Here is a 57,671-nt window from a genome sequence, read left to right as displayed (position 1 = left end):
TCCCCGTAGTGCTCGGCCAGGACGGTCCCGGAACGGTGAACCTGGGCGACCAGGTCGTGGCGGTTTACGGGGAAGCGGAAGCGGTAAGCGGCGCCTGAAACGAGGAGGTCGATGCGGCGGGCCAAGTTGTCGAGTCCTGTCCGGTTCAGGGCGGAAATGCTCACGCTGTCGCTGTACTGCCTTTCAAGATTCTTTAGCCGCTCAGGGGATGAAACCTTATCAATCTTGTTAAGAACAATGATTTTGGGGGTTTCATCTGCGCCTAACTCCTTTAAAACAGCCAGGGTCGTATCGTAGTGGCGGTCCACATCAGGATCCGCTGCGTCAAGCACGATGATGAGAATATCGGCCAAGGAGGCTTCTTCCAAGGTGGCGTGGAATGCGTCTACCAGATCGTGGGGGAGGCGTCTGATAAAGCCCACCGTGTCGGTTAGCAGTACGGGCTGGCCCCGGCCGATTTCCAAGCGCCGTGTGGTGGGGTCCAGAGTCGCAAAGAGTTTATCCTCCGCGAACACTTCCGCGTTGGTCATGGCATTGAGTAGCGACGATTTTCCCGCATTGGTGTAACCCACGAGAGCGCAGGTCGGTATGGGAATTTTTTCCCGTTTTTTCCGCTGGGTACTCCGGTGCTGGCGGACCTCTTTTATTTCCTCTTCCAATTGATGAATACGGCGCAGGATGCTGCGGCGGTCCAGTTCCAGTTTGGTTTCACCGGCGCCCTTGGTGCCGTAACGGCCGCCCCGCTGGCGGGAAAGGTCGATGTATTTATGGGTGAGCCGGGGCAATGAATGCTTAAGCTGGGCAAGTTCTATCTGCAGTTCCGCTTCCCGGGTGCGGGCACGGCTTGCAAAAATTTGGATGATGAGTTCCTGCCGGTCTATGGCGCTTACCCCTGAGAGTTCTTCCCAGTTTCGCTGTTGTGAGGGACTTATATCCTGGTCAAAAATAAGGCAGTCTACCTCAAGCTCCTTGGCTCGTTCGGCAATTTCTTCCGCCTTCCCGAGGCCCATGCCATATTTGGGGTGCTTTTCGCGAATTTTTACCGTGGTTTGGTCCACAATCTGGACACCCAGGGTTTCTGCAAGGCCCGCCAATTCTCGCACCAGAGACTGGGCTTCCGCTTCATCCATGGAGCCGTCCCGAATTCCTATTAAAAAGGCCCGCTGAGGCTCCGGTTCTACATTTACAAGTTCCTGCATAGGAAAATCAGTATGCGCAGGTGCGTGAGAAAGCGTCAAGGGCATGGGTCACAGCATGACCCAATTTATTGCACAGGAGCACAATAATCTCTATATTGATGATACAGTTTCGCCGATAAACAAAAAGTATAACCATGCGGGAGCAAATATAATGACGGCTTCGCACAAGGTATCCGTCAGCCTACTCATTTCTGTACTCCTCTTTGCGGCCTTTTCGGTCCTGGCCTTTACTGGCCTTTTTGACCTGATAGAGGCGCGTTTTTATAATCCTTCTATTACTAAGCAGGCTCTGCATGAAATTACTACCGATGCAAGCCTTGTAGATGCCTATATTAAAGAAGTTCAGGGGCGTTTTTCTCAAATTTTAACAGAACCGGCGGTGCAGCGGAGTTTTCTGCCGAATCAATCTGCGGAAGACATTTTTGAACGGAGCAAAGCCACGGGATTGCTGCTTGAAAGCATAGGGGGCCTCCAATGGATTCGGTTTATCGATGCGGGGGGCAAACGGATTCATTTTTCTACCCTGAAAGAGGACATCCTGAGGCAGGATGCTACGTCCTTGGCTTACAAAAACTATGGAGAAAATCCCCAGGACCCGCCTTTTGATCTCATCAATATACCTGATAAGGAGAATCCCCGGATTATCGGAGACGCAAACCAGGAACGGCTTCTTTTTTGTTTCCCCTTCTACGACTCCTTTTCGGTCTATCGGGGTACGGCGGTTTACAGCCTTTCTGTCCGGTCCGTTACAGAACGGATGATTCGCGAAGGCCGGCTCCGTATCGGCGAAGAAGTCAGCCTCGTTGCGGACCCGCTGGGCTTTGTTACCGATCTGCCCCGGAGCGGAAAAACCGTATTGATCAGCACCATCGGTTCGAGCTGGAAAGAGGGTATTCTGGGACCGGTTTCCCTTTCAAGCGACAACGGCAGCCGCTTTGCCCTCCTGTCGGTACGAACCGATTCGGGCCTCATTGTGGGGCGGCTTTTAGATGACCGTCTCTTTGTATTCCCCTTTGCCATGAAGATCATACTCCTGGCAAGCTTTTTCCTCACATCTTTTTTAATCATCTTCCTCTTCTTTAACCTGGAACAGGATACTACCACCGTTGTGCGAGAACGGTTAAAGCGGCTCCAAATCTCGCTGCTAGAAGAATACTATGAAAAAAAGGAAGCTATTGACTGGAACCGCTGGGCTCGGGAAATGGAACAACGCCGGGAGGCGGTTAAAAAGGAACTAAAACGGGGGCTTGGCCGGAAACCTAAGAAAAAACTTGAACAGGATATCGATAACCTTATCGATAAGTCCTGGGACGAAATCATTGCACTTCTTGGAGGGAAAGTCCCGAGCCAGGTTACCGCGACCTTTGATGAAAGCAAACTCCAGGAACTGTTAAACCGGGTGCTTTCCACCGTGAGTGCCCTGCCGGCGGGCAATGCAGCTGCGGGGACCGCAGGGGCCGCAGGGACCGCAGGGGCCGCTAGAACAGCCGCAGCTGCCGGCGATCCTGGCGCTGCTGGGACTGCCGGCGCTCCTGGCGCTGCTGTTTCCAAAGGCGTTGCAGCAACAGCCGCGGCTCAAAAAACGGCAGCTGCTACTAAAGCCGCGGGAACCGCGGCAGCCGCGGGAACCACCGCAGCCGAAGCGACAGAGGCAACTGAAGAGGAGGAGCTCAGCGAGCTAGAAGAGGTAGAAGCTCTGGAAGAGACCACCGAGGCGGAAGAAGTAGAGGCCTTGGAAGAAGTCGCTGAGGCAGAAGAAGTGCCTGAGGCGGAAGAAGTAGAGGCCTTGGAAGAAGTCGCTGAGGCAGAAGAAGTGGCCGCGGCAGAAGAGGTAGAAGCTCTGGAAGAAGTGCCTGAGGCGGAAGAAGTAGAGGCCTTGGAAGAAGTCGCTGAGGCAGAAGAAGTACTCGAAGCAGAGCCGGCCGAATTGGAAGAAGCAGAAATTATCCCGGGGCTAGAAGATATTAAAAAGTATCAGAGAAACTCAAATATACGTATTGTATTCGGAGAAGACGATATCCCCACTATCATAGAAACCAGCGGGCTGGAACTGGTCGACAGCGATGAAGCCTCCGTGCTGGCTATTCTTGACCGAAAGAGTACTAGCGAATTGGAAGAGTTAGAGCCAGCTACCGAAGAGGGAGAATTGGAGGAAGCTGAGTTAGAGGAAGCGGATCAAAAAGCACCAGAAAACGAAGAAACACCAAAAGCAAAACCAGTGGATACGGAAGCCCTCATTGACCAAATTGCTCGGGAGATCGAATTCTCTCCATTCCCGGAAACGGCAGAATCATCGGGAGCAGGCCTCACCGAAATGAACTTTGAAATCGTGTCCCCCTTCGAGACGCTGCTTTCCCAGCTAAAACGTGATAGTGAGCCCGGTTTAGAAACTGGTCTGCAAGACCAAGAAGAATTAACAGCGATTCCAGAAGGGGCCGAAGAAAACCCACAGGATATGTCCGACATAGAAGTTTTAGCGGAACTTGAAGAAATACCTGCAGACACGGATTCAGAAAAAGCAGAGGAGGCAGAACTGGAAACAATACGCCCCAGCTCTACACAAATCATCATGTATAAGCCTTTTGGTCAGGGAGCAGATTCAGAACCTGCTGCGCTCGAAGAAGTAGCCGAAGAAGAGCCAGAAGAGATCCAGGAGGTGGAGGAACTCATCAACCTGGATGAAACAGCGGTCATAGAGGACGATAACGGACTTTTATATATCTCAACAACCGTGTACCAGGAAGCCGGGAAAAACACAAAAAATCTCAATCCCGATCTGCGTAACCTGATAGATTCGGTGCTGTCATCCACCAAAAGAGATTAGTTTTCTAAGCTGTTCAATATGCTTCCCCGGATATACCATCCGCGGGCACACCCGTGAGCATTCAAAATGCTTTTCACAAGCCCCAACCCCATTTGGCTGGCCCGCAAGGGTAAGCATTTCTTTTTTTCTTTCTGGACAGTTTTCCGCTTCCCGATTAATAGCGGCGAGGGCTGCAGGTCCCATAAAGGCATTTATATTGATGGATTCATCGGTCCATGTTTTCCTGGTAACCGGACATGCAGAGACACAGGCCCCGCATTCGATGCAATCTTCGAATCGTACAAAATGGTCAATGCCGCCTGGTCTGGCTTGGTTTGCATCGGAAATGGGATCGCGGGTAATGGAGCCTCCGGACCATTCGCTCGCCCTCAGTTTTATCGCATCCTTAGGCAGTCGCCGAAAAAGGGGGCCCGGATCTACGACCAGGTCTTTCTCGACAGTAAAGGCTGCCAGGGGCTCGATAGTGGGGACCGTACCAGCAAAATCTTCGAGTTTGGTGAGGCAGGCTAGGCATTCTTTGCCGTTAATACGAACCGTACAGGTACCACAGGAGCCATGATGACAGGAATGGCGGTACATAAGATCAGGAACAGAACCGGTACGGATATATTCCAATGCATCAAGAATCGTTGAACCGGCGGGTAAATCTACTTCATAAACGTAATACAGGGCATCGGTTTCGCTGCCCCGTTTAATCCTGAGGGACTGTTTCATGAAAGTCTCCAATAGTAGTCGTAGGGATATAATTCGAATAAGGCAGTTCTACTGGGCTCATCGATGCTGAGATATTGGGCTACCTGATCGGAAACTAACTCACCCATAATTCGGAGGGTCGTAGCCTTGCCGCCCAGGATAGAAAAAAAGCCTTTGAGGGAACCTGTTTTACCGTGGTCAATAACAGAAATATCCCGGCTCATTTCCCGGCCATTTGCACTGCTTTGACCAGCTTCTGGTTTTCCTGCTAAGGGCCGGGCCGCGGTCCACGCAGCACGGTAAGGCTGTTTAGAAAAATCGGGTATAAGCTCATCCGCACAGGCGAGTAAAAAGGCAATTTCTTCCGCTTCGGGCTGTAGGCCATCAGGATTGTCCACCTTCCGCAGGGTGGACCCTATTATAGAAAGCCGCCGCTGGGGAACAATGATGTCACCGTCTCCAGGGCGCCGCAGCCGGGAGATTACCATATTGGTGAGCCGTCCTTCCACGGCAACCATGGTACCTGCGGCGGCGATAAGGGGCACATCCTGCTGGGCTAAGGCGGCAACCTTATCCGCCCAGGGGCCTGCAGCATTGACAATTGCCCGGCACGCATAGCGCTGTTCAACACCGGTTCTGAGCTGCCTGACACGAACGCCCTGAACGGATCCGTCTGACTGCTCAATGTCTATCACTTCGGTAAAATTCCGTATGACCGCACCCCTAGCCACCGCGGATGAAAAAAAGCGCATTGCAAGACGGTAAGCATCGATAGTTCCATCGGGAACCAGGACAGCCCGTTTTGCCGCTGGATTAATTCTCCGTTCAAGTTCCAGAGCCCGATGAATAGGAATTTCTGTGGCTGGAATATCCGCTTCTCGGCAGGCTGCGATAAAATTGTTGGTAAGAGCTGCATCTTCATCATCTATGGCTAAGAAAATACCCTGATTATACTCAATAGCATCGGGAGCAATACGGCGCAGGATGCGGGTTTCTGCCATACATTCCTGGGCAATATGGGGATCCCCCAGCGCATAGCGAGCGCCGCTGTGCAGTTGGCCATGATGCCGGCCCGTGGTTCCTGATGTTAATTCTCCCCGTTCAAAAAGCAGTACCGATAAGCCTCGCAGGGCAAGGTCATAGGCTGTTGCAGCACCGGTCCCACCGCCGCCGATGACAACCACATCAAAATATTCCATATTTATCTAGTATAAACTGCAAATGGTCGTTGTCTATCCCCTTTATTCGGGTATAGTATAAAAATATGGGAACCATACTCGATAGGCTGTACCAGATACTGCGTATCACCCTCATTCTGCTTATTGCAATCATCTTAATAGGAAGTTTATACGGGCTTATAAAGCTCTCGGCTCATAAACAAGCCTCTATGGAGGAGCAGGTGGTCTCTAAAGAAACCGGCCAGGAAGCCTATTTCTCTGGTTTGGGACGTATTCGCACCCAAACAGCGGATCCAAAACCAGCAACCGTAGTGGTCAGTATTGTTTTTCCCTATGATAAAAATGATGTGGCTTTTACGGAGGAACTCAGTACCCATATAGGGCAACTCCGTCAGACTGTGGTTAGTTATTTTTCATCCTTATCTTTAAAGACCCTCAAAAACCTTGGCGAGGATGATATTAAAAAAACATTGCTCGACCGCTTTAATAAATTATTGCGACTTGGCAGCATAAAAACACTCTTTTTTAACGATTACCTTATTTTTGAGTAATGAGCCAAGCTATCGAGCGCTGACAGCTACTACGGCCTTGAACTGCTCGTCTTTTTCGTTAAATACGAGGGTTTCGAGCCGTACGGTACCGCTCGATAAACCGGACATTCGGGCCCCCCGTTCCAGCGCATACGTGGCTGGCTGTATCGCTTCACCCGAACTTGCAATTAAGGCAGTACGATTAAAGTAAACAGTGAACGTTTTAGTGCGGTCCTGAGATGTAAGCCCAGAAGAGGTTTCAATACTATAGACCCATACATCTTCTTTTATTTGATGTTTTTCCAGGATGCGGTAGGAATAACGGTTTTCGAACTGGATACGCCGTTCCTTACTGTTCATAGTGAACTGGTTCGGATAATAGGCAGCAATGCCCTGCGGGACATACATCTCTTCAACAAAGTTTTTTTTAGTATCCTTGGTAAGCACATAAACCGGAATAATCCGTTCCTGAGACCAGGGACTTGTGCTTGCATGCTTTACCTCAGCTCTACCGGCGCCAAAAACAGGTAAGACACAAAGGGCTGTAAAACTAACAACCAAAATAGATATGTTTTTCTTCATAATCCCCAATATAACACAAAAAATATCATTTATCTTGTCATGAGAACTGCAACAATTTTACGGTAGCCTAGTCAAAATATATGGACGGACAGATTGATTACAGGCTACAGTAAACCGTCGCCGTCAAGGAGCGTTTTTTTAGAATGAATCAGACCCCGAATGATGCAGTACACATTTTACTTGCCATTGTTCCGATAGTAGGAATCGTTATGGGCAGTGTGGTGGCTTTTCTGTATCTCTTGTGGCATCACAAGCGAACAATGCTGCTTATTCAGTTAGGACAGTACCAGAAACCAACCTTTGATCTGCTCTCCTTTTCCTTACTTACGGGACTTCTGCTTGTAAGCATCGGGCTCGCCCTCAGTATTGTGTTTTGGGTTATCGAAAGCGTGAGTTACAGCCTTTTGGGAGGACTCATCCCGCTTTCGCTTGGTATAGGTCTGATTGCGTTCTATTACATACGACGCGGCGATGGGGCGCCGTGAGAGCCGGAGATGAATTTTCTGATGAGGTGCTGATAAGTCATATTGTCGCAGGGGAACGGGAACTGTACCGCATTTTAATTGAACGGCATCAGCAAAAAATTTATTCTTTGGGAATAAGTTTTTTTAAAAACAGCGACGATGCAGCGGATTTTACCCAGGAGGTTTTTATGAAGGCCTATACAGCCCTTTCGGGCTTTCAGGGCCGATCCCGTTTCTCAACCTGGCTCTATCGCATTGCCTATAATACGGGTATTAACAGTCTGAACCGAAGACAGGAATTCGCAAGCCTTGCAAACGAAGAGGACGATCAAACTGGGTGTTTTGATCCGCCGGCGCCGGATAATGTAGAACAGGAACTGCTCCGTAAACAAGCCAAAGTAGCGGTTAAAAGGGCGATGCAGGAATTGCCAGAACGGTTCAGGATTTGCCTTGAGCTCTATTTCTTTTACGATCGGAGCTACGAAGAAATAGCTGTCATTACCGGTTTTCCGCTCAATACGGTAAAATCACATATTTTCCGGGCAAAACAGTTGTTAAAAGATAATCTGTCTGATTCGATGGAAGGAGGCCTCCCATGAAGTGCGAAGCAGCCCAAAAAAAGCTGGTATCGGCTATTGAAGCAAAGGGAAATGTGGCATTGCGGGCGCCCATTCTTGCAATACATCTTATTACCTGCGCTACATGCCGCAAAGAAGCACAGCGGCTCCGGCAGGCACTATCAGTATTAGCTACTGAAAAACCAAAAGCAAAGGTTCCTGAAACTATGGCCTCCAACATTATGCAGCGCATAGCCTTTGAAGCTCCGCTCCAGCATCCGGGAGCACAGAACCCTGTTTCGTTCCGTGACTGGATTGTGGTCGGCCTTATACTATTCATTGCCCTGTGCACCCTTCCCTTTTCAAGCGAATCACCCTTTGTATTGATAATTACGGTCAGTATATTTCTAACCCTCTATGGGTCCCTTCTTATCGGATCCCATTTAGAGGAATTGGCAGAGCATTTCGGCCTGCGGCAATAAAATTTGACATCTCATGCACCGGATTTTAAGCTTATTGCATGAACATATCTACCTATACCGTTAAACCGAAATTGCCGGTTCCTCTGAAGCCGCTTGAGGAAATAGCCCGAAATCTCTGGTTATCCTGGAATTTCGATGCGGTGATGCTGTTCATCAGGCTCGATTATGACCTGTGGTTAAAATCCCAACAAAATCCAGCCCGTATGCTCGGCATGGTCAGCCAGGAACGACTCGAAAAAATGGCTGCAGACGACTCCTATCTTGCGGCCCTTAAGGATGTCTACGACCGGTTCCAACACTATAAAAAACGAGATACCTGGTATAAGGGTAGCCGGAAGGACATGATAGCCTATTTCTCCATGGAATATGGTATGGATGTTTCCCTACCTATTTACTCAGGAGGACTTGGCATTCTCTCTGGCGACCACATGAAGACAGCTTCGGACCTGGGGCTCCCACTGGTAGGAGTGGGGCTTCTGTACCGACAGGGATACTTTAAGCAGTACCTAAACGGCGATGGATACCAGCAGGAGTCCTATCCTGAAAATGATTGGTACAATATGCCCGTGGAACGAAAGCTGGATAAAAAGGGAGAACCTATCAAAATAACGGTAGAAACCGCCGGCCGTATCGTAGTTGCCCAGATTTGGGAAGTTAAAGTCGGCCGCAGTTCACTCTTTCTATTAGATACAAATATTGAAGACAACAGTCCCGATTTAAGAGATATCACAGCAAGCCTGTATGGCGGCGATCGGGAAACCCGGATCCGACAGGAAATCGTTCTCGGTATCGGAGGAATCCGTGCACTGCGAGCACTGGGAATTAACCCAGCGGTCACCCACATGAACGAGGGCCATTCAGCGTTTTTAGGACTCGAACGGATCCGCGAACTCATGCAGGAAAAACGCATGACTTTCGAAGAAGCCCGACAAGCCCTGTGGCCTACCAATGTATTTACCACCCACACTCCGGTACCGGCAGGAAATGAACGTTTTGGAATTGATCTGATGGAAAAATATTTCCGTTCTTGGGCCCAGGAACTTGGTCTTGCATGGAAAGATTTTCTTGCCCTCGGCAGGGAAAATCCCGAAGATGACCGAGAACCTTTCTGTATGACCATATTAGCCCTAAAACTTGCTGCCTATTGTAACGGTGTCGCCCGTCTCCATGGTAAGGTATCCCGTGAAATGTGGCAAAATATTTGGCCAGGGCTTCCTGTTCAAGAAGTTCCCATCGGTCATGTTACCAATGGGGTACATCCTCGAACCTGGGTATCCAACAATATGGTAGAACTCCTCGACCGATATTTTGGTCCCCATTTCGAAGAAGAACCAACAGACTTAAGCATCTGGAACCGAATGGACCGGATCTCAGACGAAGAACTCTGGAGGACTCATGAACGTCGCCGAGAACGACTTGTCGCATTTGCACGGGACAGGATCCGCCGTCAACTGCAGCGGAACGGAGCAACCGAAAGCAGAATACAACAAGCGGAAGACGCCCTTTCGCCCTATACACTGACCATCGCCTTTGCACGGCGTTTTGCAACCTACAAACGGGCTAACTTGCTTCTCAGAGATCCGGAGCGGCTCTTGCGGCTCCTGCGGGATTTGGAACGGCCTATCCAGCTTATATTTGCAGGAAAGGCTCACCCCCATGATATGCCGGGAAAGGACTTAATCCGGGAAATTATCCACTTTGCAGAAAAGTACGATGTGGTTAGTAAAATCGTCTTTCTGGAAGACTACGACATGACCATGGCCAAGTATATGACCAGCGGTGCGGATCTTTGGCTTAATACACCCCGGCGCCCCCTGGAAGCCAGCGGCACGAGCGGCATGAAAGCCGCTATGAATGGGGTGCTGAACTGTTCTATTCTGGATGGCTGGTGGGACGAGGCATACAAACCTGAACTGGGCTGGGCAATTGGCCAGGGAGAACAGTACGAAGACACTAACCTGCAGGACGAAATTGAAAGCAAGGCCCTATATGATCTTTTGGAACGGGAAATCATCCCCCTCTTTTACACCAGAGGCCGCGATGGTCTGCCCCGGGAATGGATTCGCCGGATGAAAACCTGTATGCGAGAAATCGGCCAGTCCATGTCCTGCCATCGAATGTTGATGGATTATTCTAACCAATACTATTTCCCAGCACTTAAAAATTACAAAGCCCTCGTTAAAGATGACTACAAGCAATCCCGTGAACTCGCAGCATACCTGGAGAAACTACGCAGCAACTGGCACAGTCTCGCGGTACTAAAAGTAGAATCTAACGCTCGGCCGGTAATGCAACGTGGCGAAATGGTTACGGTGAACGCCTGTGTCCGTCTCGGGAATATTGCCCCGGAAGAACTGTGCGTTGAACTGTACTATGGATCCATTTCGAACCATGGAGATATTGAACAGGCCCAAAAGGCTGAAATGAAACCCATAGCTCAGGACGGCGACTGCTATAAATTCCAGGTTAAAATTACCTGCGAATCTACTGGCCGCCAGGGACACACGGTCCGTATAGTGCCTAAACATGAGGGACTCGTACATCCCTATATTCCGGGCCTTATTAAATGGGCCTGAATTGATTCTGCACTTGCACCGCACCGTAAAACTATGGTAGTTTAGCTACCGCACTCCCAGCGGCTGGGAGTGCGGTGTTTTTATGCCGCGGCGGTCGCCTCCGCTACCCGCCTTACCAAAACAAGGAGTTCTTTGTGAACAGCTCTCCGCAAAAAACATCCTACAAGTACTTGGATCTTGTCATGGCCGCTTTCGTAGCGGTTCTTATTATCAGCAACATTGCTTCCAGCGCAAAAATTGTCGATTTAGGATTCTCCTTATTCGGCGTACCCATGGCCTTTGACGGCGGTACCCTGTTATTTCCCCTGTCCTATATCTTTGGGGATATTTTAACCGAGGTCTATGGCTTTCGCGCTTCACGCCGTGTTATCTGGACTGGCTTTGTGCTGCTGGCTTTAGCAAGTTTCGTATTCTTTGTGCTGAAACGGCTGCCTGCCGAATCCGCCTGGGAAGGCTATGCAGGCTCTCAGGCCTACGATGCCATACTGGGCGGCATGAGCTCTGGCGGTATTGCCCTGGCAAGTCTTGCGGGTTACTGGGTCGGAGAATTTTCAAACTCCGCAGTCCTTTCCCGCATGAAGGTGTGGATGCAGGGTAAGCACCTCTGGATGCGAACTATTGGCAGTACCCTGGTTGGCGAATTGGTGGATACCGCGGTCTTTGTCATCGTTGCAAGCCTGTTCGGGGTCTTCGGCTGGGAACTCTTTGTGACCCTGGTTCTGACAAATTACCTATTTAAATGCGGTATCGAAGCTCTCATGACCCCCGTGACCTATTGGATCGTCTCGGTGCTTAAAAAGAAAGAGAACATTGATACCTATGATGTGGAAGTGTCCTTAAATCCCTTTAAGCTGTCTTACTGATACATAATCATATAGGGCCGGGGGTCCAGATTCAGCACCTGGGCAGGAGAGAGTAGCGGCTCGTCGAACCCTGCCCCGGGCACACCTGACTTGAAAAATAGCTTGAATGCCTTTACGGGCATATTTTTAGCCAGGGCATTGAAATCGTAGGACGCTTTTTTGACCGCAGGAGCTCCAAAACCATCAGCGCAATGGATAAGCCTGACCCGTGCAAAATCAGTTCGAACCTGTTCTCGTTTTTGTATCATTTTCCAATTAAATTGATGCACAACCAGCATACGCTCACCGGGAATATCATGGGCAATCATATAGGCTTCCATCGCTTCCTGAGCTTGATTTATTTCGTCCGCATTCACTGATCCGATTTCCTTCATTGGCATGGTTGTTCGCCATTCCGGGTCCAACGCCAGGTGCACATTTGGATACCGCAAATAGGGAAGAATCTTTTTAAGGGAATCCACAACTCCGTATCGTCCTATCTGGTGATCCAAAAAAACAAGAATATCATTTTGCAATGCATAATCCAAATACTGTTTGAGCACCGAATCTCGGAGTATCCCAATTTCTCCTTCAGGCCAAACAGTGCCGTAAATTATATAGAATGCAAGTTTAAGTCCCCTGTTCCCGTTCAATGCATCGTACTCTTGGCCCAATTGCATGAGCCGGGTATGCAATTCATCAATAGGATAGACCCCTAATATTCCCATCCGTTTGGAAAGAGGACTGCCATAGAATGCAAGAATATCATTATTAAGAAGTATAGATTGATAATCCGTCACGCTGCGCTGGAGCCGGATTGACTCTTCGTAACTGGGAACGCTATAGGGCATGGCCTGTTCTCTGGCAATCGAGGCTTGAATGCTCTCGGTTAAATACAATGCAGGGAAAGGGGGCTCGCTCTTTCTCGGAAAAGACACATCCGCCGCAGGGGGAACAAGGGCCCCATCTATGGCGAAAAGACTTTGAGTACAGAATACTAAAAATAACGCAATCGTCAGCCAGAGCAGACCGCAGCGGGAGCGAATATAGCTATGCATAGTGCTACTAGTATCGACAAAAAATGCTAGAAACTACACCGTTTCCAGTTCACGCTCGACCTCTTCCAGCCGTTTCTGAAGCGACTGGATAGTACGCTCAAGCCGGATTTTTTCCTTTTCCAGCTGTTCCTTGGGATCCTGGGGCGCCGGCTTTCGTGCAATTTGAACCTTTACTTCGTCGGGGCTTTTGCCCGATAAGAGCGCGCTTTCCGCAGCCATCCGTTGATCTTCGTTGCGGATGCTGGCAACAAGCTTCATGTTTTCTGCCCCAATGGAAGGGTTAAGGTTATATTGATACATTTTCATAGCCACCTTGGCAGCATTGCGGGGCAGGCAGAGAACCCGATCCACATAGTCTTCGAAACGGCCGCCAATTTCATGACAGAGCTGCTGGGCCCGCAGCAGGTGTTTTCCCAATTCTTTAATGAGGTTCCCGTTCTGGTAAATGAACTGTTTGCGAATAGTTTCGGTTAGCTCTTCCAGTTCGGGGGAACTGGCAAACACGTTTTTATAGACCCCCGCAGCCTCGGCCTTTTGCAGGAGTCCATGCAAAATAGCCCAAAATTCCGCCGTGTGGGAGCGGGCGCTGAGTTTACCGCCCCGCGAGCAGGCATGCAAATGGTGGGCATACTCATGGATCGCGGTGTAGAGCATGAGGTTGTCATCGGAAAAGTTGCGGTTGTGGATAATAATTTCGCGGCTTTCAGGTTTATAAAGTCCGTTTACCTTTTTGCTTTGTTTTCCGGAGAATATGACGGAAAAATCCAAGGGGGCGTCTTCTATCGCCAAAAGCTGCTGTTTGACCTGGTCTTGATTCATGGTACTCAGGATACTACCGGAGGGCGCCGATTTTTTCCAGAGCCAAAATGACCGCGGCCACCGATGCCGTTTCAGTCCGGAGCGCCCTGCTGCCCATGGAAAGCCTTGAGAAACCCGCTTTTTCAAGTTGGTTCCGTTCCGCATCAGACCAGCCCCGTTCTGAGCCGATGACAAGCACCGCTGCAGCACCGGGAAAGCTGGGCAGTTCCGCAAAAGCCCCCTGGGGCCGCACATTATCGGGCGCCAAAAGCAGCGTGACCATAGTCGCGGTGCTGGCTGTCCCCACGGTGCTGAAAGGCTGGCCGCAGTAAGCCGGCGTTGTGATGTTGGCTGGCACCTCAGCGCCCCCGGACTGTACAGCTAGCCAGGGCTGTTCAGCAGCCCAGGGCTGCGCAGCAAGCCAGGTCTTAAGGGACCGATAGGTTTGTATAACCGGCAAGGTGGTATCCCGGCTCTGAATAGCTCCTTCGATCAGGGCTTGTTCCGCGCCGCCATCGGTGAGCAGCGTCGTATCCTGGTAAGATTTCTCCCCCAATTCGGTCGCTAAGAGGTCAATATATGAAACCCCCAGGCTCGAAAGGTCTCGGAGGAGACGCCGCAACTGTATTGGCCGGGTAAAACCGACGGCGACCCTGATCGGATGCCGCGGTGGAGCAGGTGTTTTAAGGTCTAGCTCCACGAGCAGGGCTCCATCAGGCTCAATAGCCGTTATGCGGCCCTGGCCTAAGGGCCCGTTTAAAAGGCCTGCATCAAAGGTATCCCCAATGGTTTTATGGAGAACCTTTACAAGATGTATGGCCCGTTCATCCCGTTTTGGAATTGGCTTATCTAATTCATCCTGTCTAAAAAGTATGAGATTCACCTCATTTTTATACCATGCGGGACTGAATGGAATCCAGATACATTTTCCGTTCCGCATAGGAGCTGCCCCGGAGGTTCCAGAACACATGGATGCGAATATCCCGGGCTCCGCAGAAATCCAGAACCTGTTCTTTCCAAACACGGGCAGGAGACCAGGAAAGGGAAGCGGTAACCGAGTTCGCAGACTGCGGATTTGGATTATCCGCATCCGGATTGTGCGCATCGGTAGTAATAAATACGTCAAAGCGTTTATCGGTAAAAAGTCCTGGGGTATCGGCATTGCGGAAGTCCGCTTCCCGGAAGCCATAGGCCACGCCGGGGCGGAACACCCGGTCAAGAAAACCCTTAAGAATCGCCGGCGGGCCGCCCCACCAGTCTGGATGAATAAATACTACTCGATCCGCATCCTTAATATATTGCTGGTACCGCAGGGTAGTCTCATCAAAACTGAATTTCCGCGGGATCTCATCTTCACTTAATACCGGATCAAAGCGGTCTGCATAGAGATCCACAAAAGTGCTAGTTACAGAACTATCTTTCTGGAAATACTTCTGAACCTCTCGGGCAATCGCACGATTAAAACCTTCTTTTTTAGGATAGGCTAACACAATCAAAACACGCATCATTACCTCTTGATTCCCTCTCCATTGCTGCAAGGGCTTGATTTTATATACAAATATTACTAAATTAGTCGTATATATGGCAACCACTTTTACAGAACAGGAAATCCTGGACATGCTGCGGGCCGTGGAAGACCCGGAGCTGGGCTACAACATTGTGGACCTGGGGCTGGTGTACCGAGCAGAACAGAAGGGCGAGTGGATCGAGGTAGATTTTACCCTCACCTCCCCGGGTTGTCCCATCGGCGAACAGCTCAGGACGGATATTATTTTAACCCTGCGCGAAAAAACAGGACTAAACGCCATTAGGGCGAATATTGTGTGGGACCCCTTCTGGACCGCCGAACGGGCATCGGAGGAAATCAGGCTGGATTTAGGGTACCCCATTTGGTAGGAGGAAGTATGAAGGGTTTATTGATAGAACATCTAACAGCGGGCCTGGAATCCAAGGTCATATTGTCGGACTTGAATCTCTCTGTGCCGGATGGCGAGGTTCATGCGTTGATGGGCCCCAACGGTCATGGCAAGAGCACCCTGGCCAATGTACTCATGGGGCATCCCAGTTATACTGTTTCCAGCGGAAGCGTCTTCCTCGACGGTGAATCGCTTCTTGACCTGGAAGTCTCTGAACGGGCCCGGCGGGGCCTCTTTCTCGCCTTTCAGTACCCGGCAGAAATTCCGGGGGTAACGGTATCTAAATTCTTAAAACGGATTGCAGATCTCCGTAGAGATCCTCCTAAAAACGCTTCAGCCTTTCTTGCAGAATTAAAACAAAATCTTGCATTCCTGGAGATTGACCCCTCATTTGTAAACCGTTACCTGAATGAAGGCTTTTCCGGGGGCGAAAAAAAGCGAATGGAAATCCTCCAGCTACTTACACTGAAACCTCGGTTTGCTATTTTTGACGAAACCGATTCGGGACTCGATGTAGATGCCCTTAAAATCGTAGCCGCGGGCATAAACAGGATGCGGGGCCAGGGCTTTTCTGCCCTTGTTATTACCCATTACCGCAGGCTCTTAGACCTGGTTCGTCCCGACGCGGTCCATATCCTTGAGCGGGGCCGCATCGCCGCATCAGGTGGTTTTGAACTCGTGGAACTCCTGGAAAAAGATGGCTATGACGGAGTCCGACGCCTAACCGGCGCGGCACGGGAGGCGGTCTATGCCAGCTGAAAGCGCGATTCTCGTAAAAGAACAAGAAATACACGAAGAACTTAAACGGATCGGATCAGGATACGAAGAACGCTTTGGGTTCTCCATGCCTGACAGGTCCATTGTAAAAACAGGCCAGGGACTCACCCGGGATACGGTTATTGCCATAAGCGATGCTAAAAACGAACCCGAATGGATGCGGCGATTCCGGCTCCGTTCACTCGAGCTATTCCAAAAGCTCCCCATGCCAAGTTGGGGTGGCAATCTATCTCAGCTCCGCTTCGATGACATGACCTATTACGCAAAACCAACCGAGGGTTCTTCCCGTTCCTGGGAAGAACTGCCGGAAGAAATAAAGCGGACTTACGAACGGCTTGGGGTCCCTGAAGCGGAACGAAAGTTTCTCGCCGGTGTGGGTGCCCAGTATGACTCTGAAATGGTATACCACAATATACGGCAGGACCTGGAAAAGAAGGGAGTTCTCTTTTCTGACGTGGAAACCGCGGTCAGAGAACACCCCGAAATCGTAAAACGCTTTTTCGGCACAATTGTGCCCCCGGACGATAACAAATTCGCTGCCCTCAACAGCGCAGTCTGGTCAGGTGGGTCTTTTATCTATGTCCCGCCGGGAGTTCATGTGGACATTCCCCTCCAGGCCTATTTCCGTGTAAATTCCCAAGCCTTTGGCCAATTTGAACGAACCCTTATCATTGCTGACGAAGGCGCCTTCGTTCACTATATCGAAGGCTGCACCGCACCGGTCTTTTCCAAGGACAGCCTCCACTCAGCGGTAGTCGAAATCATCGCTCTTAAAAACGCCCGGATCCGCTATTCTACAGTGCAGAACTGGTCAAGCAACATGTACAATTTGGTCACCAAACGAGCCTTTGCCTACGAAGGGGCCGTCATGGAATGGGTAGACGGTAACATCGGCTCTAAGGTAACCATGAAGTACCCGGCCATATTCCTTATGGGCGAAGGGGCCCGGGGCGAGGTGCTCTCAATAGCCTTTGCTGGAAAAGGCCAGGAACAGGATACGGGGGCAAAAATCTTCCACTTTGCATCCAACACTTCCAGCGTCGTCACCTCCAAGTCGATTTCTAAAGACGGAGGAATCGCGAGCTACCGCGGCATGGTAAAGATGGAAGCGGGGCTCCATAACGTTAAATCAAAGGTCGAATGCGACGCCCTTATTCTGGACGAGAAGTCCAAATCTAACACCTATCCAGTCATGGATATCCGGTCCGAAGATGCAGCCATGGAACACGAAGCGAAGGTTTCCAAAATCAGCGAAGACCAGCTCTTCTACCTGATGAGCCGGGGGCTATCCGAAGAAGAAGCGGCGGTCATGATTGTGAACGGTTTTATCGATCCCCTGGTTAAGGAACTCCCTATGGAGTACGCCGTGGAACTAAACCGGCTCATAGAACTCGAAATGGAGGGCTCTGTAGGATGAAAGACCAAATACTATTTTATATTGATGAAATGACAGGTCCCCTCCGCATTCCCGTGCCAGCGAATGAAGCCAGACAGCTCATTGTGCGGATTGATCAGAGGGACAAAATGTCGCCGAGCGCCCCGGCAGAGCGGCAGCTTTCTATTATTCTTGAGCCGGGATCTTCCTTGGAACTCTTTATCCTTTCAGGACTGCCTGCGTCGGTACAGAACCGGGTGCAAACTTCCATTTTGCTCAAGGAGCAGAGCAGCCTAAAACTCACAGAACTCATTTTGGATGAAGGAGAAGGCACTTACCACACCGAAGCGGTGCTAGAAGGGGCAGAAGCGGTACTAGATTACGCAGGAGCCTACGGGTCCCGAAACAGCACAAACCGACTTCATACGCTGCAAACCCATCACTTCGGGAAACAGAGTAAAAGCAGAACCACCTTAAAATCGGCCCTGAAAGATTCTTCTCACCTGGTCTTTAAGGGGCTTATTCATGTGGATAACCGGGCGGCCGGAACTGACGCATACCTCAGTAACCGCAACATGGTTTTAAATGATGGCTGCCGGGCAGAAAGTCTCCCCCAGCTTCAGATAGAAACCGATGACGTAGCATGCAGCCATGGCTCTACCACTGGCGGCCCCCGGGAAGAGGAACTTTTTTATATCATGAGCCGGGGACTGTCTCCAGAAGAAGCAAAAGAACTCCTTGTCATGGGGCACCTTTCATCAATCTTAAACCGCTTTCCTCCCAGCCTTGCGGAGGAAGCCGAAGAAGCCGTTTCGGCCCTGCTCCTTACTAACAATGCAGCAAGTACAGCTGCCACTACGAAGACGGTTCAGGGAGCAGTTCGATGAACGCCCTTGCAGATATAAACCAAAAGACCTTTTCGTTGGACTTCTCCGTGGAGGAGAATAGCAGCGTTGCTCGGTTTATAAAGAAACAATATCCCCTCTTTGACCAGTACCCACATCTTGTTTATGTGGACAACGCAGCCACAAGCCAGAAGCCCCGCTCTGTGCTGGATGCCGAACAGGGACTTTATACGAGAGCCTGCGCAAACGTACACCGGGCGATCTACAATTTAGGCGAAGCGGCCACGGGTCTCTACGAAGAAAGTCGAAAAACCCTAGCCCACTTTATTGGGGCCGCTCCAGAGGAATGTGTATTTACCCGGGGAACCACCGAGGCCATAAACCTGCTTGCCCACAGCTTTGGAGAAACCCTCTCGGCTGGGGACGAAATCATCCTGACCGAAATGGAACACCATGCGAACCTGGTCCCCTGGCAACAGCTCGCGCTTCGCCGCGGCATCAAGCTAAAATTTATCCCCATTACCGATGAGGGGCTCCTTAACCTAGAAGCACTACATCAGCTTATAGGTAAACGGACAAGACTTATCGCCATGACCATGGTTTCTAACGTCCTCGGTACAAGGAACCCTGTGGAGACTGTTATAACTCTGGCACATGAAGCGGGCATTCCGGTACTGCTTGATGCAGCCCAGGCCATACCGGCGGAACCGCTTAATGTCCGCAGCCTCGATCCAGATTTTCTTGCCTTTTCGGGCCACAAAATGTACGGGCCCTTCGGTATTGGGCTCCTGTACGGTAAACGGAAATGGCTCGAGATGATTCCCCCCTTTATGGGCGGTGGAGACATGATTAGTGAGGTGCGGCTCGAAGGTTTTACACCCAACGAAATTCCCTATAAATTCGAAGCAGGAACACCGCCCGTCGCGCAAGCGGTAGGTATAGCCGAGGCCGCCCGATGGCTCGAAGGACTGGGGCACGAAGACCTCGGCCGCTATGAGTCAGAGCTGGCCCAGCTATTAATAAACGAAATAAAGGACATTCCGGGCATTCGCATTTTAGGGTCCCAACCCGGAGCCCCTCAAGGCAGGCGGGCAGGTATTGTGGCCCTTACCATGGAGGGCGTTCATGCCCATGACCTGGCTGCATACCTAGACCGATATGGAATTACCGTACGGGCAGGCCACCACTGTGCCCATCCTTTAGCCCAACGGCTTGGGGTTGTTTCATCAGCCCGTGTTAGCTTTGGCGCATACAACACACTAGAGGAAGTGCATTATATTGCCGATATGCTGCACAAAGCCCGGAAGGAGCTGTAAAGTACCATGAGCGACACCTTTGACAGCCTTTACGAAGAGATTATTCGAGATCATTATAAAAATCCCCAGCACAAGCGGCCCCTCGATTCCATTCCTTTTGTGCAGAATCCGTCCTGCGGAGACAAGGTCCGCGTTTCTATTTCTTTGGGTCCGGACGGGAAAATTGCCGAGACTGCCTTTGACGGTTCTGGCTGCTCCATTTCCATGAGTTCCGCCGATGTTCTCGCGGAACTGTTAGAAGGGAAAACTCTCGCAGAGGCAAAAGAAATGGTCCATCTTTTTCTCGCTGTCCTGCGGGGAGAGCGGGACGTGGCAGAATTGGACAAGCTGGGAGACGCCATGGCATTTAAAGGCGTCGCCCGCCTGCCGGTCCGCTTAAAATGCGCCGCCCTCTCATGGCGTGCAGCATTGGAGCAGCTCGAGAAATTAACAGGAGAGACTTAATCCGCAGCGGCTACATGCGCTTTCAAATAAACCGAGGGCAACCACGCTCAATCGATTATTTTTCAGTTGCCCGGAAGACACCATCCCAGTCCTTTCCGGGCGGATTTTTATCAAAATAGATAACCCTCCGCAAAAATACTTCGGAAGGCCCATCCTTATAGAGCTCTACATTTTTTGCAAAGGCCGCAGCGGCGGTTTTCCAGTTTTGCCTGCGGTACGCCGCAAGACCCTTTTCGAACAGGTCTTTAATTTGCAGTAATTTAGCTTGAGCCTTGTCTTTTTCCTGTAAAATTTCAAAAATACGCACCGGTTCGGTCTTGCCTTTTACCGCGATAAAATCTAATTCCCTGCAGATAAATGCATCCTGAACTTTCAAATACACTGCCTCTGTAATAATAGACTTTGAATTGTACTGTTTATTCGCCCCTTCGAGCCGGGCCGCCAGGTTTACCGTATCGCCAATGGAAGTGAAATCCATCCGATCCCGGGCTCCAACGGAACCAAATACGACAGGACCCGAATTAATGCCAATTCCGATGCTCACAACCTGTTTGCCTTCTTTTTCCCGGAGCTCCCTTTCCTGCATCATAGCGTGGCGGATTTGCATGGCAGCCTTACAAGCATGTAATTCCTTGTGCGGGCCGTCAAAAAAGGCCATCATTTCATCACCTACAAACTTGTCTACATCTCCATCGTTTTGCAGAATAATTTCTGTCTCAAGATCCAAATAACGATTCAATATCGAAACAACCTGATCCGGTTCAAGACCTTCACAAAGACTCGTGAAACCCCGAATATCGGTAAATAAAAAGGCAAGCTCCCGGTTTGTACTGCTGGCCGTCCCCTTCTCAGCCTGCTTAAGGGTAGATGCTGAAATGTAAGGAATAACACCCTTGAGTACCGTTACCATGTTACCAATTTCATGAGAAAGACTTTTAATTTCATCCCTGCTGCGAACATAATCTGAATAGACAAGGGCGTTTGATGATACCCGCACGGTTCCCCGAATCATAGACTGGAGGTTATCGGAGATTTTCCGAACATTCATCCTCAGAAATAAGAGGGGGTTTACAATATAGTTGCCAATCAGATAAACCATCACAATAGCCAAATAGAGGAACAGCAAGGTCAAGGTGATGACGAGAACCCTCGTTTTATAGAAGGGCTTCATAATCACCGATTCTCTGAAAGCCATGATCGTAAAGCCTAAAAGGCGCTCTTGTCTTACCCTGTTTTCTCCTATTTTTACTGTTTCTGGTTTTAAAATGGGACCTATAAACAGACGGCTGTCAGTTTCCGGCTCATAGGAGCTCACAATTCCTCGTGTTTGGAGAAATTTCTTGATATACTCCGAAGCTCCCCTTGCGTCCAAGGCTGGCAAGGACGGGAATTGCTGGTTAGGAGATAAGGTAGAATATTCGAGCCTGAAAGCAGCACGAAGTTCCATTGTTTCTGCAATATACTGAACTGTTTTTAGATCCGTATAAATTGATATATATTCATTGGGGAACTCTGCTTTTTTATTGAGTTCAAGCTGCCGGTTCAAATATTCAAACATGGCGATCGAATCACCCAGATTTACACGATAGATGGAAGAAGCCTGTTCAACCTGGCTGCGTGCACCATCGGAAACAGCTTTTATTATCGTATTCTTGTAACTTTGCAAGAGCAGCAAAGAGAGGGTCCCAATAATAATGGTTATAAGACCGATGAAGAAGAAAAATAACTTGGTTCGAATACGAAAAATAAAATCCAAAAAGGTATTTTTTTCTAGACTCCGCTTGTATTCCTTATACTCCCTCACAAACTGATCCCGCTTATTGAGCAGCTTAAGGAGGATCACAACGGAAGCAATATTCCCGGCTACAGAAATACCTGCAAAATTATAGGGAGCGAGAGGAATATGTTTAAAATAATCTGCAGAATCGGCATAGCGTAGCATGGGTACAAGCCAGGGGAACACCATAATAACCGTCATCAGAAACCGGATGACCGCTACGAGAAAGTACTCCGGCTGTGCAAAACGTCCAAACCGAGAGGGCATAAAAAAGCTTAAAATCCTAAACAGGCTAAAAAGAGGAACCAGGTAGATTAGAAAGAGGCTTAGGGTAAAAAACGTCAGCCCTTCCTGTTGCAAAAAAAGTACCGGCATGGAATAGGGTACATACAAGTTGAGATTGCCTCCGTCGGATACAGGACCGGCGGCTACTGGAAAAACGAACCAGGCAATACATATCAAGGCACCAAGCGCATCAAGCAGTGAAAAAACACTGTATTGAGAATTTTTCATGAAAGGCACTCCTAATCGGATCCTGCAAGGGCCCGCAGTTTGTTATTTGACCTATCTAAATATGCTTGAGCCTGCTCGTAACCAGGATCAATGCGTACAATTATCCTAAAACCATCACGGGCAATTTCATAGTCTTCTGAATTATACGCATTAATTGATTCAGCATAGAGATCTTTGACTTTACTCATAATAGTATTTTTCCGAGAAGCAAGCTTGTCTTTGTTGCTTTGTAGTTTGAGCTGCACCATGTTTGCATTTACCAAGTCCCAGGCTTTAACCAAGTCTCCCCGTTCTATGGTACCGTCAATGATAACCAGCAAATCAGGAAGTTCCGCGTCATAGTCCCGCTGGGGAACTGTGTTTTTTGTTTTGCTTGCCGTACCTTGTTTCGCGGCTGTAGGAGCGGTTACGGTGCCGGTATTCTTGGCTATTTTATTTTTCAGCTCCGCCGCTTCTGGAGTTTTTTCGACCTGCAGGGCTGCATTTATGCGAGCCTCCGCGGATTGGTATTTTTTTTCCGCATAGAGGCTTTCAGCCCAGGAAAAATAGAGCTGGTATTTTACCTTGCTCAGTTCTGGCAAGGGCGTCTTCTGCAGTGCGCCATAGGTTTTTTCTGCATTGATGAGCGCCAGTTCCGCATCCTGGTATTTTTTTTGGCTTAGTTTTCCTGCCGCATCATTGGTATCTGCTAAAACAAGAGTTGTTACATATTCATCTATCGATTTTTTAAGAGCCGCCGCATCCTTGTTTGAGGCATCAAGCTGCTTAATTTCATTCATCAATTTAACCGCAAGTATAAGCTGTCTGTTCAGTTCGGCTTTATTTTTTATAGTTCGTATCGATTTATCCAAATCAGCAAGCCGGCTTGTCCTGCGTTGTATCACCTGCTTTCGCACATCCCCCGTATCTAACCAAAGCTTAACCACGTCTCCGTTAAGATTGTTGATCTCCTGGGCATGTTTTATCGCCATAACGAGTTCAAAATCCTCAGCATCGGTCCTTGTTTTCTTGTCCTTCAGAGTCTTGGCGCGGGCAATATAGGTTTCGAGTCTCGTCGTTTTGAATGTATCGGTTTTTACAAGATATTCCTGAGCTCGCAAATGGTCAGGATTTGCCCGTAATGCGGCAACAAAATAGCTGCGGACTTCAGGGATGGCTTTTAAATCATTTTTTTCGATAAGTTTGGTATTATATAAAGTAAGCCCCTTTTGGAAAATAAGTTCCGCCTTTTCTTCCTCGCTTAGATTGTTCTGTATAAACATATTTGTTTGAAAAGAAGCGCAGGAAAACAGCACTCCGGTAACAAGCAAAAACCAAATTGATTTTTTAAAAAAACTAACCCAAGCCATGGGCACTCCTCCTCAGCCATACATCCGTATAGATACATAGTAACGCAAAATAGAAAAAAATTCCTGCCTATAGTACTAATTTTCTATTAAATCTTTGACGTTTTTTTAATCCCCGGTGTACACTGACTTAATTCTATGCAGGAAAAAAAACGATGCTACAGGTTCATAAACAGGTTGTTGCCGCTTTTATTGTCGGTTGTATGGTTGGTGTTCTGGCCGCGGGCTTTTATTTTTGGCGAAGAACCAGCAGTGACCGGGAAGAACTTAGAGAGCGAGCTCTTGCGGCTTACCGAGATCTCGACACGGCTCGGAAGGCTCAACGAGATGCTCAGGAACGAGCTGGAAAACTCCAGGAAGAACTCATCTGCATTAGAGAACAGGCTTACCGAATCGAAAACCGAGCTCGAAATGCTGCGGATAGAACTGGAAGCATTGCAGACCAGCTCGATAGAGCTCAGACAACATGTACAGATATCGCTCGAGGAATCGACACAGCTGAAGGACTCCTTGCAGAAAACGGAAAACTCCTTGAAGAGCTTGGAACAATCCTTCAGCGAGTACAAACAAGCGGCGGAGCAGGAGCTGAACAGGCTGGAACAGTCCCGTAACCGGTCCCGGCTCCTTGTCATCATAGCCGGGACTCTGGCCCTTTCCGGCTGGGCCGCCTTTAGCCTCAGCCTGCTCTTTTAGGCACTTCGAATTGCACCGAACCCGCAATAGCGAATACAACGGCCGCAGTTGATGCATTTGGCTTTATCTATTTCAGGGGCTGCATAACCGCGTTGCCGGATCGCTCCGGTTGGGCAGACCCGAACCACCGGACAGGGATGATTTTGCGGACAGCGATGGGGTTCGACTTTTACATTCATAGTTTTAAATCCTCCTACGAGCTTGCAAAATAGATAATCATCATATATATTAAAATATAAATATTTGTCAATATATGTTTTTCTATATATAAGGAGCTTATATGAGGACAATAAAACCACAAAAGAAAAATAGACTTGTGAGTCTGCTTGCATCCAAACGACGATGGATACAAGCTCTTTTTGCAATTGGCTTGTATGCAGGACTTTCAATGCTTCATTTAAATCTATGGATTATTTTGGGCATAGGGGTTGGGAGTGGTATATTTTTTGGCAAAGTCTTCTGCCGCTGGGCCTGTCCTATTGGCTTTATGATGGAATTAATGATGGGCATGGGCGGGGAAAACAACAAATTCATTCAAATGTACCAGTACCATAAGCTTGGGTGTCCCATCGCATGGATTTCAGGAGCCCTAAATCGGTTTTCCCTCTTTAGAATTAACCTTAATAAGGACACCTGCCTTTCCTGCGGAAAATGTGATACATCCTGTTATATGCCAGTTCTGGAACAAAAAAAGTTCAGCTTGTATAAAAAGAATCTAGAGCGACCAGGAGACGCATTTTCCTGTTCCCGCTGCCTCGTTTGTGTATCAAGCTGCCCGAATGGCAGCTTGAGTTACAAACTAAGCCTACCAAGGCCCCTTTCAAAACAATCTAAGTTGTAAAAGAACTACCTTGAAATCTATGATTTGAAAAGCGGATGCAAAGCAACCGCACGCAATTACAAAGCTGTTGCTAGATTTTCCGCCGAGCCTTGTATTCCTGGAAGAAGAATACGAGCAATAAGACCGCAGCACCAACAAGGTCCGTACTAAGGCCAGGATACACCAGCATAATCCCGCCGGCAGAGGCAGCGATCCGTTCATACCAGGCCATATTGGTTTTAAAAAATCCGTTAACCCCTGCAGCAAGAGCAACAATACCGATTATACTGGTGATCAGCATCCAGATAAGCCCAGCGGCTGTTACATTAAAAAGAAGTATCTGGGGATTAAGCACAAAAATGTAGGGCACAAGGAAAGCTGCAATAGCCAACTTGGATGCATTAAGTCCCGTTTTTAAGGGATTCGCTTTCGCAATACCCGCTCCGGCGAAAGCTGCGAGGGCCACTGGAGGCGTCACATCGGCTATAATTCCAAAATAGAAGGCGAACATATGAGCAGGCAATATGATTGCCGCAGGAGCTGCCAATGTAGAATCAAGACCGGCAATCTTACTAAGAATAATTACGATAGCCGGAGCGGTGATAGTGGAGGTAATGACATAATTTGCCGTAGTGGGTACACCCATTCCCAAAATAAGCGAGGTAATCATTGTAAAGAAAAGGGTGGGAAGCAATTGGCCATGGGCCAGACTTACCAAAAGGGAACCTAGCTTTAGACCAAGCCCCGTGAGCGTAACCACACCAATAATAACGCCGGCGCAGGCGGTTGCAGCTATAATACCAAGAGCTGCGCGGGCTCCAGATTCCAAGCCCCGTACAATTTCTATAGGAGCCATTCTGGTAGATTTTCTGAGCCAGGACGCGGCTATGGAAAGAATAATTGCCCAGAGGGCTGCCTTCATCGGTGTGTAGCCAGAAACTAGCAGGTAAACGATTACCACGAGCGGTATCATGAGGTGGCCTCGCTCAAGCATAATTGTCTTGAACTTTGGCAGTTCTTCCCGTGAAAGGCCCCGAAGGCCAAGGCGCCGGGCTTCGAAATGCACCCCGGACCATACTCCAAGGTAATACAAAACGGCAGGAATCGCTGCAGCACCGATAATGCGGGCATAGGGTATGCTGGTAAATTCCGCCATGAGGAAGGCTGCGGCACCCATAATGGGAGGCATGAGCTGACCGCCGGTGGACGCGGTGGCTTCCACCGCTCCGGCAAATTCAGGCTTATAACCAAGTTTTTTCATCATCGGAATAGTAAAACTGCCGGTTCCAACCACATTAGCCACCGATGAGCCAGATACGGTTCCCATAAGGCCGCTGGACAATACAGCTACCTTTGCTGGTCCACCGGCGGTCCAGCCTGCCACTGCATTGGCCAAATCTATAAAAAACTGTCCAAGGCCTGTCCGTTCGAGATAGGCGCCAAAAAGAATAAAAAGAAAGATAAAGGTACTAGATACTCCGATAGGGATACCAAATATACCTTCGGTGGTAAAAAAGAGGTGTCCTACAAGGGTAGAGAAATCCGCTCCCCGGTGGGCTAGCTTGCCTGGTATATAGGGCCCTGCAAGAGCATAGACTATGAAAACGAGGGCAATAACCACCATGGGAAGACCTACTACGCGGCGAGCCGCTTCTAGTACAAGAATCAGACCTATGATCCCAGCTACAATATCAAAAGGCGTTGACATGCCCGCCCTTTGAACCAGTTCTTGATAAAATATTACAATATACAACGGGGACAGGGCGCCCAACACTGCAAGAAACGCATCAAACGGATGGAGCTTGTCCCTACTCCAGCTTTTTTTTGTAGGATACAGGAGGAAAATAAGACAAAGGCCGAAAGAAAGATGAATGGACCGCTGAATCATCGCATCCAGAACACCAAATACGGCCGTATACAGCTGAAATACCGCAAAGGTGATAGCGAGGGCGGAAACAAGTCGTGCGCCAAAGCCTTTAAGGCTTCGATAATCCGCTTCTTTGTCAAATTTCTTTAAGATTTCCTGGCTGTCCGTTGAAGATTCTGTCGATTGTTCCATGCAAATCCATCCTTTTTAGACCATATATATACCTGTAGGTTGATACAATACATAACACATTTCATCAACAGGCTCTGTATATTTTCGTATACTTGAGAAAACCTCATGGAAAACCTTTGTGAGTAACTGAGTTACATGATAACTCTATTGCGGTCTCCTCCTGAGCCCATGTTGTAAAGGGATACAGACGCTCATTTATTATAACACCATGACCGGGAATTGGGGAAATAAAAATGGGCAGCATTATAAACCATCGGTTCATGGTTAAAACAAAAAAACCATTTTCTATACGAAAGCCCCCTTCACTATCCGAAGGCATTCCTGTCGAAGTGGTGTCGTAACGTAATTCATATAAATGCAGCATTCCAGATTCGGCTCGGTAATATTCATAAACCGGCCGTTTATGAATGGAGTGGGTATAGGTTAATATAAACTCCCCATTCTCGGGTAAGATTAATTCAGCAAGAGTCTTTCCCGCTTGAGAAACACATAGAGCGGTGACTCCATTGGTATTTTGGGCTAACAGAGAGCTTAGGGGAAATAAAAGGATAAAAATGATGACAAACCGCCGCATTTCCCGGTATAGCCAGTAATGCGGCGGCAAAACCATACATGTAAAATGCAACAGGTTAGTGTATTAGCGCTTTACTTCTGCAAAGAATTTTTCAGCCCCCACATGGAGCGGAATCGACATACCAACCTTTGCGGTTTCAATCTTAATGTTAGCGCCCTGCTTATGAGCCGCAACCAGTTTAGCCTGGTTTGCGTACAAGGACTTAAGGAGTTCATATACCGTATCGGCGGGCAGCTTGGAACTCACCGCCAGCATGGATTTTACAGAAACGGTTTTAACATCAGCACTCACGCCCTGGTAGGTGTTTGCGGGGATAACCGTTACACTGTAAAATGGCCATTGCTTCAGAAGCTTATCGGCTACAGCTCCGTCCACCGGAACAATGGTAATCTTACGGGAAGCGCCGAGATCCTGTATAGCCGCAGTGGGGTAACCAGCGGTGGTAAAGGCTGCATCAATATTGCCGTCCTTGAGGTTGCTGGCTGATTCGGCAAAAGAGAGATACTGGACCTTGATATCGTTATAGGTTAGGCCTGCGGCTTCCAGTATTTGCCGAGCGTTGGCTTCTACGCCGGAACCGGCAGCGCCAACAGAAACCCGCTTACCTTTAAGGTCTGCTACGGTTTTAATGCCCGAATCAGAGAGAGCGACAAGCTGCACAGTTTCATCGTAGAGACAGGCCATACCACGCAGTTCCTTAAAAGCCTTATCCTTGAGCAGCTCTGTTCCGTTTAAAGCGTAAAAAGCGACATCGTTCTGCACAAAGATAATATCAACTTTGTTTTCCCGAAGCAGATTGATGTTTGCAACCGAGGCACCGGTAGTCTGGGCAGTGGCATTCATCCCTTTAATGGAGCTATTCCATATTTCTGCCATGGCTCCGCCTAAGGGGTAATAGGTTCCTGCGGCTCCTCCCGTTCCAATCGCAATGAATTTCTGCTGAGCAAAAGCAACTCCGCTGAGCAGAACAAGACCGGCAAATACAAAATGAATCACACGTTTCATGTAGTCCTCCCTCTTAACAGATATTCCAATTGTATAGGCTCATAGGCTACAGTGCAACTGTATTTTTTAAGATTGGGAGGCCCATTTTACTCATTTTTATACCTAGCCCTTTATTGCGCCCGCAGTGAGTCCTGAAACTATGTACTTCTGAAGGAACAGATAAAACAGAACCATCGGAATCATGGAAATCGTAATAAAGGCCATGATGAAATTCCAGCCCGAAGTAAACTGTCCCTGGTACTGCATTACCCCCAGCGGTATGGTAAAGGTTTTCCGGTTATCCAGAACCAATAGGGGTAGCAGAAACTGATTCCAGCTCTGAATAAAGGTGAGAATAGTTACCGTGGACACAACCGGGCCGGAAATGGGGAGCAAAACCCGAAAACCGAAGGTCCAAATTCCTCCTCCATCAACCTGGGTAGCTTCCTGCAATTCCTGCGGTACTTCTTTGAAAAAATTGGTGAGGATAAATACACTCATCGGAATTGAAAAAGCGACTTGTGAAAGAACAACCCCATTTAATGAACCGATAAGGTTCAAAGCCCGCAATTGGAGATAAAGGGGCAAAATGGCGACCGTGATGGGGAAGAGCATACCCATGATAAAATAGTTATAAAACACAGTTCTTCCCCTGAAATGGAGCCGTGATAAGGCGAGGGCCGCCATAAATGAAACCAGAAGATTAAGGCTTATAGTTCCCAAGGCAACCAGACAGGAATTGGTGAGAAAGATCCAAAAATCTGCGTTTTTTGTTAAAATTCCAACATAGGCTGAGGCAGTAAAAACAGATGGCAGCGTAAAGGGGCTTGCAAATATTTCACCATTATTCTTAAAGCTGTTTACAAGGACCGCATATATTGGAAAGAGGGCAACTGCCGACAATACCAATATCAACAGGATTCTCAGATATGCTAAAAGCCGTGCATTAAAAGCATATAATGAGGCGTTTTTATTTCCTGGCACCATTTTTTTCTTCTCCTACGACATAACGCTGGTAAAACACATTAAAGATCAGACATATAAAGAACAGAATCACAGCCACAGCGCTTCCATAACCAAAGTTAAAACGTCTGAATCCAAAATTATAGAGATAGGTTACAATGGTCTCGGTAGAGTTTACCGGCCCACCCTGCCCCATAGCCCAGACCACATCGAATACATTAAAGGAGCCGATAACTGATTGGAAAATAGAAATGATAAAGGTACCTTTCATACTGGGAATGATGATATGCCATATAGTCTGAAACGTATTGGCACCATCAACGACAGCCGCATCTTCCAGTTCAGCGGGTACACTCTGCAAACCCGCAATAAACAAAATTAAATGAAATCCTAGATATTTCCATAGAATGACAACGAGCACTGCATAAAAAGCAACCGCAGGATCTCCCAAGAGGCCAATCTGTTGTTTTTGTCCAGTCAAGAGCTGAAGGACCAGTGTGGGTATGCCAAATTCAGGATAATAGATAAATCGCCAGATAATACCGACTACAATTTCAGCTATAATATAGGGAAAGAAAAATACACCCCTGAAAAACATCTCACCCTTAAAGCGTTTTCTTCCTATAAGAAGGGCGATAATGAAAGCAAGCGGTAATTGAAGCAACAGAGATGCGATAACAATTTTAATATTATTCGCCAATGCGGTATGAAAAATTTGATGCTGGAATATTTGGATAAAATTTCCAATTCCGCGGAAAACCCGCAGCGGCCCGATTCCGTTCCATTCAAACAAAGAATAATACGCAGCCTGTAATACGGGTAAAACTACAAACAATGAAAACAATAAGAAAGCAGGCGCTATCAATACAATTGCGTTGATACCAGTTCGTTTCATCCCTTCACATCCATTATTAAGCAAGCTGGCCAGGCGATACCCGGCCAGCTTACAATCGTACTTACAAGGCTATAGCCCACAGGGCAAGCATGTTATTTTTTTGTCCGTTCCTTCTGCCATGCATCATCGATTGCCGCTGCACACTGGGCAGGATTCAGCTTGCCAGCCAGGAGGCCGACAACCGCATCCTTTACCGCTTCGCCGACTGCGGGAGGCAGATACTGATCATAGTACAGCTGATAATAGCCGGCATTTGCGACAGCCTGGGCGATAGCCATATGATTGGGCCGTTCCTTGAGCGCAACTTCTGCACCCTTTACAACAGGAATGGTGCCTTCAATTTTTACCAGAGCTTCGTTGTATTGGCGCTGCAGGAAAAACTTGAGGAAATCAAGGGTTTCTTTGGGGGCATTTTTACCGACCACATAGCCGCCGCCGCCGCCCATGGCATCCGTGAGTTTACCCTGACCGCCTGCTACTGCCGGGAAGGGAGCCCATGCGAGGGCGTCTCCAAGACCCTTTCCATTGGCGGAGTTTGCAACCTGAACATCCTGGGCCCACTGTCCCATAAGTTCCATAGCAGCCTGGCCGTTACCCATGACCGCAGCCTGGTTATCATAGGTTGCTCCAAGATAGCCGGTCTGGAAGGGTTCCAGGTTCTTGAGCTGCAAGAGCAATTCCCCAGCCTTTACAAAGGGAGCATCCTTAAATGAACCCTTTCCGCTGTAAGCCTTATCAAAAGCTTCCTTACCGCCAAGTCTCATGGCCAGGTAAACCCACCAGAAATGGGCGGGCCAGCGGTCACCAGCGCCGAGGGATATCGGTACATAGCCTGCAGCTTTGAGTTTGGGAACAGCAGCCAAAAGCTCATCCCAGGTTTTTGGAACAGAAACACCAGCTTTGGCAAGAGCATCTTTGTTGTACCACAATCCTACAGCACCCATGTCGTAGGGTGCGCCGTAAAATTTGCCATCGTAACTATAGACTTCCAAGGCGCCCTTACCGATAGAGGAGGTCAATTCGGACTGTACGAAACTGGTAATATCCTTGAGCGCGCCAGCCTTGGCATATTCAACCATGACCCCGCCTCCCCATGAATGGAAGAGGTCTGGAGGAGTCCCAGCCTGCACAGCTACTTGGACCTTTTGTTTAAAGGCTTCGTTTTCGAGCATGACTAGGTCAATTTTTACATTGGGATTTGCTTTTTCAAAATCAGCTATTATTTGTTTACGGATATTTTCCCGGGGATCATCTGCCCCGCCTCCGCCGGACAAAGCCCACCAGGTAATTTTTACCTGCTTATCCCCACCAGCCTGCCCTGATTGGGCCTGCTGCCCTGAGGCGAACAGCATGCTTGTCGCTGCCAGCATGGATACCAGCAGCAACCCGGACATGAACATCTTTTTCATCATCGTGCCCTCCTATAATTTGGATGGCTTCCATGATGAACCCCTTTCCACTTTAAGGGCATAGGGCTAATGCCGATTTTTTACCTAGGACATTTTACCTATAGAAAGTCCTTGTGCCAATTTCCTTATAAAGTCCATAAAATAGCGGTTACCAGCCGCGGATACAGACGAGAGCCCATATCATGTCCATCCGATGAATGCACCTGATCGGTAGCAGCCCATTGAGCGCTCCCCGATCGGAGCCAGTGTGCATGTATTCCATCACGATAGACCCGTTCGTCTGTAAAGCCTAGTATGTTTTCTGCTACGAATTGATTGAGGAATATCTTTGAAAGCCATGTATTGTAGCTGGTTGAAGACAGCTTCCATCCTCCGGACACTGCATCAAGACAGGCTCCCGGCGCAAGTACCGTATCAAGATGTTTTTTTAGTGTTTTAATAAAAGAGCCATAGGGGCCATTCTCAGCCACAAGCTGGGGCCAAGCGCAGGCATAGGGATAAGCGAGACCTTCAACCGCAGGAATGATCTTTGAACGATTATTTGATTCAAAGACCGCAGGAATATATCCCTCGTCTAACATCCGGGCCTGGATAGAATTCGCCGCCCTTTGTGCGGATTCGCGGGCTTCCTGTATATGCGATACATATTGAGGTGCATAGTGTTCAAAAAGGGAGGCCAAACAAACATAGGCAGCCCAGGTTTTAACGCCGAGATACAAATTATTCCGAGCCTGCCCCAGGCTGACATCGAGGGAATCATAGGTGGTAATTTCAGCGCCGCCTGCACAGCGGTCCGAATCTATATCCATAATACCATCCTGATTGGCGTCCCGTGCCCTCATAGAAGCAAGGCAGGCTTCTAGATATTGCACATTATCGGTAAACCACTGGATATCCTTTGTTCGGCTCACATACAGTGAGGCTGTTAAAACCCAGTTGAGGGTTTCCTCAAAACTCATATAACTAAAGCATTCGGATAGCCGCGGCAGTTCGTAGGTAGACATACCAGGGGGTGTAAAACAGTCGGCCACACCCTGATCATGAGAAAAGGCCAGTCCGTAGGCATCGGTGTAAGAGGACCGTACTGCAAAGAAATCCAACTCATTTTTAACGGTCCACGGGGTATACTCCAATTCAAAAAATGCCTGGTCTACGGTTAGATCCAGGGTATTCATCATTTGATACTCCCCTTCGTTAACCACAAAGACTGGATCGCCCTTTTCTGAAATGAGGAGTTCCGTATTAGCGCAATAACTATGGATTCCATGGAATAATAAAAACTTGCGGTCATCAGACAGTTTTTTCTGTTCAAGACTTGTATCTAGCTGTGCGGACTTCTGCATCATTCTGGAAGTATCCCGCAATGCACATTCCAGCACCTCCTCCAGATCATGGAAGAGACTCGTATAATAACTCTGAGTACGAAGGCCTGAGGTGATCACCCCATCTCGATACACACCGAGGGCAATGTGATAAACCTTTTTTTCGCCCCCTGGAACTTTGAAGCGCAGGGCTCCTTCTGATGCAAGCCGACGGAGAGGCCGGTTCCCGTTAAAAACCGCGTCGACTACGCGCCAGTCCATTACCTCATCGATAGTTTCTTCGGGGAAGACCGCAAAGCCCCATTCGGTGCCATGGGCAAAGCCCAGCATGGTTCCGTTGGTACTATCAGAGAGGGGTCTCCTGACTCCCTGCATGCCAAAGATTCCCGTAAGGGGCTCTGAATGAGCTGTATTGTCAAAGGTAAGGCTTACATAAATAGCAGGCCGAATATGAGACCTCAGTACATTTGGATCGGACAAAGCCGGATCGGGAACTTTTCCGAAAAATGAATGGACTTTGAATGAAACCAGACCTGCTTTCCATTCCTCTCCGCTTAAAGATATGTAACGTTCAATTTCCTGGCTCTGAAAATAAGAATATGCAGGAGGGGCCAGTACCGGTTTTGCCGGGGCATCGGGATCGATATACGCCGTCGCATCCAGACCAACCCTGGTATCGGGACAAAAGGGAAAAAGACGGGGACTTTCGTTCCCAAGCTGATACCCGATAAAAAGGCTCCGTGATGGGGGCTGTACATTTCCGACTACAACACCAGCGCCTTTTCCAATCCTTCCTAAAACCAATGACGCATAAGCACCCCAAATACCATGCAACGAATAGTAATCAATTTCCGAAACACGAAGACCCATTTTATCCTCCAACAGCAGAATACGCTTTAAGATTATTGATTACTATCGGAAATGAGGCTGATTTGGCTATCGGTAGTTTGACCTATGCTTTTTCCTGATCCGCAATCCATTCAACCGCGTAACGGCGCAAATCGGCTGCGGTTGCAATATTAAGTTTTTCTTTTATATGGTCCCGGTATGCATTGACTGTTTTAACCGACAAATTCATCAATTCCGCTATTTCAGCGGCTCCAAAGCCCCGCCCTATAAAACGAAAAACTTCTAATTCCCGGTCGGATAATCGTTTGATAGGATCTCCTGAATGTTTACCGCCAACAATACCAGAAAGCATCCGTTCGCGAAGATTATCGCTGACCGCAACCTTGCCTTCCAGAACGGTGCGGACCGCATTAAGAAGCACCGAGGGTTCTTCGTGTTTCATCACATAACCTGAGGCTCCGGCAGAAATTGCCCGTTCACCGTAAAGGTTTTCTTCATGCATGCTCACCACAAGGACCGCGACCGAAGGGTATTCACTCCGTATTGTCTTAACCAACTCAAGACCATTTTTTTCCTGGAGTGAAATATCCACAATTGCAAGATTTGGATTTGTTTTTTTTAGGAGTTCCATTGCCTCAGGAATTGAACCCGCCTCTCCAACCGGTTCAAGATGCAATTCCTGTACAATAAGATCAACCACACCGTGCCGGTAGAGGGGATGATCATCGATGACAACAAAGGACTTTCGTAGGGACATAGATTTTACCTCGCTACCCGGCAGGATATACAGCAGCCCGGCTCCTGGGAGCTTATTTTAAGCTCTCCCCCAATAACACTGGATCGATATTTGAGGATCCGCAAACCAAGACCATTAGCCTGAACCAGCAGGGGATTAAAACCGACTCCATTATCGGTTACCGAAACCTCTACTGCTTCCCGATCAATCCGCAACGAAACCTGAATGAGAGATGCCTTCGCATGGGCAACCGCATTGTTTAAGGCTTCCTGAACTATCCGATACAACTGCAGGGCCTTTTCTGAGTTTTTTACCCTAAATCCGGGATCAACTTCAAGGGTGATAGTACTGCTACTCCGCTCCTGTGCAGCCCGGACCAGCTCACCCACTGCTGCAACCAGGCCTTTTGCTTCCAGTTCTGCAGGATACAGGCCCCGGGCAATACCTTTAGCTTGAGATGCGGTCCTGCTTGCCGCCGAGGCGATAGCAGCCGCAGACTTGGCCGCCGCCTCTGCACCCGGTCCGTCCAGCCGGCGGAGGCTTCCTTCCAGAATGGCTGCCATGAGGCCGATCCCAGCGATATTTTGGCACAGATCGTCATGTATATCACGGCCAATACTTGCCATAATATCGTTGGAAATATCGAGCAATTCCCGTTCCAAAGCACGGCGCCGCTCAATTTCCTCCCGCAGTTGTTCATTGGCGGTCGAAAGTTCCAAGGTCCTAAGCCGTACCTGATGCTCAAGATAAAGCTCCCGATCCCGTTCAGCGCTCATCAACAGGGCTCCCTTTATCGCACCGGAAACCTGATCGCGGAGGGCCTCGAAAACCTGCCGGTCTTCGCTGTCTGCGGTACAAACTAAATATCCGAGCCGTTCCTCACCGAAACGGAGGGGTTCTACCACATAGGACTTCCACTGTTCCGGGAGGCCCCCGGGCAGTAGTTCAACAGTACGGAAGCGCACCCCATAGGGGGCGAGAATCCGTGTCTTCGTACCCTCAGAAGCAAGCAAAAGCCGGGCCCACTCCGGGGTCAGCCCCTTGGATTCAAACAGGGCAAGATAACAGGCTGATATTCCCAGGGTCCGTGTGCCCCGTGCAACTGCCGACAGAATATCAGTTAAAGCAAAGGACGCGACCAGGGACGCCTCAATTTCCCGCAGCACCGCAGCCCGCCGTTCAACCGAGCGGCGCAACGAAGCCTGGTATCGGGCTATTCCTTCTGCTATAATAACTTGTGCTTTTTCCTTATAAGGCGAATCTATATAACGAAATTGGATAGTAGCGGGATTTCTGCCCTTCATAAGGGCCCCATTTACTTCCTGAGCCAGCTGTGCCAGGGTCTTGGTTCCGCTTTTTTTATCCTGTTCCTCAGATCCAGTCTCATGGAAATCTACCAGATCTTCGCCTTGCATGGAGGAACATCCGCAGGATTCACGGACAATAAAGGATACCTGAGCCGTACTGGCAACCAACTGCCCCTTTGGCAAAAGGCCAAGATTGATGGCTAAGGACCTAATGGCTTGCCGCCCTAACTCATAGGTACCCTGACGAATTGTGGTCAGGGGCGGAATACTAAAGCGGCTATCCTCCGTATCGTCAAAACCGGTAACAGAAACATCCTCAGGGACCCGCACCCCCAGCTCAGCCAAGGCTCTTAAGGCACCCATAGCCATTGAATCGTTTGCCGCTACGATGGCGTCATACGGAAGCCCTTGAGCAAACAAACGGGCCGTAGTATCCCAGGCTTCGCTCTCCTGAAAATTGCAGTATTCTATATGCAGTTCAGCCTCTTCTCCTAACAGAGCCTTAATACGGCCAGAAAATTCCCGTTCTCGCGCAATAGATTCATTATGATTCACCGGGCCTGCGAGGAATAAAAATCTCCTGCGGCGGTGGACATTGACCAGGTGATCAGCCATGGCAACCATACCACCGGCATTATCGATGCAGACACTGGGAACACCCGGTATAGCGACCCCAACCGATACAAGGGGAACCTTTTTAAGGCTTTTTATAAAGGAAAACAGGTCATCCTGGGTTAAATACGTGCCGATGACATTGGTCATTACCACTAGGGCTGAAAGCCGGCTTCTTCCTGCAAGGTTAAAGGCGATGTTGTCCAAAGCCTCGTAACCGACAGGGCTGCCAAGGCGCTGGCCTCCAAAAAAGATTAATGATATGCCGAGCTTTTCCGCTTCCTCCACAGCCCCGCTCCATACCGAATGCTGATAGGGATCATCCAGCCGGGCAGCGAGAAAACCAATTGTTTTTTTATGCATAGCTCTTGAGGCCTACCTTAACCGATTTCGTTACATCTATCCTATAACGGTTATGAAATAGCATCAAGGAGCGAACAATTTGTTTTAGTTATCCGTATATTCTATACTTTTCTGTATGAATCTGGAATTACACGGAAAAACAGTATTGGTAGCGGCCTCGAGCGAAGGCCTGGGCTTTGCCACCGCTCAAGCGGCTTTGCAGGAAAGATCCCGCGTGTGGATCGGAAGCCGGGACGCAAACAAGGTGACAGAAGCCCTGTCTCGACTGCGAAATAACCAGAGCAGCGAGCAGAAGCAGAACAGAGAGGTTCAGGTTGATGGATATCCGCTGGATGTTACCAGGGCCGACTCTATTGCAGCCTGGGTTGCAGAAGCCCGGTCCCGCTACGGTGAGGCCATAGACGCCCTGGTGGTAAACTCAGGCGGACCGCCCCCAGGACTTTTTGCCGATTTTGATGACCAAGCTTGGCAGGGAGCCTTTGAACTGCTCCTCCTGTCGGCGGTCCGCCTGGTCCGCGCCTGCCTGCCAGGGCTTGCAGTCCGCGGAGGGGCCGTGCTGATCGTCTCTTCTACCTCGGTGACCGAACCCATTGAGGGCCTCATTCTTTCCAATGCCCTGCGGTCTGCCACTGTCGCCATGGCCAAGACCCTATCCCGGGAACTGGCCCCCAGGGGTATCAGAATAAATTGCCTTGCGCCGGGTCGTTTTGCTACCGGCAGAGTTGAACGGATCGATGCAGCCGCGGCAGAACGGATGCATTGTTCGCCCGAAGAAGCCCGGCGCAAAGCAGAGGCGGCCATTCCCCTGGGCCGCTACGGCACTACCGAAGAGTTTGGCCGCACTGCCTGTTTTCTTATTTCGCCCGCAGCTTCATATATGACAGGGCAGCTTGTGACCATAGACGGCGGTATGACCCGCGGAACCTGGTAAGGGCCGAGGGGACCCTACGGAAGCGCATCAACCTTTACATTTTCCGTATCCGCACTTCGGTATAAGTGTCTTTTTCAAGGAGCCGCACCAGTTCCCGCGGATCTGTTGAAGAATAATGATAGGGATAGACGATTTTAGGTTTAAAAGCCCTCACTGCCTCTGCAACCTGCGGGACCGTCATGGTAAAAGGCTGATTCATGGGAAGGAAGGCCACATCGATGGAGTCAAGGCTTGCCATTTCAGGGATATTCTCCGTATCACCGGCCACATAGACCCGAAGGCCGCCGAGGGCAAGTATATACCCGTTATCTAACCGAGATTTAGGATGGTACATTTCCCGGCCGTTCGTTATGTTATAGGCCGGAAAGGCAGTGACGGACAGTGGCCCCTGGGCGAGGCTTTTGCCATGTTCAAGCACTTCCCCCATTCCGATCTTATCCCGCACCGCCTTGCTTGTTATGATACGGGTTTGGGGCCCCGAGAGGCTGCTAATAGCCTTAAGGTCCAGATGGTCCGCGTGTTCGTGGGTTATGAGGATGAGATCAGCCTTTTCCCATCGACTATAATCGGTATACCGGCTTTGCGGATCGATATGGATTTTCAGGCTGCCAACCTGCATGGCTAGCGTGGAATGACCAATAAACACTATTTCAAGCTTCCCAGCGGAAGTTGAAAAGTGATCCGACACAAAATTTCCGGAACCCTCCATTGCTGCTGCTCCCATAGTTGCTGCTACGGCAAAAACCGTGGCTTGCAGGTTCCTGAAAACACCAAGAAACCTTTGAAAACTACTCGTATTCATACTTAACAATATACTACCCATCCTGTCTCTGGTTATAAGAAAATTATACAAATTTGCCTTATTATTACTATTTTTGTAATATATAGACAGGAGGTACTGAACATGTCCTTTACACTTTCACCCCTGCCCTATCCATTCGAGGCCCTTGAGCCGTATATAGATGCGAAGACCATGGAAATACACCATGACAAACACCATGGGACCTATGTGGCTAAACTGAATGCTGCCCTGGAACAGGCGCCGCAGCTTCATGAGTGGAGCCTTGAGGATCTGCTGCGAAGGCTTTCTGAGGTACCCGAGGCTATCCGGCAAGCAGTCCGGAACCACGGCGGCGGAACCTTTAATCATGACCTATTCTGGAACATCTTGTCTCCCCAGGGAGGCGGAGCCCCGGACGGAGAACTCGGCAAACTTATTGCAAGGGATTTTGGTTCCTTCGATGCATTTAAAGAGCAATTCAGCCAGGGAGCAGCAAACCTTTTTGGAAGCGGCTGGCAGTGGCTGGCGGTAACACCTGAGAAAAAACTTAAGCTCCTTGCCCTCCCCAATCAGGACAATCCGCTTAGCCAGGGGCTCGTACCCATATTGGGCCTGGATGTCTGGGAGCATGCCTACTACCTAAAATACCAGAACCGCCGCACCGATTACATCGCAGCATTTTGGAATCTGGTAAATTGGAAACAGGTGGAGAAAAATCTGCTAAAAGCCTAGCGGAGAACAAAAATATCAGCCCAGAGTATAGACCGCTCCGGTATAAAGGGGACTTAGACCCTGAAGCTTCTGGGAAAGCTTTTCCATCGCTGCCGGGCCGGTACAATGGCCCAGGGCGATGAGACTAATTCCGCTCGAAGCAAGGTAGTCGCCGGTTGTGTTGATACGGTCCTCATCGGCTTCCACAAGGTGGGAGCCGCCAAATACAGCATACAACCTTTTGCCGAAGCCAGATCGAACCATGTCGAGCATGTTCATGAGCCCCGGATGAGCGCAGCCTGCAAGGAAAACAAGGCCCTGAGGCATATCGATCACGAGGGCGACTTCATCGGAAAAGTCATCAGCTTCTATGCCGCTCCGATCTACCACAAAACGGGACGCGATTGTTTCTTCCCTGTGTGTTCGGGGAAAGCCCCCAATAATAAATACCCCCGGTAAGATTTCGGCCTTGGTGCCGCTTGCAGAAATCTCGAGTTCCCGCACAGAAATCCCCCGGCTTTCAAGAAATGAGGGGTCTACATCAAGACCAAGATAGCGAAGCTGGGCACCTGTATTATTTTGGAATGCAGCTGGCTGGGTGATTCCGGAGTGGGAGATTGCGGAATTGGAAACTTCGGAGTGGGTAACTGCAGCGCGGACCTGACTTTTTTGGCTGTCGTCGGACCATTTGGGGTCAAAAAAGCCCTTGCCCGTCCAGAGGGGACCCCGGTAGCCAGACTCCTCCGCCAGAGCACGAAGGCCTCCACCATGGTCATAATGTCCGTGGCTAATAATCACCGCTTCTGCGGCAGCCAAGTCCAAATTCAACTTCTTTGCATTTTCTGTAAAGGCGCCGCTTTTGCCTGTATCAAAAATGATTGCCCTGCCGTCCTTTTCAATCCAAAAGGCAAGACCGTGTTCCGCAGCGAGGCTCTGTGGAATCCCATCCTCTAAAGCAGAAGCCGGCGGCAGGTCGTTGTCTATCAGCACTCGGATCTTAAGCATTCATTTATCCCTCATTGGCGAACCGCCGGGCATACAACTGATCTTGTTTTACACGACGGCGGGAACATCGAACTGGCTGTTGTAAAGTTCCGTATAAAAACCATTCCGGTCAAGCAGTTCCCTATGGGTACCTTGTTCCACAATGTCTCCGTCCCGGAGCACCAAAATAAGGTCCGCGTTCTGAATAGTCGAAAGCCTGTGGGCGATGACAAAGCTTGTTCTGTTGTGCATGAGCCGATCCATGGCTTTTTGGATAAGAACTTCAGTCCGGGTATCTACAGAACTCGTGGCTTCGTCCAGAATCATAATGGGTGGATCCGCCAGAATCGCCCGGGCTATAGTAAGGAGCTGTTTCTGTCCCAGGGAAATATTACTTGTCTCCTCGTTCAGAACCATGTTATAGCCCTCAGGAAGGGTGTGAACAAAGTGATCCACATAGGCAGCTTTCGCCGCTGCGATGACTTCCTCGTCGGCGGCATCCAGGCGTCCGTAACGGATATTTTCCTTTATGGTATCGTTATACAGCCAGGTATCCTGCAGTACCATTCCAAAGTTTTTCCGCAGGTCCTCGCGCCGGAAGGACCGGATATCGTGGCCATCCAGCAGGATCGAACCCTCATCAACATCATAAAACCGCATAAGCAATTTAACCAAAGTCGTTTTTCCCGCACCGGTGGGGCCGACGATGGCGATTTTTTGCCCCGGTTCAGCCCGGGCAGAGAAATTTTTGATGACAGGTTTTGATTTGTCATATCCAAAACGGATGTTCCTGAATTCTACCTGACCCTGGATATGGGTAAGTTCTGCAGGAGCTGCCGGTTCGGGGCTTTCTTCGGTTTCATCCAGGAACTCATAGACCCGTTCGGCCGCCGCGGCGGTCTGTTGGAGAACGTTGCTGATATTGGCAATCTGTTGAATCGGCTGGGTAAAGTTCCGCACATACTGGATAAAGGCCTGTATGTCCCCGACACTAATGGCTTTTTGTATCGCCAGGTAGCCACCCAGAACTGCCACGCCCACATAGCCGATATTACCCACAAAGTTCATAAGGGGCATCATGACCCCCGTAAGGAACTGGCTTTTCCAGGCCGAATCATAGAGGGTCTCGTTGGTCTTATCGAAGGTTTCCAGGGTTTTCGCTTCCCGGCTAAAGGCCTTCATGACGAGGTGACCGCCGTACATCTCTTCCACAAGACCGTTAATATGCCCCAGGTATTTTTGCTGCGTCTTATAATACCCCTGGCTTTTCCCGATAATAAGGCCGATGATGCCGAAAGACAGGGGAATCATGAGAAGGGCCACCAGGGTCATGCGCCAGTCTATGGAAATCATCATTGCCAGGACTCCCGCCACGGTTACTGCGGAAGTGATTATCTGGGTAAGACTCTGGTTCAAGGTTTGGTTGATAGTATCCACATCGTTGGTAATCCGGGACAGGGTCTCCCCATGGGTCGTACTATCGAAGTAGCGGAAAGGAATTCGGTTAATCTTTGCCTGGATTTGGGAACGGAACCGGTACGTGAGGTCGGTGGCAACGCGGGCCATGATCCAGCCCATAACAAAGGAACAGAGGGAAGCAAACACATAGAGACCAAGCACCATTCTAAGGATTGCAGCGATACGGCTAAAATCGATGCGGCCAGTTCCGCGGAAGCTTGCGAGAACCCCATCTAAGAGAACCGTGGTTGCTTCTCCCATCACCTTGGGCCCAATGATGCTGAATACTGTTGAGGCTATCGCAAAGAGAAAGACGATACCGATGCTTAGCTTGTAGGGAGCCAGGGAACGCATAAGCCTTTTCATGGTACCCTTAAAATTTTTCGCCTTTTCACCCTTCATCATGGCCATGGGGCCGCCTCCCCGGCCCATCATGGCTCCAGGACGCATCGTTTTTGGCCGGTTTATATTCTGGTCGCTCATGCTGTTTTTTCTCCTTTGAACTGGGATTCCACAATTTCCCGGTAGGCTTCGCAGGTTTCAAGCAGTTCCCGGTGGGTCCCCTGGCCTACAATCCGGCCTTCGTCCAGTACAATAATCTGGTCCGCATGCATAATAGTGGCTACCCTCTGAGCCACAATGATACGGGTGCTGGCACAAGTCCGCTCTTCCAGGGCTCGGCGGAGTTTCGCATCGGTTCTAAAGTCCAGGGCCGAAAAACTCTCATCAAAGAGATAGATGGGACAGTCCTTTACTAGGGCGCGGGCAATGGCAAGACGTTGTTTTTGCCCCCCTGAAAAGTTTGTTCCGCCCTGGGAAACCGAAAGAGAAAGGCCTTCCGGGTTCTCCAGCACAAAGTCTGCCTGGGCTACCCGGAGGGCTTCCCACAGGCGCTCAGGCGGGGCGTCCTCATCGGCAAAGCGGAGATTTTCTTCCACCGTGCTGGAAAAAAGAAGGCTCCGCTGGGGTACATAACCCACAAGGCTCCGCAGTTCCTTCTGGCTCAGGCGCCGTATGTCGATGCCGTCTATCAATATGGAACCGGAACTGACATCATAAAAACGGGGAATCAGATTGATGAGGGTACTTTTGCCGGAGCCCGTGGGGCCGATGATACCCGTTGTTTTGCCCGCCGGGGCGGTAAACGAAATATGACAGAGCACATCCGTATCGGCCTTGGGATAGCGGAAACAAACATCCCGGAATTCGATGCTACCCCGTATTTCCGAAGCTGGCCTATAGGGCTCAGGGTTTTCCGGATCCTTAATAGATTCCTGAGTGTCTAGGACCTCAGAAATACGTTTTGCAGAGATGGCTGCCCGGGGGAGCATGATGAACATCATGGAAAGCATCATAAATGACATGACAATCTGCATGGCATACTGCATAAAGGCCATCATATCCCCGACCTGCATGGATGCCTGGGCTACCCGGTGGGCACCAACCCAGATAATGCCGATGCTGAGGAGGTTCATCAGTATCATCATGAAGGGCATCATGATGACCATGACCCGGTTTACAAAAAGGCTCACCTCGGTGAGATCCCGGTTTGCCTTATCAAAGCGCTGTTCTTCAAACTGTTGGCGGTTAAAAGCCCGGACGACCATAAGGCCGCTCAGGTTCTCCCGGGCCACCAGGTTAAGCCGATCCACCAATTTTTGCATGAGCTGGAACCGAGGCAGGGCGATGGAAAACACGAGGCTAATCACCCCGATGAGAACCAGCACAGCCAGGGCAATAATCCATGCCATAGAGGGGGCCTTTCCCAAGGCTCGGATGACGCCGCCGCCGGCCATAATGGGGGCGAAAAGGAGCATCCTGAGGGACATAAAGGTTACCATCTGCATTTGGCTAATGTCATTGGTAGTCCTCGTGATAAGGGAAGCGGTGGAAAAGGTATCGAATTCTAAGTTGGTAAAATTAATAACCTTGCTGAACACATCGTGCCTGAGCGTTTTTGCTGCCCCCGCAGCGGTTCTCGCGGCCAGGAGACCCACCAGGATAACGCTGGCCATGGAACCCAGAGTCATTAAAATCATGATAAGGCCGTCGTGGACAATGTAAGACATTTGGAGCTTTTCCACATCTACGCCGATGCTCTCATATTCTTTATGCAGCCAGGCTATGGCCATCTGAGCCTGGGCCTTAGCTCCCATGGCATCCAAGGCTTGGGTAAATTGCTGCTGCCCCTGCTCTACTGCCAGGCCCGACTGCCTGAACATTGCTATCATGGCGAGACTCCGGGCCATGGCCCGCTCCAGAGCCGCATGTTCAGCCTTCGAGACTGGACCCAGCTGGTATAGTGGAGCTAATAGCTTTGGCTTCTCTGAAACCGGCTCTTCCTGAGTCGGCAACTGCGAGACTGGCTGATCCGACAGCGGCAAGACTTCCGCCGCTGGGGCTGCCGGGGCAGCTGGTACGGTTTTCTTCATAGGCACCGTGGTGACCAATCCAGCAGCCACAGGGCTGTAAAGCCGAATTACCAGGGCTGCATCCTCAGTTTCCAAGAGGCTTTCTATGAGACGAAAGCTTTCTCCACTCAAGACCTTCGGGACAGGGCTGTCTATGCCGCCCTGCTGGATGCCATAATTAACTATCCGGGACATATAATCCGGCAAAGCGAGGTCAAAATTGGCCTGTATAAAAAGAAGCACCACTAGGGGAACACAGAAGCCCCATAGGGTTTTAAATATTTTATCAATTTCATCATATTGTATTCGTCTCCTTGTGAATGAGCTTAAGCCCCGCGCATATGATTAATCTTCCGGAAAATCCTTAGGACTGCCCCGGCCAAAAAGGCCCCGCTTCATGCTGGCTTCGAAGTCCCGGAGATCAAAACCCCGGTGAATCACCCCAGCCCTTCTGCAGTAGTCCTTGCCCGCAGACTCCTGGGACAAAATTTTTTCCAGATGTTCGATGAGTCGGCCAATATACTTACTTAAGATTTCCTGCTCCTTCTCGTTTAGGCAACCGAACAACTCTTCGCCTTCGTTATCATCGACGGCTGATTCCGCAGCCCTACGTCCCGCTTCGGTGAGTTTTATTTCCATTACTCGGCGGTCTTCCTCGCTTTGTTTTCGAGTGATGTAACCCGCTTTTTCCAATTTCACAAGGAGTTCCCCTAGAGACTGTGCTCTAATATCCAGAATAGTGGAAAGTTCTTTCTGACTGATTTCGGGTTTAATCTTAAGCAGCGCTAAGATTCGGCCCTGGCCACGGTGCGGAGTAGCCATGGGACCATTCTGGCGCAGACTATAAAAATAGTAACGGCGCAGCAGCCATTCCAGTTTGTACAGCTGCTCCAATAGAATTTGAGAATCCATAAAAACCTCTAAATAACAAAACGAAGGTACCTTATGGATGTAATATAAAGGTGCCTTACAATTATGTCAAGGTACCTTAGTTTTCTTTGGTGTCAGGATGTATAGGAACAAACAAAATTAAGATTTCCGGCCCCGCAGACGATACCGCACATACAAGACAAGAGAAAAAAGCATCCAAAGAATAAGAAATCCCGTACCCCAGGGGTTATGTGAAAACTGGGATGAAGATGCAAGGGATATATGTGCAAACAGGGCGAAGGCTCCGATCAGCGTAATATTGTGAAAAAGCCGGGCCCTTTTGTAGGTAAGACCCGTTTTGGCATACACAAAGTCTTTAAAACGTTTAAAGGGAGATACTTTCATCAATATGGTATTCGCCATGAGAAACAAAGTAAATATAATAACAAGGGCATAAAGCCACCAGGCGAAGGCTCCAAGTCGGGCCTGCACAGTATCGGGACTGAAACCATAGGAGATTTTGAGCATCCTATGCAGGGCTGTAAGGATGATAATAACAAGGGGCATCACGGAATGAAGCACTGTAAGCACTTTAGTCCCGAAAATACGAACCAGGAGCTTCGGTCTTGCAGCAAGAATAAACTGATTACAAAGCCAGATAAAACTATAGAGCCCTAAAACAACAGAAAGGGTGTACTGATTTAGTTCTGATTCTAGGGACTGCAAATAAAAGAGCAGCGGGATTAATGGCCAGAGTATATACCAAAACAAAAAAAATGGTTGCATCATTAAAATACCCCTAGGGTTTTCCGACAAGCTCATGAACCTTATCTACAGATTCATGAGTCTGTCTACTATTACACTTAGCCAATTAATCTTGTTTTTGCTTTCTCCCCTGAAGCGCATTGTGTATTTTCGTCATAGCCTCAGGGTCATTTTTTACATTTTCTATTGCCTCAAGTACAAAAGCAAGGAATATAGCAAAGAAGAGGGAAGCAAAAAAAGAAACAGTTAGGATGAGTATATTACCAGGATTTTTATGGGATATTTCTACCGAAATAATACTATTTAGTAATAATACATCTAGCTTTTTATCTAAAAAAGCAGTTGCATAAGTATAGCTTGGATATTGTGTGGTAAGAATGTTTTGTAAAACTGGAGTAGGATTTTTCATACCATCTGCAAAATACTTTTCATAATTTTTTGTTATATTTAAAGCAATTGGAACAACTAATTTATATAATTTATCGTTAATCACTAAAACAAGTGATTTTAAAAAGCGTTCACTGGTTTCTTGATTATTTAATCGAATTGCAATAGAAATAATATTGTCCTTTAGGGTGACTACAAATGGTTTTTCCGTGTTCTTATATAAAACATTTGAAGAAGACACACCTTCAATAAATGTTTTTTTTATTAAAAACATAGCATCATTTTGGTTTGAAGGTATAATTTCACCGTTGACCATATTTATACCACTTTTTTGTATTTGTTCATAAATTAAGTTTATATCTTTTAAATACAATCCTACTATCTGTTCCTCGAAATTAATAGAATTAGTAAACTCTTTGATAATTGGGTTTACTGAAAAGCTTAACGAAGTCTCATATATAAATTTTTCTTCTTTTAAAAATTGTTTTGAAATGAGGTAAATTGTACAACTAACAAATATCACAAATGGTATCAAAATAATCATCTTCCAATGCTTTAATAGCACCACCAATAAATCGATTAAAGAAATCTCATCTTCGTTTTGTTCAATCTGTGACATACCTTTTCTCCTTACTAATGCCTTAAAATGAACCCTCTATTTTTAGTAGAACAGCAAGCATGATTCGTCGTTTGCTTGGGTCCTCATTATTGGTAACATACCGTGCTCCATCAGGTCCATAAGTTATAGGAAAAGCAAATTGTAGCGTACCGTTTGGAAGACAAGCCCAGGTAAGTCCAGGAACAAATTGGCCGGAATGATCAAAAAACGTATGCTCCCATTTAAACCCCGCATCAAGGGTTTGACCAAATAGTTTTCGCTGTAAGAAAACCAAAGCTATTGTATGATCCATACCTCCGACCGTTTCGCTTGTATATTGGTACTCGCCATACAACCTCGTTTGCGAAAATTCTTTAAATGCCCCTCCTACATAACCCCATGTTTTTATAGGATTTTTAAAATCATTTTCGTTAAATGATAATAGAATGTCGCTAAATATATCTATCCCCAGAAGAGTTCCCTGTACTGACAAGATATTACGGAAACCTTCCTGTTTCTGATACCGAAAGCCTTCAGTAATTCTCACTGGACCTATCACATGATCTAAATTGGCTGCATAAGCATATTCAGAGACAGCAGGTATATCTGTAGAGCTACTAAAATATTTTTTATGAGCAAGCACAAACATAGATAGTCCCTGGAAAACTAACGGGAAGCTCACACGGAGCGTGAGATCATCTCCGCTACTGGACATAAGATTACTGAGCGAGAAAATCCTACCATGCCCCCAGGTTGTGCTAAACTGTCCCGCCCTAATAGATACATTGGAAATTCCATAATAATCAAAATAAAGAGAACCAATGGTAAATTGTGACCAAGAGAGTGTTTCACTCGTATCTACCGAGCTAGCGACATTTCCATACACTGCAAGAATTGATGACGGTTGGGCTTGCATAACTAACGTTGTCGTAGCAGTTCCACCAGCAGCCCCATCATAATATGCTAAAAGATTGTTAGGATCAGGCCATTGGGTATAACCAATGGATACACCTACAGTGGCAGAAATAGACCCAGAAAATTGTAGTTTCGGTTTTTCAGTAAATACGGTAGTGTGATCAATAGATGTTACAGAAGATTCATCAGAATTAATAATATCCTGCGTATCTGAAAATAGTTCATCAATCTGACTTGAATTCGCACTAGGTTCTGACGGCAAATCCTGGGCAAAAAGCACACTGAAAAACAGTGACCATAGGAATGTAATTATCAATATGAGAGCTTTTTTCATCGGGCAACCCTTTCAAGATAATCCTTTGTATAGACCGTATCTGGTAACGATTTTAATGACGGTTTAGAAACCGTAACCGTAGTTCTTTCATATTCAACTTTTCCATTAATAGATTTAAATTGTAAATGATCAATAATAATCATACTAGCAGGCAACCATTTCTTTTCAACTTTCTGATATGAAGGTATCGCAACAGTCCGCAAAATAGATCCGGAGAGACTATACTCTTCCCTTTTACGAACAAGATTATCACTGGAGATCCAAATTTTCATTTTAGGATACGCAGCATCACGAGAAACAGCTTCAAGTTCCAATAGAGTACAATCATAGGAACCAAGTTTAGTCCGTTCTGCGGATAGGGGCTTATAATCCCTTGACAAGTGAGACGGTTCAAAGTCCGAATTCTTAAAGCTTGAATTTTGAAACCGGTCACGAGCGTTGGTAAAGGTAAACGTTTTGCCTACTGGATCATACAACCACAGATTATCTCCTAATTTTAAATACCCTTTACCCTTATCGATAGTAGGTTCGAGAATAAGTACCAGAAACTGATTTTTTGCATCCCTTCGGAATATTGTCGCTCTCGTACTGGAGACAGCTCCGCCAGGGTCCCGTTTCTGAATTACATATTCGGCAGAAAAATCAGTATCCAATACAGAGAGTTCCCGATCTACCGTCGCGAGCAAACTCTGGTATTTTTTAACATCAAACGCTGTTACACTTTGAGAAAATACTAAACCAAAGGTAGTCATGGTGAACATCAATAACCAAATTAATCTTTTCATACTACAACTCTATCCTCTTAAAAAGACAAATTCTAGCAAACCTGAAAATGAGGTTTAGGTTTCTCCTTGCGCAATAGCTTCTCGAGGGCTAATCTGCAAAGCAAGCCGTATCGGATAAATACTCGATAAAAGCGATGTGATAATGGTACCTATAAGAAAGGCAACAATAAACATGATTGAAAGGTGCGGCTTCAAAGATGATCCACCAAAAAGCCCAATGAGAAGTGGATTACTAATTCTAATTCCCGCATGAGATATCCCGATCATCACAAAAACAGAAAGCAACAATCCAATAATTGCAGCTCCCATTGTTAATATGCAAATTTCTACTAACACCATCCGTATAATAAATACTTTATGTGCTCCCAGGGCCCGAAGCGTACCAATTTCACCGGTTCTTTCGAGTACTGATATAACAAGTGAATTAATAAGAATCATTAGAGCTCCGGAAATAAGGAAAAGGACACCTATATTCAGAGCCGATTTAAGTGTAAACAGCATCATGGCGTTTGAACCAGCCGCTGTATACCAATCTAAAATCCTCACATCTATACCATTTTTTTCTAAACGTTTTGAAAGTTCGGACTTAACAGTTCCGACGGAAATAGCATCATTTTTTCGTATCAGAATAAAACTCCAAGCAGCAGAATCGGCAGCAACGCGCTCATCTCTCTGGCTTGTATCCTGCAAGTCAGCTTCTACTGACTGTAATGTAATTTCAGTATTTCCATCATTCACGATATCCTGTGCACTGTTAAAAATATCATCAATCGAATTTAATTCCGAATTATGCTCGATGTTGTTTGATAATTCATTTTTTTGATTCCCAATTTTATTTCCCAAAGTATAATTTACCAGACTACGCACCAGCATGGGATCTGCGAGCAAAACTCTATCTAAAATTTCAGAAGGTGCTTTGTAGCGATATATACCAGCTACATGAAATGTCCGTAATCGAAAAGATCCATGGGATGCTACCGCAGCAACAATTTTTTCCCCAGACTTAAGAGGCCGTTTAAGATATGACTCTGCTTTCTTTACCCATACTTCATTTAGAAAGGCGCCACCATGATTCAGCTCTTCTGGGCTTCCCCACAAGATTTCGATGTCCTTCATTACAGAAAAATATGACGCAGCATCAATACCAAAAACTACTGATTTTTGCGAAAATTTGCCAATAGATATATTTGCGAAACTCGAGACAATACTGGTATATGATGATATCCCTGGTATTCTTTGTAATAAGGGGAAGATTTCTTTTCCACCCTCTATGGGAGGAATAGTTTCATAGTCACCTACAATTGGTACTTCACTTCCAAACAGCCCATATGATTCTTCTGTCAGAGCTCCTAAGGCTAAATGTCCCGTGAGACTCCCCACAAGAGATACTTCCATCCCTTTCGATGCCTCTTCAAGAACCGAAGAAGCTATACTCAGCAACATGGACCCTAAAACAATCATGGCTGCAATAAAATACGTACGCCTAGGATGACGCCATAAGTTGCGGTATGCTAAACAAAACACAATCATCATGCACCACCCCGCATAGCTAATACTGGAGAAACATGGCTGGCATGTAATGCCGGACGTAATACCGCAAGCATAGTGGCACAGATTAATAGGAACATATTTAACAACATCAGCGAGACAGAGAAACTAATACGGAGATGCCCCTGTTCAAGCACTAATCCAGACCCTGGTATGAAAGAAAGATTAAAAAAGGAAACAACAAACAGTACTGCAGAACCAATGACAAAACCTACAAGGGATGCAAAAAAAGAAAGTTCAACGCTTTCCATCAAAAAGAGAGAGACAACACCGGATTTTTGCATTCCAAGAGCCCGTAAAACACCTATTTCTTTTTTTCGTTCATGTATCAGGACCCGATATGTATTGATAACACCAGTCATAGTAATCAGCAAAAATATTACCAATATAAAATAGGTTATTCCTAAAAAAGCAGTAATAAATTGTCGTATTTGTGCAAGTTGGGCATTTTGGGCTAGTATTACGAATACTGGGTCTTTTTTTACCACAGAAGAAAGTTTTGCATCCCGTTCTTCTCGGCTAGAAAAGAGAACTGTTTTGTAATTTAAATTCGTTAAATAGGAATGCAATCGATTCACCAGTTTGTTGAGATTAATCCCATTATGAACATACAGGGCAATATCAGTACTAAAATCAGATTCCTTTTTTATTAGAATATTTAATATGTGCCTATCCATGTAAGCCACAAACCCGAACAGACTTGTTTCATTAAAAATTGCATGGACCACGAGATTTATAGAGTTTGGCTGCCCATCATAGGTCGAAAGATACAAGGTTATCATATCGCCGACTTTGCAGCGTAATATTTTTGCTGCCGATTGGCTGATAGCAATACCGGGGCTTTCAGGATTGTTTAGAGAAGCTAATGAACCTGAAGATATGTCCATTGTTGCGAATTCGGCTTGCTCTTTATCCACATCAATGCCTATGAGCCTGCGCTGAATTACCCGTTCGCCTTCAAAAAACAACTGGGCATCTCCACGATAGTAAATAGTACGCGGTGAGATTGTTCTAAGAGGTAAAGAACTTTCTGTAAGTCTTGTTAATAGCTCATCAGTATTGTTTATACTTTGTATCTGCCCCGGAAGAAAACCGGTAATGCTGATATGGCCTGCAAAATAACGAGCAGCCTTATCCTGAAGGGCAACCATAGCACCGTTAGAAATTCCGGTAATTATGGTAATAACCGCAAAGGACAAAGCCATGGCAGAGAAAATAAAAATATACCTTCTACTTCTGCGTGTCAGGTTACGATATGCAAAAAAGGGATACATTGGACATATTGTAAATTAAATTGGATAGTTTGACAATCAATAATAGTTATAATTGAATAGTTAATTGCTTCTACTCATTTTATTTGTTCATTTTATGAACATCAAATTATACTATTTACCATTTTTTCCCCTCTTTGAGAAAATTATTCCTCAATTTACACAATTGCTTATAAAAGTAATAGCTTTATTCTATTAAAAGCAAATAGGTATCTCCTTATAAAGTTAAGATTTAAAATATTCATACACTATGTTTATCTCTTGGCATACTAATTGCTATGTATTCAATACATACTACATGTATGAAAGGAGTTTAGAATGAAGAAGATATTACATTGGACTATGCTTTTTGTACTTGCAATGCTAGGGAATCTTGCGTTTGCGTCAACTACCGGAACAGCAGTTTTATACGGAAACGGGGCTGCTAAGGCAGACACGGACCTTACCATCCAGGATATGCTCACCTATGCTATCCAGGACGAGTATTTGGCCAGGGGGGAATATGTAGCCATTATGGCCAAATTCGGTACCATCCGACCCTTCTCTAATATTATGGAAGCGGAAAAAACACATATCAGCTGGCTTGAACAGGCTTTCAAAACCTATAAGATTGCGATCCCGAAAGATGAGTCCGCATCATTTATCGTTGTGCCTAAAACAGTTACCGAAGCCTACGAAGCGGGGGTACAAGCAGAAATTGACAACATTGACATGTATGACCGTTTCCTCGCCCAGCCTGTCATTCAGGATTCAAAATATGCGGACCTGAAAACCCTCTTTACCAATCTGCGCAATGCCTCAGAAAACCACCTGCGGGCATTCAAAAACCAGCTCGGTAGATGAGCCTTTTCGCGAACATACGCAGCTAGCCCCCAGCAGGGGGCAGCTGCGGTAATAACGGCTATCCCGCCTAATGAGCCTCCAGGGTGAAAAGCCAGGAGGCGAAATCTCCCCGGGAACCCCCGTTCCAGCCGTCGCCTCCAAGGAGAAGCCCCACATACTCTAGTTCGTCTCCGCGACGCAAGCCCTCGTTATAGCGAAGAGATGCTTCGTTTTTTACCGCTACGGCGGGCCGCACCCGGATCTGGTAATTCAATGATGGATCGAGGCCCCGCAGTAGCAAATGGCTGAAACCAGGATTTGGCTGAGCGAGAACCTGGACTACCAGCACTGCGGCCCGCCGTCGGTCCTCTGATACGGACATCCAGGCTACAAAATTTCCGCTCCCGTCCCCAGACCGACCCCCTTCGAGGCGGTAAAAATCGCCAAACTGAAAGAGGATTCTCCATTGTTTGTAAAAAGCTATCTGTTCCCGTACTTCCGCCTTTTCCGCTTCCGTAAGTTTTTCCGGGTCCAATTCGTACCCAAAGGCTCCAAAAAATGCGACAAAGGCCCGAGTCCAAAGGGGTGTTATCCTACCAACCTGGTGGTTGGGTACCGCAGAAACATGGGCACCCATGGCACTGGGGGGATAAAAAAAGCTTGTTCCCCACTGGATTTTAAGCCGCTCAATCGCATCGCTGTCATCGCTTGTCCAGGCTTGGGGCGCAAAGGCGAGCATACCCGCATCAAAGCGGTTTCCGCCGGCAGAGCAGGACTCGAATAGGACATGAGGAAAGACTTGGGTAAGACGCCGGTACAGGCGGTACACACCCAGTATATAGCGATGGAAAAATTCGCCCTGCTCGTCCGGGGGAAGGCCGGCGGAAACCGGCTCGGTGATGTGCCGGTTCATGTCCCACTTTATATATGAAATCGGCGCCGAAGAAAGTATGCCGCTTATCGTATCAAAGAGGTAATCCACCACCTCACTGCGGCTCATGTCTAAAACCAACTGGTTCCGGCCCAGGGTTCTTTTTTCAAAGGGAGAGCCGATGGCCCAATCAGGATGCTGCCGGTAAAGGTCGCTATCGGGGCTTACCATTTCTGGTTCTATCCAAAGTCCAAAGGATAGCCCCAGGTCCGTAATCTTCCGGGCTAGGCTTTCAAGTCCTCCTGGCAGTTTTTCCCGGTTTACCTTCCAGTCACCAAGGGAGCTCGTATCATCCTTACGGCGGCCGAACCAGCCGTCATCCAGCACAAAGAGCTCAGCCCCCAAATCCTTGGCCGAACGGGCGATGGAAAGGAGCTTATATTCATCAAATTGAAAATAGGTAGCTTCCCAATTGTTGATGAGGATGGGCCGTTCCCGTTTTTGCCACTGGCCCCGGATAAGACGGCGGTTTAAAAGGCGGTGTATATGATGTGTCATCTCGCCGAAGCCCTGGGCGGTATACACAAAGAGGGCTTCCGGGGTTTCAAACGTTTCAGTGCTCTTTAATTTCCATGAAAACCCAAAGGGATTGATGCCAATACCAAGGCGGGTTGTCCCGTGGGAACCAACCTCCGCATCAATGCTGAAATTGCCAGAATAAACAAGAAGAGCTCCGATAGCCTCTCCAGAGGTTTCGCTCGTGTTCGGCCTTGCAAAAATGGCTGACGGATTATGCTGGGCGCTGGAAGAACCCCGGCTGCTGCCAATACTCTGGAAGCCCGGCACTAAGGGCCTGCGGACCAGGTGCCGTTCCCGGCCCCAGGCTCCCGCGAAATGCAGCATTTCCCAATCAGCAGAATCAAGGTCCAGCACTGCGGAGAGGGCCCGTTTAAGATAGATGGGCTTGCTGCCGCTGTTATGTATACTGACCCGCCGAGCCACAATGGGATGGTTTGCAAAAAGGGTATAATGCAAATGCACTTCTATTTGATGCGCTCTATCTTCCAGAACAAGGGTCAGGCTCTCCGCTTCTGCATCCGATTCGCAGTAGGTTGCCGGGAGTTCATCCAGGTGAGGCTTCCCGCTGTAAATCCGGTGCGACCGGTACTGCAGGTCGACCACAAGGGGCATTCCGTTTTCGCAAACAAATTCCAGTGCGGGGAATCGAAAATCCCCGCGGCCGTAGGTGGGATACTCCCGGGGTACATATTCAAGGCAAAAGGATGGGGGGAGACCCGGCTGATGGGTAGAAAGGGCCCGGTCTTCAAAACGAATGAGGCGGCCATAGCGGCCATCCGGCGAAAGGGGGCGGCCGATGTAGGCCAAAGCGGGGCTGCCGTCGGGGAGCAGGGTTATAATATAACTTAGATAATCATTACGAAGGTGAAATTCCTTTTCTTCCGGGTGCCAAAGTATTGCCATAATAAAAATCCTTCTCTGGATCAGCCTATCGTTTCATACAAACCAAAACAAGGTACAGAAATACCGCGCATCAGGGATGCAAAGCATAACAAAGACATTGCGCAGGAACCTGCGTTTTCCGCTTGCCGTTATTGGGCTCTCGTGAGTATTTTAAAAATAACTGCGGTCTCTATCCGCATATAAATATTCATGCAACGATTAATCAACACAGACAAGGAGTCTCTGCTCATGGCACAGCATCAGTTTCAGACCGAGGTAAGCCAACTACTACACCTCATTATTCATTCTCTCTATTCAAACCGAGAAATATTCCTGCGGGAATTGGTTTCCAACGCTTCCGACGCTCTGGACAAGCTCAAATACCTGACCGTAGCCGATGATGCCTATAAATCAATAGTGTTCGATCCCCGTATCGATATTTCATTTAACCGGGACGCAAAAACTCTCACCATTTCCGATACAGGTATTGGCATGAACGAGGAAGACCTTATCACTTCCTTGGGAACCATAGCCCGCTCAGGAACCAGGGCATTCCTGGAAAAGTTGTCCGCCGATGCAAAGAAAGATTCTAACCTTATTGGGCAGTTCGGCGTTGGTTTTTATTCAGCCTTTATGGTGGCTGAAAAGATAGAAGTTATTACCCGCAAAGCCGCAGAGGAAGCAGCATGGAAATGGACCAGTGATGGTAAAGAGAGCTATACCATCGAGACTGCCCAGTGGGACAGTCACGGTACCACCGTAATCCTGCATCTCAATGAAGAGGGGCTTGAATTTGCCAACCGCTGGACTATCGAAGACATTATTAAACGGTACTCCAACCATGTGGCATTCCCCATTTACCTTACTTACGAAGAAAAGGAATACGATGACAAGGGAAAGGAAAAGGGAAGCAAGACCAAAACCGATAGAATCAATGCCGGTACGGCTATCTGGAGACAGCCGAAAACAGAATTAAAAGAAGAAGACTATAACGAATTCTACAAACAGATTGCCCATGACACGGAGGATCCCCTCTTTTATGTCCATACCAAAGCGGAAGGGACCCTGGAATATGTTACCCTCTTTTATATTCCGAAGAAGGCTCCCTTTGACCTGTACAATGCGGATTACAAGCCGGGTGTAAAACTCTATGTAAAACGGGTTTTCATTACCGATGATGACAAGGAGCTCATGCCCACCTACCTTCGCTTTGTCCGGGGTGTGATCGATTCTGAAGATTTACCCTTAAATGTGAGCCGGGAAATCCTGCAGCAGAACCGGATTCTTCAGAATATCCGCAACACATCGGTAAAGAAACTGCTCGCCGAATTCAAGGCCATTGCAGACAATAACAAGGAAAAATGGGAAACCTTTATTTCCCAATTCAACCGGCCCCTCAAAGAAGGGCTTTACCAGGATTTTGCCAACCGGGAAGCCCTGCAAGACCTGGTGCGTTTTAAAAGCACCGCCGTGGAAGGCTGGACCAGCTTTGCTGACTATGTGTCCCGCATGAAAAGCGACCAGAAGGCTATTTATTATATAACTGGTGGCGACGAGAAGACCCTGAAAGCATCCCCCCTCCTTGAAGCGTACCGGGCTAAAGGTATCGAAGTGCTTGTCATGGATGATGAAATTGATGACATTGTCATTCCGTCCCTCTTTAAGTACAAGGACTATGAGCTTAAGGCGGTAAACCGCGCCGGCGCGGACGAAGAGCTGGGGGAACAAAAAGACAAGGATGCTGAAAAGGACCTTCAGCCGGTTATCGAAAAAATAAAGAAAGCCTTAGGAGACCGGGTCAAGAACGTGAAGCTTTCCCGCAGGCTCCAGGATTCCCCTTCCTGTATCGTGGCGGACGAAAACGACCCGTCTATCCAGTTTGCCCAGATGCTCCGCGCTATGGGCCAGACCGAATTACCAGAAGTAAAGCCCATTTTGGAGGTGAACGGCAACCATCCCATAGTCACTGGTCTTAAAGACATAAACGATGAGGATCGCATTGCCGATGTGGCAACGGTACTCCTTGACCAAGCCTTAATTGTGGAAGGAATTAAGCTCCAAGACCCGGCGGATTTTGTAAAACGGCTCAA

The 57,671-nt window shown here is 48.0% G+C and carries 51 protein-coding genes (1 of these 51 running past the window's edge); 19 read left to right on the top strand and 32 right to left on the bottom strand.

Annotation, left to right across the window (positions count from 1 at the left end):
• Positions 1 to 1,199 carry the 5' portion of a GTPase HflX gene (gene hflX, locus Q7P68_RS06915; RefSeq protein ID WP_304224360.1) on the bottom strand. 85 nt of this gene lie to the left of the window's left edge, so only the first 1,199 of its 1,284 coding nucleotides appear in the window; its start codon is at positions 1,197 to 1,199; its stop codon lies beyond the left edge, outside the window.
• A 55-nt stretch (positions 1,200 to 1,254) separates the two neighbouring features.
• Here hflX and Q7P68_RS06910 point away from each other — a divergent pair, with 55 nt between their 5' ends.
• Positions 1,255 to 4,023: a hypothetical protein gene (locus Q7P68_RS06910; protein WP_304224359.1), complete on the top strand. Its 2,769-nt coding sequence runs from the start codon at positions 1,255 to 1,257 to the stop codon at positions 4,021 to 4,023.
• Here the strand turns inward: Q7P68_RS06910 and Q7P68_RS06905 are convergent.
• Positions 4,003 to 4,737 carry a succinate dehydrogenase/fumarate reductase iron-sulfur subunit gene (locus tag Q7P68_RS06905; RefSeq protein WP_304224358.1) on the bottom strand — a complete coding sequence of 245 codons (735 nt, stop codon included), beginning with the start codon at positions 4,735 to 4,737 and terminating at the stop codon, positions 4,003 to 4,005. The two genes, Q7P68_RS06910 and Q7P68_RS06905, sit on opposite strands and share 21 nt — an antisense overlap.
• On the bottom strand, positions 4,734 to 5,915 hold the full coding sequence (locus tag Q7P68_RS06900) for an FAD-dependent oxidoreductase (RefSeq protein WP_304224357.1): 1,182 nt from the start codon (positions 5,913 to 5,915) through the stop codon (positions 4,734 to 4,736). The genes Q7P68_RS06905 and Q7P68_RS06900 overlap by 4 nt, the downstream gene beginning before the upstream one ends.
• Before the next feature lie 65 nt (positions 5,916 to 5,980).
• Here Q7P68_RS06900 and Q7P68_RS06895 point away from each other — a divergent pair, with 65 nt between their 5' ends.
• Positions 5,981 to 6,445 carry a flagellar basal body-associated FliL family protein gene (locus Q7P68_RS06895; protein WP_304224356.1) on the top strand — a complete coding sequence of 155 codons (465 nt, stop codon included), beginning with the start codon at positions 5,981 to 5,983 and terminating at the stop codon, positions 6,443 to 6,445.
• A gap of 9 nt (positions 6,446 to 6,454) precedes the next feature.
• Here Q7P68_RS06895 and Q7P68_RS06890 read toward each other — a convergent pair whose 3' ends face one another.
• Positions 6,455 to 7,006, bottom strand: coding sequence for a hypothetical protein (locus Q7P68_RS06890; protein ID WP_304224355.1), 552 nt, complete (start codon positions 7,004 to 7,006; stop codon positions 6,455 to 6,457).
• 143 nt (positions 7,007 to 7,149) lie between these two features.
• Between Q7P68_RS06890 and Q7P68_RS06885 the strand changes: the two genes are divergently transcribed.
• The 5 genes from Q7P68_RS06885 to Q7P68_RS06865 all read left to right on the top strand — a co-directional run bounded on the left by Q7P68_RS06885 (position 7,150) and on the right by Q7P68_RS06865 (position 11,948).
• A complete protein-coding gene (locus Q7P68_RS06885) occupies positions 7,150 to 7,491 on the top strand; it encodes a DUF6249 domain-containing protein (protein WP_304224354.1) in 342 nt (113 codons plus the stop codon).
• Positions 7,488 to 8,069, top strand: coding sequence for an RNA polymerase sigma factor (locus tag Q7P68_RS06880; protein WP_304224353.1), 582 nt, complete (start codon positions 7,488 to 7,490; stop codon positions 8,067 to 8,069). The genes Q7P68_RS06885 and Q7P68_RS06880 overlap by 4 nt, the downstream gene beginning before the upstream one ends.
• Positions 8,066 to 8,509 carry an anti-sigma factor gene (locus tag Q7P68_RS06875; RefSeq protein ID WP_304224352.1) on the top strand — a complete coding sequence of 148 codons (444 nt, stop codon included), beginning with the start codon at positions 8,066 to 8,068 and terminating at the stop codon, positions 8,507 to 8,509. Before Q7P68_RS06880 ends, Q7P68_RS06875 begins: the two co-directional genes overlap by 4 nt.
• Positions 8,510 to 8,547: 38 nt before the next feature.
• Positions 8,548 to 11,085 carry an alpha-glucan family phosphorylase gene (gene glgP / locus Q7P68_RS06870; protein WP_304224351.1) on the top strand — a complete coding sequence of 846 codons (2,538 nt, stop codon included), beginning with the start codon at positions 8,548 to 8,550 and terminating at the stop codon, positions 11,083 to 11,085.
• Between the two features lie 182 nt (positions 11,086 to 11,267).
• Entirely contained in the window at positions 11,268 to 11,948 is a 681-nt protein-coding gene (locus tag Q7P68_RS06865; protein WP_304224364.1) for a queuosine precursor transporter, read from the top strand.
• Here the strand turns inward: Q7P68_RS06865 and Q7P68_RS06860 are convergent.
• The 4 genes from Q7P68_RS06860 to Q7P68_RS06845 are packed head-to-tail and all read right to left on the bottom strand — an operon-like array spanning position 11,942 to position 15,291.
• Entirely contained in the window at positions 11,942 to 12,985 is a 1,044-nt protein-coding gene (locus tag Q7P68_RS06860; protein WP_304224350.1) for a hypothetical protein, read from the bottom strand. The genes Q7P68_RS06865 and Q7P68_RS06860 overlap by 7 nt on opposite strands.
• Before the next feature lie 33 nt (positions 12,986 to 13,018).
• Positions 13,019 to 13,804, bottom strand: a complete 786-nt coding sequence (locus tag Q7P68_RS06855) for a hypothetical protein (RefSeq protein WP_304224349.1) — start codon at positions 13,802 to 13,804, stop codon at positions 13,019 to 13,021.
• A 13-nt stretch (positions 13,805 to 13,817) separates the two neighbouring features.
• Positions 13,818 to 14,723, bottom strand: a complete 906-nt coding sequence (locus Q7P68_RS06850; protein ID WP_304224348.1) for an RsmE family RNA methyltransferase — start codon at positions 14,721 to 14,723, stop codon at positions 13,818 to 13,820.
• The gene (locus tag Q7P68_RS06845; protein WP_304224347.1) at positions 14,674 to 15,291 is read right to left on the bottom strand and encodes an NAD(P)H-dependent oxidoreductase; all 618 of its coding nucleotides are present in this window, start codon (positions 15,289 to 15,291) and stop codon (positions 14,674 to 14,676) included. Before Q7P68_RS06845 ends, Q7P68_RS06850 begins: the two co-directional genes overlap by 50 nt.
• A 73-nt stretch (positions 15,292 to 15,364) precedes the next feature.
• Here Q7P68_RS06845 and Q7P68_RS06840 point away from each other — a divergent pair, with 73 nt between their 5' ends.
• From Q7P68_RS06840 to sufU, 6 genes are read left to right on the top strand one after another with little or no spacing between them, the layout of a single operon-like run.
• Positions 15,365 to 15,679 (top strand): metal-sulfur cluster assembly factor, encoded by a 315-nt coding sequence (locus tag Q7P68_RS06840; protein WP_304224346.1) that lies wholly within the window; start codon positions 15,365 to 15,367, stop codon positions 15,677 to 15,679.
• Positions 15,680 to 15,687: 8 nt separating this feature from the next.
• Positions 15,688 to 16,458 (top strand): Fe-S cluster assembly ATPase SufC, encoded by a 771-nt coding sequence (gene sufC, locus Q7P68_RS06835; RefSeq protein ID WP_304224345.1) that lies wholly within the window; start codon positions 15,688 to 15,690, stop codon positions 16,456 to 16,458.
• A complete protein-coding gene (sufB, locus tag Q7P68_RS06830) occupies positions 16,448 to 17,893 on the top strand; it encodes a Fe-S cluster assembly protein SufB (protein WP_304224343.1) in 1,446 nt (481 codons plus the stop codon). Before sufC ends, sufB begins: the two co-directional genes overlap by 11 nt.
• Positions 17,890 to 18,738 carry a SufB/SufD family protein gene (locus tag Q7P68_RS06825; protein WP_304224342.1) on the top strand — a complete coding sequence of 283 codons (849 nt, stop codon included), beginning with the start codon at positions 17,890 to 17,892 and terminating at the stop codon, positions 18,736 to 18,738. The genes sufB and Q7P68_RS06825 overlap by 4 nt, the downstream gene beginning before the upstream one ends.
• A complete protein-coding gene (locus tag Q7P68_RS06820; RefSeq protein ID WP_304224341.1) occupies positions 18,735 to 20,012 on the top strand; it encodes an aminotransferase class V-fold PLP-dependent enzyme in 1,278 nt (425 codons plus the stop codon). The genes Q7P68_RS06825 and Q7P68_RS06820 overlap by 4 nt, the downstream gene beginning before the upstream one ends.
• A 6-nt stretch (positions 20,013 to 20,018) precedes the next feature.
• Positions 20,019 to 20,456, top strand: a complete 438-nt coding sequence (sufU, locus tag Q7P68_RS06815) for a Fe-S cluster assembly sulfur transfer protein SufU (protein WP_304224340.1) — start codon at positions 20,019 to 20,021, stop codon at positions 20,454 to 20,456.
• Between the two features lie 55 nt (positions 20,457 to 20,511).
• On the opposite strand, the gene Q7P68_RS06810 is transcribed toward sufU, so the two are convergent.
• Positions 20,512 to 22,746: an adenylate/guanylate cyclase domain-containing protein gene (locus Q7P68_RS06810; protein WP_304224339.1), complete on the bottom strand. Its 2,235-nt coding sequence runs from the start codon at positions 22,744 to 22,746 to the stop codon at positions 20,512 to 20,514.
• Between the two features lie 11 nt (positions 22,747 to 22,757).
• Positions 22,758 to 24,095 (bottom strand): hypothetical protein, encoded by a 1,338-nt coding sequence (locus Q7P68_RS06805; RefSeq protein ID WP_304224338.1) that lies wholly within the window; start codon positions 24,093 to 24,095, stop codon positions 22,758 to 22,760.
• Positions 24,096 to 24,247: 152 nt separating this feature from the next.
• Here Q7P68_RS06805 and Q7P68_RS06800 point away from each other — a divergent pair, with 152 nt between their 5' ends.
• Entirely contained in the window at positions 24,248 to 24,703 is a 456-nt protein-coding gene (locus Q7P68_RS06800; RefSeq protein ID WP_304224337.1) for a hypothetical protein, read from the top strand.
• A gap of 78 nt (positions 24,704 to 24,781) precedes the next feature.
• Here Q7P68_RS06800 and Q7P68_RS06795 read toward each other — a convergent pair whose 3' ends face one another.
• Positions 24,782 to 24,964 (bottom strand): 4Fe-4S binding protein, encoded by a 183-nt coding sequence (locus Q7P68_RS06795; RefSeq protein WP_304224336.1) that lies wholly within the window; start codon positions 24,962 to 24,964, stop codon positions 24,782 to 24,784.
• A 101-nt stretch (positions 24,965 to 25,065) separates the two neighbouring features.
• Between Q7P68_RS06795 and Q7P68_RS06790 the strand changes: the two genes are divergently transcribed.
• Entirely contained in the window at positions 25,066 to 25,626 is a 561-nt protein-coding gene (locus tag Q7P68_RS06790; protein ID WP_304224335.1) for a 4Fe-4S binding protein, read from the top strand.
• 70 nt (positions 25,627 to 25,696) lie between these two features.
• Here Q7P68_RS06790 and Q7P68_RS06785 read toward each other — a convergent pair whose 3' ends face one another.
• The 9 genes from Q7P68_RS06785 to Q7P68_RS06750 all read right to left on the bottom strand — a co-directional run bounded on the left by Q7P68_RS06785 (position 25,697) and on the right by Q7P68_RS06750 (position 37,678).
• Positions 25,697 to 27,664: a TRAP transporter permease gene (locus Q7P68_RS06785; RefSeq protein WP_304224334.1), complete on the bottom strand. Its 1,968-nt coding sequence runs from the start codon at positions 27,662 to 27,664 to the stop codon at positions 25,697 to 25,699.
• A gap of 103 nt (positions 27,665 to 27,767) precedes the next feature.
• Positions 27,768 to 28,238, bottom strand: coding sequence for a DUF1850 domain-containing protein (locus tag Q7P68_RS13990; RefSeq protein ID WP_369695316.1), 471 nt, complete (start codon positions 28,236 to 28,238; stop codon positions 27,768 to 27,770).
• Between the two features lie 63 nt (positions 28,239 to 28,301).
• The gene (locus Q7P68_RS06780) at positions 28,302 to 29,243 is read right to left on the bottom strand and encodes a TAXI family TRAP transporter solute-binding subunit (RefSeq protein ID WP_304224333.1); all 942 of its coding nucleotides are present in this window, start codon (positions 29,241 to 29,243) and stop codon (positions 28,302 to 28,304) included.
• Between the two features lie 102 nt (positions 29,244 to 29,345).
• Positions 29,346 to 30,209 carry a carbohydrate ABC transporter permease gene (locus Q7P68_RS06775; RefSeq protein WP_304224332.1) on the bottom strand — a complete coding sequence of 288 codons (864 nt, stop codon included), beginning with the start codon at positions 30,207 to 30,209 and terminating at the stop codon, positions 29,346 to 29,348.
• On the bottom strand, positions 30,193 to 31,080 hold the full coding sequence (locus tag Q7P68_RS06770; RefSeq protein ID WP_304224331.1) for a carbohydrate ABC transporter permease: 888 nt from the start codon (positions 31,078 to 31,080) through the stop codon (positions 30,193 to 30,195). Before Q7P68_RS06770 ends, Q7P68_RS06775 begins: the two co-directional genes overlap by 17 nt.
• A 92-nt stretch (positions 31,081 to 31,172) precedes the next feature.
• Positions 31,173 to 32,492, bottom strand: coding sequence for an ABC transporter substrate-binding protein (locus Q7P68_RS06765; RefSeq protein WP_304224330.1), 1,320 nt, complete (start codon positions 32,490 to 32,492; stop codon positions 31,173 to 31,175).
• 122 nt (positions 32,493 to 32,614) lie between these two features.
• Positions 32,615 to 34,681, bottom strand: a complete 2,067-nt coding sequence (locus Q7P68_RS06760; protein WP_304224329.1) for a glycoside hydrolase family 52 protein — start codon at positions 34,679 to 34,681, stop codon at positions 32,615 to 32,617.
• An 82-nt stretch (positions 34,682 to 34,763) separates the two neighbouring features.
• Positions 34,764 to 35,417, bottom strand: coding sequence for a response regulator transcription factor (locus tag Q7P68_RS06755; RefSeq protein ID WP_304224328.1), 654 nt, complete (start codon positions 35,415 to 35,417; stop codon positions 34,764 to 34,766).
• Between the two features lie 5 nt (positions 35,418 to 35,422).
• Positions 35,423 to 37,678, bottom strand: coding sequence for a substrate-binding domain-containing protein (locus Q7P68_RS06750; protein WP_304224327.1), 2,256 nt, complete (start codon positions 37,676 to 37,678; stop codon positions 35,423 to 35,425).
• Between the two features lie 115 nt (positions 37,679 to 37,793).
• Between Q7P68_RS06750 and Q7P68_RS06745 the strand changes: the two genes are divergently transcribed.
• Complete coding sequence (locus Q7P68_RS06745; RefSeq protein WP_304224326.1) at positions 37,794 to 38,609, top strand: SDR family oxidoreductase; 816 nt, start codon at positions 37,794 to 37,796, stop codon at positions 38,607 to 38,609.
• Between the two features lie 34 nt (positions 38,610 to 38,643).
• Here the strand turns inward: Q7P68_RS06745 and Q7P68_RS06740 are convergent, their stop codons facing one another.
• Positions 38,644 to 39,411 carry an MBL fold metallo-hydrolase gene (locus Q7P68_RS06740; RefSeq protein ID WP_304224325.1) on the bottom strand — a complete coding sequence of 256 codons (768 nt, stop codon included), beginning with the start codon at positions 39,409 to 39,411 and terminating at the stop codon, positions 38,644 to 38,646.
• 102 nt (positions 39,412 to 39,513) lie between these two features.
• On the opposite strand from Q7P68_RS06740, the gene Q7P68_RS06735 reads away from it, so the two are divergent.
• On the top strand, positions 39,514 to 40,122 hold the full coding sequence (locus Q7P68_RS06735; protein WP_304224324.1) for a superoxide dismutase: 609 nt from the start codon (positions 39,514 to 39,516) through the stop codon (positions 40,120 to 40,122).
• A gap of 15 nt (positions 40,123 to 40,137) precedes the next feature.
• Here the strand turns inward: Q7P68_RS06735 and Q7P68_RS06730 are convergent, their stop codons facing one another.
• The 10 genes from Q7P68_RS06730 to Q7P68_RS06685 form a co-directional block, all read right to left on the bottom strand.
• The gene (locus Q7P68_RS06730; RefSeq protein ID WP_304224323.1) at positions 40,138 to 41,106 is read right to left on the bottom strand and encodes an MBL fold metallo-hydrolase; all 969 of its coding nucleotides are present in this window, start codon (positions 41,104 to 41,106) and stop codon (positions 40,138 to 40,140) included.
• A gap of 48 nt (positions 41,107 to 41,154) precedes the next feature.
• Positions 41,155 to 43,026 carry an ABC transporter ATP-binding protein gene (locus Q7P68_RS06725; protein WP_304224322.1) on the bottom strand — a complete coding sequence of 624 codons (1,872 nt, stop codon included), beginning with the start codon at positions 43,024 to 43,026 and terminating at the stop codon, positions 41,155 to 41,157.
• Positions 43,023 to 45,149, bottom strand: coding sequence for an ABC transporter ATP-binding protein (locus tag Q7P68_RS06720; protein WP_304224321.1), 2,127 nt, complete (start codon positions 45,147 to 45,149; stop codon positions 43,023 to 43,025). Before Q7P68_RS06720 ends, Q7P68_RS06725 begins: the two co-directional genes overlap by 4 nt.
• Before the next feature lie 150 nt (positions 45,150 to 45,299).
• Positions 45,300 to 45,866 (bottom strand): MarR family winged helix-turn-helix transcriptional regulator, encoded by a 567-nt coding sequence (locus Q7P68_RS06715; protein WP_304224320.1) that lies wholly within the window; start codon positions 45,864 to 45,866, stop codon positions 45,300 to 45,302.
• Positions 45,867 to 45,983: 117 nt separating this feature from the next.
• The gene (locus tag Q7P68_RS06710; protein WP_304224319.1) at positions 45,984 to 46,613 is read right to left on the bottom strand and encodes a hypothetical protein; all 630 of its coding nucleotides are present in this window, start codon (positions 46,611 to 46,613) and stop codon (positions 45,984 to 45,986) included.
• Positions 46,614 to 46,695: 82 nt separating this feature from the next.
• Positions 46,696 to 47,595: a YveK family protein gene (locus Q7P68_RS06705; protein ID WP_304224318.1), complete on the bottom strand. Its 900-nt coding sequence runs from the start codon at positions 47,593 to 47,595 to the stop codon at positions 46,696 to 46,698.
• A 22-nt stretch (positions 47,596 to 47,617) separates the two neighbouring features.
• Positions 47,618 to 48,823 carry a hypothetical protein gene (locus tag Q7P68_RS06700; RefSeq protein WP_304224317.1) on the bottom strand — a complete coding sequence of 402 codons (1,206 nt, stop codon included), beginning with the start codon at positions 48,821 to 48,823 and terminating at the stop codon, positions 47,618 to 47,620.
• Positions 48,820 to 49,608: an outer membrane lipoprotein-sorting protein gene (locus Q7P68_RS06695; RefSeq protein WP_304224316.1), complete on the bottom strand. Its 789-nt coding sequence runs from the start codon at positions 49,606 to 49,608 to the stop codon at positions 48,820 to 48,822. Before Q7P68_RS06695 ends, Q7P68_RS06700 begins: the two co-directional genes overlap by 4 nt.
• A 54-nt stretch (positions 49,609 to 49,662) precedes the next feature.
• Positions 49,663 to 51,141 (bottom strand): ABC transporter permease, encoded by a 1,479-nt coding sequence (locus Q7P68_RS06690; RefSeq protein WP_304224315.1) that lies wholly within the window; start codon positions 51,139 to 51,141, stop codon positions 49,663 to 49,665.
• On the bottom strand, positions 51,138 to 52,430 hold the full coding sequence (locus Q7P68_RS06685; RefSeq protein ID WP_304224314.1) for an ABC transporter permease: 1,293 nt from the start codon (positions 52,428 to 52,430) through the stop codon (positions 51,138 to 51,140). Before Q7P68_RS06685 ends, Q7P68_RS06690 begins: the two co-directional genes overlap by 4 nt.
• A 315-nt stretch (positions 52,431 to 52,745) precedes the next feature.
• Here Q7P68_RS06685 and Q7P68_RS06680 point away from each other — a divergent pair, with 315 nt between their 5' ends.
• On the top strand, positions 52,746 to 53,270 hold the full coding sequence (locus Q7P68_RS06680) for a ferritin-like domain-containing protein (RefSeq protein WP_304224313.1): 525 nt from the start codon (positions 52,746 to 52,748) through the stop codon (positions 53,268 to 53,270).
• A 67-nt stretch (positions 53,271 to 53,337) separates the two neighbouring features.
• Here Q7P68_RS06680 and Q7P68_RS06675 read toward each other — a convergent pair whose 3' ends face one another.
• Positions 53,338 to 55,602: an alpha-galactosidase gene (locus Q7P68_RS06675; protein ID WP_304224312.1), complete on the bottom strand. Its 2,265-nt coding sequence runs from the start codon at positions 55,600 to 55,602 to the stop codon at positions 53,338 to 53,340.
• Positions 55,603 to 55,830: 228 nt separating this feature from the next.
• Here Q7P68_RS06675 and htpG point away from each other — a divergent pair.
• Positions 55,831 to 57,671, top strand: a 1,841-nt coding sequence (gene htpG / locus Q7P68_RS06670; protein WP_304224311.1) for a molecular chaperone HtpG, incomplete at its 3' end; no start/stop codon positions are given.

The sequence above is a fragment of the Gracilinema caldarium genome, from assembly GCF_029265695.1.
GTDB lineage: Bacteria > Spirochaetota > Spirochaetia > Treponematales > Breznakiellaceae > Gracilinema > Gracilinema caldarium_A.
This window is presented reverse-complemented; position numbering and strand designations above follow the sequence as displayed.

Excerpts from the sequence above, each read along its gene's own strand:
- Q7P68_RS06910 (WP_304224359.1), top strand. The coding sequence starts at position 1,255 with ATGACCCAATTTATTGCACAGGAGCACAATAATCTCTATATTGATGAT.
- Q7P68_RS06905 (WP_304224358.1), bottom strand. The coding sequence starts at position 4,737 with ATGAAACAGTCCCTCAGGATTAAACGGGGCAGCGAAACCGATGCCCTG.
- Q7P68_RS06900 (WP_304224357.1), bottom strand. The coding sequence starts at position 5,915 with ATGGAATATTTTGATGTGGTTGTCATCGGCGGCGGTGGGACCGGTGCT.
- Q7P68_RS06895 (WP_304224356.1), top strand. The coding sequence starts at position 5,981 with ATGGGAACCATACTCGATAGGCTGTACCAGATACTGCGTATCACCCTC.
- Q7P68_RS06890 (WP_304224355.1), bottom strand. The coding sequence starts at position 7,006 with ATGAAGAAAAACATATCTATTTTGGTTGTTAGTTTTACAGCCCTTTGT.
- Q7P68_RS06885 (WP_304224354.1), top strand. The coding sequence starts at position 7,150 with ATGAATCAGACCCCGAATGATGCAGTACACATTTTACTTGCCATTGTT.
- Q7P68_RS06875 (WP_304224352.1), top strand. The coding sequence starts at position 8,066 with ATGAAGTGCGAAGCAGCCCAAAAAAAGCTGGTATCGGCTATTGAAGCA.
- glgP (WP_304224351.1), top strand. The coding sequence starts at position 8,548 with ATGAACATATCTACCTATACCGTTAAACCGAAATTGCCGGTTCCTCTG.
- Q7P68_RS06865 (WP_304224364.1), top strand. The coding sequence starts at position 11,268 with ATGGCCGCTTTCGTAGCGGTTCTTATTATCAGCAACATTGCTTCCAGC.
- Q7P68_RS06860 (WP_304224350.1), bottom strand. The coding sequence starts at position 12,985 with ATGCATAGCTATATTCGCTCCCGCTGCGGTCTGCTCTGGCTGACGATT.
- Q7P68_RS06855 (WP_304224349.1), bottom strand. The coding sequence starts at position 13,804 with ATGAATCAAGACCAGGTCAAACAGCAGCTTTTGGCGATAGAAGACGCC.
- Q7P68_RS06850 (WP_304224348.1), bottom strand. The coding sequence starts at position 14,723 with ATGCGGAACGGAAAATGTATCTGGATTCCATTCAGTCCCGCATGGTAT.
- Q7P68_RS06845 (WP_304224347.1), bottom strand. The coding sequence starts at position 15,291 with ATGATGCGTGTTTTGATTGTGTTAGCCTATCCTAAAAAAGAAGGTTTT.
- Q7P68_RS06840 (WP_304224346.1), top strand. The coding sequence starts at position 15,365 with ATGGCAACCACTTTTACAGAACAGGAAATCCTGGACATGCTGCGGGCC.
- sufC (WP_304224345.1), top strand. The coding sequence starts at position 15,688 with ATGAAGGGTTTATTGATAGAACATCTAACAGCGGGCCTGGAATCCAAG.
- sufB (WP_304224343.1), top strand. The coding sequence starts at position 16,448 with ATGCCAGCTGAAAGCGCGATTCTCGTAAAAGAACAAGAAATACACGAA.
- Q7P68_RS06825 (WP_304224342.1), top strand. The coding sequence starts at position 17,890 with ATGAAAGACCAAATACTATTTTATATTGATGAAATGACAGGTCCCCTC.
- Q7P68_RS06820 (WP_304224341.1), top strand. The coding sequence starts at position 18,735 with ATGAACGCCCTTGCAGATATAAACCAAAAGACCTTTTCGTTGGACTTC.
- sufU (WP_304224340.1), top strand. The coding sequence starts at position 20,019 with ATGAGCGACACCTTTGACAGCCTTTACGAAGAGATTATTCGAGATCAT.
- Q7P68_RS06810 (WP_304224339.1), bottom strand. The coding sequence starts at position 22,746 with ATGAAAAATTCTCAATACAGTGTTTTTTCACTGCTTGATGCGCTTGGT.
- Q7P68_RS06805 (WP_304224338.1), bottom strand. The coding sequence starts at position 24,095 with ATGGCTTGGGTTAGTTTTTTTAAAAAATCAATTTGGTTTTTGCTTGTT.
- Q7P68_RS06800 (WP_304224337.1), top strand. The coding sequence starts at position 24,248 with ATGCTACAGGTTCATAAACAGGTTGTTGCCGCTTTTATTGTCGGTTGT.
- Q7P68_RS06795 (WP_304224336.1), bottom strand. The coding sequence starts at position 24,964 with ATGAATGTAAAAGTCGAACCCCATCGCTGTCCGCAAAATCATCCCTGT.
- Q7P68_RS06790 (WP_304224335.1), top strand. The coding sequence starts at position 25,066 with ATGAGGACAATAAAACCACAAAAGAAAAATAGACTTGTGAGTCTGCTT.
- Q7P68_RS06785 (WP_304224334.1), bottom strand. The coding sequence starts at position 27,664 with ATGGAACAATCGACAGAATCTTCAACGGACAGCCAGGAAATCTTAAAG.
- Q7P68_RS13990 (WP_369695316.1), bottom strand. The coding sequence starts at position 28,238 with ATGCGGCGGTTTGTCATCATTTTTATCCTTTTATTTCCCCTAAGCTCT.
- Q7P68_RS06780 (WP_304224333.1), bottom strand. The coding sequence starts at position 29,243 with ATGAAACGTGTGATTCATTTTGTATTTGCCGGTCTTGTTCTGCTCAGC.
- Q7P68_RS06775 (WP_304224332.1), bottom strand. The coding sequence starts at position 30,209 with ATGGTGCCAGGAAATAAAAACGCCTCATTATATGCTTTTAATGCACGG.
- Q7P68_RS06770 (WP_304224331.1), bottom strand. The coding sequence starts at position 31,080 with ATGAAACGAACTGGTATCAACGCAATTGTATTGATAGCGCCTGCTTTC.
- Q7P68_RS06765 (WP_304224330.1), bottom strand. The coding sequence starts at position 32,492 with ATGATGAAAAAGATGTTCATGTCCGGGTTGCTGCTGGTATCCATGCTG.
- Q7P68_RS06760 (WP_304224329.1), bottom strand. The coding sequence starts at position 34,681 with ATGGGTCTTCGTGTTTCGGAAATTGATTACTATTCGTTGCATGGTATT.
- Q7P68_RS06755 (WP_304224328.1), bottom strand. The coding sequence starts at position 35,417 with ATGTCCCTACGAAAGTCCTTTGTTGTCATCGATGATCATCCCCTCTAC.
- Q7P68_RS06750 (WP_304224327.1), bottom strand. The coding sequence starts at position 37,678 with ATGCATAAAAAAACAATTGGTTTTCTCGCTGCCCGGCTGGATGATCCC.
- Q7P68_RS06745 (WP_304224326.1), top strand. The coding sequence starts at position 37,794 with ATGAATCTGGAATTACACGGAAAAACAGTATTGGTAGCGGCCTCGAGC.
- Q7P68_RS06740 (WP_304224325.1), bottom strand. The coding sequence starts at position 39,411 with ATGAATACGAGTAGTTTTCAAAGGTTTCTTGGTGTTTTCAGGAACCTG.
- Q7P68_RS06735 (WP_304224324.1), top strand. The coding sequence starts at position 39,514 with ATGTCCTTTACACTTTCACCCCTGCCCTATCCATTCGAGGCCCTTGAG.
- Q7P68_RS06730 (WP_304224323.1), bottom strand. The coding sequence starts at position 41,106 with ATGCTTAAGATCCGAGTGCTGATAGACAACGACCTGCCGCCGGCTTCT.
- Q7P68_RS06725 (WP_304224322.1), bottom strand. The coding sequence starts at position 43,026 with ATGAGCGACCAGAATATAAACCGGCCAAAAACGATGCGTCCTGGAGCC.
- Q7P68_RS06720 (WP_304224321.1), bottom strand. The coding sequence starts at position 45,149 with ATGTCCCGGATAGTTAATTATGGCATCCAGCAGGGCGGCATAGACAGC.
- Q7P68_RS06715 (WP_304224320.1), bottom strand. The coding sequence starts at position 45,866 with ATGGATTCTCAAATTCTATTGGAGCAGCTGTACAAACTGGAATGGCTG.
- Q7P68_RS06710 (WP_304224319.1), bottom strand. The coding sequence starts at position 46,613 with ATGATGCAACCATTTTTTTTGTTTTGGTATATACTCTGGCCATTAATC.
- Q7P68_RS06705 (WP_304224318.1), bottom strand. The coding sequence starts at position 47,595 with ATGTCACAGATTGAACAAAACGAAGATGAGATTTCTTTAATCGATTTA.
- Q7P68_RS06700 (WP_304224317.1), bottom strand. The coding sequence starts at position 48,823 with ATGAAAAAAGCTCTCATATTGATAATTACATTCCTATGGTCACTGTTT.
- Q7P68_RS06695 (WP_304224316.1), bottom strand. The coding sequence starts at position 49,608 with ATGAAAAGATTAATTTGGTTATTGATGTTCACCATGACTACCTTTGGT.
- Q7P68_RS06690 (WP_304224315.1), bottom strand. The coding sequence starts at position 51,141 with ATGATGATTGTGTTTTGTTTAGCATACCGCAACTTATGGCGTCATCCT.
- Q7P68_RS06685 (WP_304224314.1), bottom strand. The coding sequence starts at position 52,430 with ATGTATCCCTTTTTTGCATATCGTAACCTGACACGCAGAAGTAGAAGG.
- Q7P68_RS06680 (WP_304224313.1), top strand. The coding sequence starts at position 52,746 with ATGAAGAAGATATTACATTGGACTATGCTTTTTGTACTTGCAATGCTA.
- Q7P68_RS06675 (WP_304224312.1), bottom strand. The coding sequence starts at position 55,602 with ATGGCAATACTTTGGCACCCGGAAGAAAAGGAATTTCACCTTCGTAAT.